This is a genomic window from Candidatus Avelusimicrobium aviculae (assembly GCF_949292495.1).
Taxonomy (GTDB): Bacteria; Elusimicrobiota; Elusimicrobia; order Elusimicrobiales; family Elusimicrobiaceae; genus Avelusimicrobium; species Avelusimicrobium aviculae.
On record NZ_CASEZB010000035.1, the window covers coordinates 1 to 45,226 of the forward strand.

Below are 45,226 nucleotides of genomic sequence, written 5' to 3' on the forward strand. Positions count from 1 at the left end.
ATCGGCAGTGATAAACGCAGTGACTTAATTTGGTAAGTTCCATATTGAGATGGTACTAAATATGAAGATTTGGGGATACACACTCCATCCCTCGGGCTTACGCCCGGGGTTTATTGTGAGCAGTAGTTATAAAAAACCCCGGCTTGCGCCGGGGTTGTAGTTTTTTGTTTTTATTGGGGAATTTGCCCAAAACGGTTTTCCCCCGGTGTGCCGGGAAGCAGTTCAAAAATAAGCAAGACGATGGCTCCAATAAAAGGGACTAAAGCAATAAGAATCCACCAAGCGGAACGGTCAATATCGTGCAAGCGGCGCGCGGTAATGGCCAGCCCGGGAAGGATAGTGCCCAAACCAAACAAAATCAAAACTAAAGAAAACAGCCCGCTAAGAAAGCCAGAGTCCATCATAGCGCCTATGAATACTAAGATTTGCAAAGCAATTGAAATACCGGCCAGCCACAGCGCCCATAGCCAGAACTGTGTGCGGTTGGCCCGGCCGTTGAAATCAATATAATGTTTACGGATTGGGTCTAACAAATAATTCATAACTCCTCCTTTAAATAATTTTTTATTACTATATCAAAAACAAGTTAAATAGGCAATATTATTTGCAAACGTCTATCCACGCCCCGTTTGTTAGGGTTTGCAATTCCTGCAAAGAAAGCTTAACTGCATTATCCGGCGCGCCGGCGGCGGGGTAAACGGGGTCAAAGGCTTTTAGGCTGGCGTCTAAATAAACTTTTACCTGCGGGTTAAGCGCAAACGGGCAAACGCCTCCTACCGGGTGTCCGGTTAAGGGTTCCACCTCGTCAAACTTCATAAAGCGGGCTTTTTCATGGAAAACCGCCTTGTATTTGGCGTTATCCACCTTTGCCGTTCCGCAGGCCACCACCACCAAAGGGCCTTGCCTGGTTACAAAACCCAATGTTTTGGCTATGCGGCCCGGTTCACAACCGATAGCCTGTGCGGCCAGCTCCACCGTGGCGCTGGAAGTGGGGTTTTGAATATAGCGGTCTAAAAAGCCGTGTTGTTTTAAGAATTCTTTTACTTGTTCTGTTCTCATAAAAATAATATGGAGTGAATTTATGTTGTTTTGTTACCCGCCGCTTCCGGAAAGCAACGTTTTTACCCGGTGTAAACCCATAAATTGCGCTGCCCCCCTCAGAGGTTGTATCTGGTTGCGTGCATGAAGCGTGTTTTTTAACAGGTATATTTTATAAAATTCTTGCCCGTGGCGTACGGCATAAAAAACCCGGGCTTTTGGGGCCCGGGTTTTAGGTGCAAATAAAGCTTATTTGCGTTTTTTGCCTTGTTCAAACAGTAAGGTGATGGTGGTCATGTCCGTTACCTCGGCGGGCCCAAAGAACTGGATGGGGCCGGGGAATACATAGGATTCGCTTACTGCCCACGCTTCGCGGTTTTTGGTTAAGAATTTGAAGGGTTCCCCTTTTAATTCCACCAATGCCTTGCGAATAACGGGTTTTTCTTTCCCTTTGCGGCGTTCAATGTTCATCATCATGGTAAGCGGAATACCGCCGCATTCCCAATCCTGGGGCTTTTTGGTCAGCTTGCGTACGGAAGACAAATAGCCGGAGCATTTGTTCAAAGCCAATACAGCGGCGTTATAGCCCAGGGCGTAGGTGTAGTTGGCATCAAAGGAAGAGGGCACGCCGCAGCGGCCTTCATACCCGAAGAAATGCGTAATGGCGGAAAATTTGCCGTTGTATTTACCGGCTTTTTTCATGTCCGCCAATTTTACGCGCAGCATTTCCACCAATAATTTTTCCGTTTCAATTAAGGAAACCTGTACGTTGCCGTGCGGGTCGCGGTCCAGCATGAGCTGGCTGGCGATGCCGGCGGGGAGGGATTTCATCAAATCCGCCAGCTTGGCCGGCAGCTTGGAGATAATGAAATCTTTCTTTTCGGAAATGGTGTTCATTTTAGCCAGTTCGGCTTCATTGTCGGAAAGCAAGTCGTTCAAAGCGGCAATCAGTTCCTTCATTTCCGGGATAAATTCAATCAACCCTTCCGGAACCAAGCACACACCGAAGTTTTTGCCTTGTTTGGCGCGCGCGGCAATGATTTTGGCCAAATAATCCACCACTTGGGCCAAAGTCATCTTTTTGGCCAGCACTTCTTCACCAATCAGTACGGCGTTGGGCTGGGTTTTAAGCGCCACTTCCAACGCGATGTGGGACGCGCTTCTGCCCATTAAGCGGATAAAGTGCCAGTATTTGCGGGCGGAGTTTACGTCGCGGCAGATGTTTCCCACCATTTCAGCGTAAATTTTGGTGGCGGTGTCAAAACCGAAAGAAGTTTCAATTTGCGCGTTTTTCAGGTCTCCGTCAATGGTCTTGGGTACGCCGATTACGCTGATGTCCACCCCTTGTTGTTTTAAATATTCGGCAATGACGCAGGCGTTGGTGTTGGAGTCGTCCCCCCCCACTACCACCAAAGCGTCCATTTTGTTTTTAATTAAATTGTCTTTAGCGGCCTGTAATTGTTCATCCGTTTCAATTTTGGTGCGGCCGGATTGGATTAAGTCAAACCCGCCGGTGTTGCGGTAGTCTTTCATTAAAGCGGGGGTGATTTCCACAAATTTATTTTCCACAATACCGCTGGGGCCGCCTAAGAACCCAAACAGTTTGTTGCGGGAATTGGCTTTTTTAAGCCCGTCCAAAAGGCCTGCAATGACGTTGTGCCCTCCGGGAGCCTGCCCGCCGGATAATACCACGCCTACGCGTACGGCTTTTTTGCAGGCGGCCGCGTTAGCGCCTTTTACAAAGGAAATTTCCGGAAGGCCGTAGGTATTGGGGAAAATTCTTTTAACGGCGGCCTGGTCCGCCACGCTTTTGGTGGCTTTGCCGGTTTTGGCTTTTACGCTGGCCGGTCCTTTCTTTAAGATATTGGGCAGCACGGGCTGAAATTTGCAGCGGTGCTGTTGCAGCTGGGAACAAACACACTTGGTTTTGCAAGCCATAGCTTCATCTCCTGTATTAAATAAAAAAGCTTTTAATTATTATACAAAATTCCGCCCCGGGCCGTCGTATGTGCCCGGGGCGGAAGTTAAAATGCGGCCAGCGGCGTTTAAAAGGTTTTGGTGCGGGTTTCCGTTAACACTTCTTCATCATATATTTCCAGCGTGTAAGAGAGCAGGTTGCCGCTGTCGTCGTATTTTTCTTTTAAAATTTGTTTGTGCGCGGGGCCGGGGCCTAAGGTAAGTTGGGAGAAATGTTCCCCCACCGGCACGCGTTTTTCTGGATTATTGTTTATGTCCAGCATTTTCATATGTCCTTTTTGGCTTTGAAAACCGCCCACCCCTTTAGGCATGCGGGAAAAGTCAAATAAATAGTAAATCTTTTTGGTGTCTTCGTCCGTATAGGTGCTTACGTATTTGCTGTCTTCCAGTAAATACACTCCGTCGTCGGCGGTCTGCGGATAGTAAGTGCGGGCCAGCGTGTTGGCCCCCGCGCGGATGACGCGCTTTTTAGGTGTGGAAAGTTCCTCTTTCCCGCCAATAAATTTGACACCGTCCCGGCAGAGGGAAGAAAAATGTTCGTGGTTTAAGTTCAGCGCTTCGTGAAGTAATAAAACGAGGCCGTCCGCGTCGTCGCATGTCAGATAGGTGGTAAAATTATCCATAATGCCGGAGCGGGGGTTTATCGTCCCGTGGATTAAATCTCCGTTATCGGCGGAAGCCCTTTGATCAGCCAGCCCGAAAGCATGGCCCAGTTCGTGCTGTAAAGCATACAGAATGCTGTGAGGGTTATAGTCTACTGATTCATACAATACTTTCATTAACTCAATAAGCAAAGTGTTTATTTGTTTAACATCGTGATTGGGGGTGGCTAAAATTTGTTTGCGCAAAGAAATAAATTGCTGGGCTTTATCCCCAAACATTTTTATGTTAGAGGGATTTACCCGATAATATGAAGCGGGAATGACAATGTGCGGGTGGCTTTGGTAAGAAAAGAACGCCTCTAATTCTTTTTCTCCCCTTAGATGTGAGAAAAAACTGTCTTCCACAAATACGGACAAATCCGCAGTGGGCACTTTTTTGCCGGAGGGCGGAAAATCCAAAAATTTCAGGCTTTCTGCCGGATATCTGGAAAAATCACACTCAGGCAATAACTGTAAATTAGGGTCCTTTTCCAATACGGCTAAAACGGGGGCCATTCCTTTTTCTTGTCCTGTCAAACGGATTAGTTGGGATGTGTGCACCATCCACAATTTAACAGCCAGTTTAAAGGTGTCGTCAAAATCTTGCGGGTTGGTAAACTCCAGCGCGGGCTTGCCTAAATAGATGCAATAAGTAATGGGCTCATTGTTGACCAATTTGGATGTTAAGAAAGAGTCCATGTCCTGTTTATAGCCTACCAGTGGCGCGGTAGGCAGGGCATAGGCGCAGAAAGCGCTTAGCATCAAGAAAGTTAATAAGAAAAAAGAAAAATATTTTTTTAGCATGAGGGGCTCCTTTTTCTTATGATAATTTTTAGTTGTAAATAAAACCAGGGTCAAAAGACCCCATTTTTAACTAGGGCTTTTAACAGGGAAGGGAACTTCTTTCCCTTTGGCAAAAGCGGGGCCGAGGATAAATAAAAAGCCGGCGGAGCCTTTCCGCGCGGCCTGCTTAGAATACATTTTTTAATGATTCCCTGCAAAATGGCTTAATCAATCCAAAAAAAATGCCGGCAGCCAATAAAGCTGTCAGCGTGCACTATACAAAATTTACCCCCAATAGGAATCGAACCTATATCCCCTGCTTAGAAGGCAGGTGCTCTATCCATTGAGCTATGGGGGCGTTAACATTTTCTTTACATATTCTACAAAAAAATAAACAAACATACAAAATGAAATTAAAGAGTTTAATGGGGTTTTCTTCCTTTTTTAAAGACAAAGAGAAAAAGACAAAGAGAATTTTTAGTTTTTATTTTGCGTATTTTTTAAACTTATTTATATTTTCTTAGACGGGGAGAGAGAAAAAAGGTCCTAGAAAAAAATTTTACGTTTAAAGAAATAGGTCTTTTTTTTACTGGCGTATCTGAAAAGAAATTTATTATATTCAAAAAATCTGAAATTATAAGCAAACTTATGAGGAGCAAGTCTTATGAAGAAAACGATATATGCAATATTGGCCCTTGGGTTGCTTGGAACGCCGGGCTTTGCGCAAGCGCCTAAACAGACGATAAAAACCATAGTAAACAAGGCCGCCAAAGTAGCCAAAAAGACCAGCGCAAAAGCGGCTGCTAAAAATGCGGTCAATAATGTATCCAGCAAGCAGCTTAAAGCCATTTTAAAGACGGATTTATATTCTTCTAAAGCGGCATACAATATACATCAGCAGGAAGTAATGGGCATTATGTTGAACAAAGAATTGGAACAAGCCCAAAAAATGGCTTTACTTAAAGCGCATAATGAACAAAACGCTTTGATTTTAAAAGAATGGACGGAAACCGTTACCGCTGACCGGATGCGCTGGGCCGCCGCTTTGGTGCGGGAGAGAAACGCTAAATTTTTACCGCCCAAAGATAAAGACATTCCGGGTTTAATCGCCTTTTCCCCGTTGGAAGACGCCCCGGATTTGCTCCCCGGGTTTTTCCGTGAATGGGCGCGTTTAATTCAGCTGTATCCAGCCACGCCGGAACAATATCAAGGTTTGATTTTAGGCTTACGCCAGCAGTTAATCCGTTTGGATGTGCGGTATAGAGAGTGGGAGGAAAAAGCGCTTAAATCCCAAAAAATGTTAACCGCCGCCGGCAAGCCGGAACCGGAGATTTATTTCGTTTCTCAGCTGGATAAGCTTTCGCGCGAATCCGCCCAGTGTGTAAGCGATTTGGTAGATTTATTAAATTTGTATCCGTCGCTTTACAACCAGTCCTTAAATCTGCTGGCCGCCAAATTAGACGCGCTTCCTTATACGTCTAAATTTTTGGAATACATCCGCCCGCAGATTTTAATTCCCAATCAGGTGGAAGCGGCGGCTGCCGCCGCGGAGAAAAGCGCGCCTGTTGAGAGCTCTCATAAAGTAGTTCGCGGTTTTGCTCAATATCAAGACCAGCCTGCCCCTTCTACCGCTTCGCAAGAGCCGGCGTCTTCGGGGAAAGGCCGCCCCGTGGTAAAGGGATTTTCTATAGAGAAAAAGTAGAAAAGTGGCAGTTGTCGGCGTAATATCAAACTTGCAGGCTTTCGGCGCGTTGCGAAAGCCTGTTTTGTTGCTCCCTAACCGTTTGTTAAGGGGCGGATGCGCGGGTTTGGGGCATTAATCTGAAAGAGGGGTTAAGCGGCCGGGGTGCCGCCTGTAAAATTAAGATAAAAAAAAGTATGCCTTTTCGGGGAAAAATGCTAGAATTCTAATAACAATACAGACGGGGTATCAGATGGCTAAAAATTTGTCTTTTTCTTATTCTAAATTGGGCATGTACAAAGAATGCCCGCAAAAATACAAATTCCGTTATGTGCATATGCTTCCGGAAAAACCCAAATATTATTTTGCGTTTGGTTCCGCGTTGCACAGCGTGATGGAATATATCTACGATGTAAAAAATCCGGTTTTCCCCTCTTTGGAACAGGCGCTTGATTTTTTTACTAAGGACTGGAACTCCACTTCTTATGAAAAAAAAGGCTATGCTTCTTTACTCAAAGAAAAAGAAGGGTATGAGGAAGGGCGCCGCATTATAACCTCTTATTATCAAAAGCACCAAGCCACTTTTGCCCATCCGCTTTCCGTAGAAATGAAATCCACTTTAGAAACGGACGGTTTAAATTTAATCAGCATTTTGGACCGCATTGATTATTTGGGCGACGGCAAGGTGATGATTTTAGACTATAAAACCGGCAAAACGGTAGAGCGCGCGCCGGACCAGCTGTTTATGTATCAAAAAGTAGCGGAAATGAGCCCCGCTATTAAATCTTTGGTACAGCAAACAGATCCCTCCGTGAAAGAAATTAAAGTGGAAAAACTTTGTTTTTATCATCTGCCCACATTAAAAGAAATGTATTTTGAACGGGCCGATGACAAGCAGATTTTTGAGTTTTGGCAGGGGGTTTTGGCTGTGGCGGATGATATCCGCGCGGGCAAGTTTGCCCCCACCCCCGGTGAAAGCCAATGCCGTTGGTGCGACTACCATGACATTTGCCCTGTGTTTACCGGTAAAGATTATTCCCCCTCTGCCGGCGCTTACGGAGCCCGTTTGGCTTCTTCTGCGCCGGACAGCAGCAATCAAAAATCCGCCCCAAAAACCGAGCAGGAAGACTTAAGCGACAAAATAGACCGCTGCGGGGCGGCGTTGGCGGAATATGAACGTTTGAAAAAAGAGATTGTCTCCCTTATGCAAAAGCAAGGTTTCACCCGGCATTTTGGGGTGAATTACCTGGCGGAGCTTAAAGCAACGTCCCACATGCATTTTGCGGACAAGCAAAAAGTGGTGGAGTTGCTGCGCTCGCTTAAATTGCTTCAAAAAACGCTGGTGCCTACCCAAAGTACGGTAGAGGCTTTATTGCAAGATGAGGCCGTATCGCCCGAGGACAAAGCAAAAATTGCCGCGTTGGGCAGCCAAACCCAGCAGACGGATTTGGAACTTAAAAAAACGGAGTAAGAATATGTGGATTAAAAAACCGCAAAAGACGGACTTTCGTTTTCGTTGGTCTATTTACATTGTGTTATTGGCCGCGTTAATGTTTACGGCGGCGCGTTTGGCGTTGTTTGAGTGCTATCACTCTTTGTTCGCGGCGTTGACTGCGCAAGAAATAAAAAGTGCGTTTTTAAATGGGCTCCGGTTTGATTTTTCTTGTATTGCCTTGTTTTTGGGGCCGCTGGTTTTTCTGTTAAATTTGCCGGTTAATTCCCGCCGGTGGGCCAAGTGGCTGTTATATATTATTTCTTTGGTGCTGTTGATATTGGCGGGTTTATTGGCGGCGGATTTGATTTATTTCCCTAAGGTAAACCGCCATATTGCGGAGGAAATTATACAAATCTCGCACGATTGGGATTTTGTCATTTCCTATATGTTCGGCCCCGCTTTATGGCCGCTGTTGGGGTTGTTGGCGGTTTTTGCCGCGGCTATATTTTTTATACGCTATAAGATTAAAACAAGTTTTAAGCCGGAATTTGGCTCCCCTTTGGCAGAAGGCGGAAAGCTGTTGCTTATTATTATTTTAATTGTAATGGGTATCCGCGGCCATTTGGGAATTGGTAAATCTTTGGGCGTGGCTGATGTGTATAATTATGCCCAAACCCCTTCCGCTGCGGCCTTGACCCTGAACGGAGCTTTTACCGCCTACCAGGTGGGGCGCAAAGGGCAGGTGGATATAGAGAATCCTTTCCCCGCGGAAGAGGCTATTTTGATTGCGCGCGAAGAATTATTTTCCCCGGATGAAATCGCCGCTGACGCGCGCTATCCTCTTATGCGCACCAAACAAGAAGCCTCTAATTTAAAAGATATCAATATTATGATTGTTTTGCTGGAAGGGTGGCACCCGCGGTTTGTGGATTCCCTTTCCGGCGGCAGTTATGGGGTGACACCCGTGTTTGACAAGATTGTTTCCGAAGGGGTTGTTTTTAACAATGCCTATGCTTCGGGCCTGCGCAGCATGTTTGGTTTTGCGGCCGTATTGGCCGGGGTGCCGCTGGTACCGGGGCTGCCTATGTTTGGGTATGGGTTGGAGATGAATGCGCTGTCTTCCATGCCTAAAAACTTTAGTGACGCCGGGTATTACACTTTGTTTGCGCAAACATCTAAAAGAGACTCTTACCGGCTGTGCGCGCTGGCTTCTTTTTTAGGAATGCAAGACTCCTATGGCTGGGAAGATATCCCTGAATTGCTGCCGTATGAAGAAAAAGCTCCTTTTGGGTATGATTACGACGCGCTAATGTTCGCGGCGGATAAAATTAAAAACCGTAAAGAAAAGAATTTCTTCGCTATGGTATTTACCGGCATTACCCATGAGCCGTTTGCCCGCACGTTGCCGCAATTTGATAAATATACGGGAGATGACTGGGACAGCGGATTTAAAAATACGCTGGCTTATGCGGATTGGTCTATTGGGGAATTCCTTGAAAAAGCCAAACAGGACGGTTGGTTTGATAATACCATCTTTATTTTTGTGGCGGACCATACCTCCGGCGCCAAAACGGATTCTTTATACGATAAATTCCGTATTCCGTTAGTGATGTACGCCCCTAAAATTTTACCGGCGGTACGGCGTAATATTACGGTATCTCAAATGGATTTGGCTCCCACCATTTACGCCCTTACCGGGTTGAGTGTGCCGTATACTGCTTTTGGACGCAACATATTTGACAGATCCAGAGAAAACGAGCGCTTTGCCTTTGTGTCCGAAGGGGTAAACATAGGCCTCATAACTCCTAAGGGAGCCATTCGCCATAGCGGTACACAGTTGTTGAGTACAGAAGCCCTGCAAGACGATTTTGACCCTGTCTCTGCGGCAAAAAAATTACAGGCCTTAGATAAGGCCGCTTATACGCTTTTAAAAGAAAATAGGTGGTTTGAACATGAATAAAAACGTTATTTTAGCTATAGACCAGGGCAGTTCCGGCACGCGCGCTTTTGCGGTGGATGCGTCCGGGGCGGTGTTATATAAACGCACAGAGGTACTCTGCGCCGAACATCCGCGTGAGGGGTATGCCCAGTATGATGCGGCTAAACTGTTGGAAAGCCAACTGGTTGTATTAAATGAATTATTGGATAAATTGGAAGAGGAGGAAGTCAGCGCGATAGCGGTTTCTTCCCAGCGTTCCACAGTGGTTTTATGGAACCGCCGCACCGGGGAGCCGTTGGCTCCCGCGTTGAGCTGGCAGGACGGGCGCGCCTCCAAAGAAGCGGATGCTGTTTCTTTCCCTCAGCAGGATATACATAAACTGACCGGGCTTTATAAAACGCCTTTTTATTCCGCCGCCAAAATAGCGTGGTGTCTTAAAAATATTCCCGCGGTGCAAAAGGCGGCCCAAAAAGGAGAACTGGCCGTTGGTCCGGTGGCTACCTATTTAATTTGGCGTTTAACTAATGGGGAAGTGTTTGCGATTGACCCCACTCTTGCCCAACGCACCCTGCTTTTTAATATCCATACCGGTGACTGGGATGAAGACTTGCTAAACGCCTTTGGCGTAAAACGGGCCTTCCTGCCCCAAATCCGCCCCTCTCAGGCAGATTACGGCATGTATGAGTACAAAGAGCGCCGCGTTCCCATTGTGGTCTGCGTAGGTGACCAGCAAGCTTCTTTAGCCGGTATGGGGCTTAAAGAAGGCAGCAGCAGCATTAATTACGGAACGGGAGCTTTCTTTTTGCATAATACCGGGCGGGAGCTGAAACAAATCCCGGGGATTTTGACTTCGGTGGCGGCTTCCGGTACGGACGGAAAGTGTGATTTTATTTTGGAAGGGCCGGTAAATGCCTCCGGCGTAATATTCACCTGGCTTAAAGAACTTGGGTTTGATGTGGATTTGGAAGAGCTGGACCTTTTGTACTCCCAAGCCCAAAACCCCGTTTGGTTCTTGCCCGCTTTAGGCGGTTTGGGCGCGCCTTATTGGGATTTTACGGTTTCCCCCGTATTTTCCGGCTTTACTCCCCAAACCAAAAAGGCGGATGTAGCGGCCGGGGTATTGCGTGGCATAGCGTTTCTGCTGGCGGACATTGCCTACTATATTAAAAATTATGGGGTATCCATTGGCGATATTAAAGTATCCGGCGGGTTGGCAAATATACAAAGCTTGCTAAAGTTCCAGGCGGATATTTTGCAAACGCGGCTTCTTAAATGCCCGGAAACCGAGTCTACCGCTATGGGTACGGCGTGGTTGGCGGCCCAGGCGTTGAATATTGATACCTCTTCCTGGTCATTATTTACGACGTGCGAAGAAATAAAACCCGCTGTTTCCCCGGAAGAAGCTGAACTGCTTAACCGCCGCTGGCGTACTTTTTTAGACTGGTGCCGTACGCAGCAGAAATAAGTTTTTTGAACAAAAACTAAAATCCGCCGGGTTTATATAAACCCGGCGGATTTATTTTAAAGAGGAAAGTTTTTTGTGTTTTTATAAAGGTTTTTCCCCTCCCGTATGTCTTACGGTGAGATTTCTAGCGGCAAAAGAAAAAGCCCCGGATATTTCCGGGGCTTTTTTCTTTATAATAATTCGCTTACATTTGGCCTTGCGCCGCCTGATCATACGGGATAGGCGCATACGGATCATACGCGGCGGCCGCGTCTAACGCGTTTTGCGCGGTGCCCATCGTTTGGTTATACATATTTTGGGCGGCATTCATTTGGTCTTGAACCAAACTTTCCGTTTGGGAATAAGCGTCTTGTAAAGCGGCGGTTTGGTCCGCGGCGCTTTGGGCTATGCCTTGCTGGAAGGCCTGGGCCTGTTCTTGCGCCGTTTGCACTTTTTGGGTAGCTTTAGACTTGGCTTTAGCCGCTTTGGCTTTTGCCGTTTTGCGGGCTTTAGCCTGTTGGGCGGCCGCTTTAGCTTCAGCCGCTTGAATTTCAGCCGCGATATCTTCTAAAGAAACGGTGGCGGCCTCAGACACCTGCTCTGCTTGGTCGGTTAATACCGAGGGCTGCAATTGTTCTTTGGCGGCCGCTAATTTTTTTTCTACGGCCTCATCAATAGCGGCTTCTTTTTGCGCTTTTGCCGCTTCTAACTGGCGCTGCAATTTGGCGATTTCTTGATCGGTTTCGCTGGCGGCGGCGGATAATTCTTTCTCCGCTTCCTCACGCAGTTGGTCGCGCAATTCATCCCCGCTGTTGGCGGCTTTTTCTTCCAAGGCTTTTACCAGCGCTTCCTGTTCTGCCAATTGGGCTTCCAGTTCGGCAATTTCAGCCGCTTTTTGGCTTAATACGTTTTGGTCTTTGGCTTCCGCTTTTTTAATATTTAAAACAGAGGCCGCCGGAGTGCCGGCCATGGATTCATCGGCCAACTCAAATACGGTTTTATTGTCTTTGTTTACGGCCCATAAATCCGTATCTGTTTTTAGAAGGGCCAAAACGGCTTTTTGGTTATTTTCTTTAGCCGCGCGCATGATGGCGGTATTGCCTTCATTGTCGCGGATGTTCGGATCGCAGGATTTGGCTAAAGCGGAAGTCATTTTCCCGCTTTGATCCTCTACGCTGTACATCAGGGCGGTGTTGCCCAAGTCGTCTATTACATCTAAATCAGTTTTTTTTTCACCGTCCAATATTTCTACAAATGCAATCTTGTTCTGGCGCACGGCGGTCATTAACACCGTCTTACCGGTGGCGTCTTTGGCGTTTACATCGGCCCCTAAAGAAATTAATTTGCGAAAAGTATCCGGGTGGTTAGTCTCCATGGCGTAGAATAACGGGGTCCGTCCGCCGGAATCACGCACATTGATATTGGCGCCTTTTCCTACCAAGTAAGAGACCACGCTGTCTTGTCCTTCAGCCGCTGCGGCGGACAAGGCGGAAATGCCGTTGGTGGGGTTTTTGTAATTAATCATGGCCCCGTTGGAGACTAATTCTTTTACGTTTCCCAAGGCTCCGGCCTGGGCGGCGTAAATTAACGGCGTATTTCCGGTTATATCCGGCAAGTTGGTGGCCTTGGAGTTTAATTTAATTAAACTGCGAATTAATTGGGGATTATTTTTTGCGGCGGCGTGCAATAAAGCCGTTTTGCCTAAATCGTCCTTTGCTGTTACATTGGCGCCGTGGGCAATTAAATAGGAAACCACTTCATCATTACCGGCGGCCGCGGCGGCAATCAGCGGGGTTACGCCGTAGCTGGAAACTTCATTGACTTTGGCATCTCCTTCTTCTACCAACATTTTAATAATGTCCATGTTGCCCTTTTCAGCGGCAATGGCTAAAGGAGTGATACCCGCATAGTTTCTTTCATTTACGTTTACGTTGGCAAATAACAGAATACGTACGCGGTCCGCGTCGCCTACTTTTACGGCGCGGATTAAAGACGTATCATATACAAATTTAGTTTTGGCTCTTTCCCGTTTTCCCAGAGTGGTGCTGGCGTAATCTTTTTTCTCGGCGCCAAATACCGTCCCGCGGTAAATATCTCCAGGAACATTGTCTGTCACTTTGGCGGCCAAGGCTTCGGTGCCGGACGGCTGGGCCGCGGAGTCATTTTGTAACCCTATGGCACTTCTATTCGCCTGACAAAAAGCCGGAGCGGACAGAAGCGTTAAAACAAAAAGCATATATATTTTTTTCATTATAATAATCCTCCGGTACATATATTATACAAATAGGAAAGGTTTTTTTTACAAAATTATTAAAAATAGTAAAACAAAATAGGGTAACCCGTAACCATTAGCTTAAAATAAATAATTATTTTTTCAAGATTTTTAATAAAAAACTTGCTTTTTTTTGTTAAGCTTGTTATGATATTTAATATATATTTGATTTATATTTTAAACAGATTTTATCCCCCAGAACCTTCGATTTACCCCCCGAACGGTTCTGAAAAAAGCACCGGGCACATCCCCCGGTGCTTTTATTTGCATAAAAAAACCGCAGCCTGATAAGCCGCGGTTTTGGTGTAAATGCAATTTTTATTTGGCAATAGCGCTTACCGGGCAGGTGGAAGCGCAGGCGCCGCATTCAATGCAGGCGGATTCGTTAATCGCTCTTTTGCCGTTTTGTTCGGAAATAGCTCCAACGGGGCAAGCGGATTCGCAAGCGCCGCAGTTAATGCAAACATCCGGATTTACTTTATAAGCCATGGTTTTAGTTCTCCTAAATGAAATTACAGATCTGTAAGTCTTGCCTATTTATTATACAAAAAATCATTGCGGGATAGTTACCCCGTGTTTTTTCCCCCCCTATTAACAGTTAATATGCTATGATTATTAAAAGGTTTTATTTTAGGAGGGTGTATGCGTTTAAACAACCAGGGTTTTACTTTAATTGAATTGTTGGTAGTGGTGCTTATTATCGGGATTTTGACCTCAGTAGGGGTTCCTCAGTATTTAAGAGCGGTGGAAAAAGCCCGTTCGGCCGAAGCTTTGCAGCTGATGGGCGTGTTAAAAGATTCTATGGCCATTTGTTATTCCACCTATCAAAACCAATTTGACGCCAAATGCACTTTCACCAATTTGGAAGCCAATATTTCTGGCGCCACGTCGGAGTTAATTAGAACGGAAAGTTATAATGTAACCAGATTGCCTGGGGACGCGAATTTTTATTATGGTGTACAGTTTGAGCGTAATAACCCCGATAAAGATTATTCCATTGTGGGTAGAAAACGCCGCAGTGACGGCACTTTTGTGCGTAACTGTGTACCCAATACCGCAAAGGGGCAGGAGCTCTGCCGTGTGGTGGCCGGGCGGAATTACGCGGATACAGACGGTTTTTAGCTTTTTACACTTCAAAAAACATCTGCTCCGGCCTGCCTAAAAGACAGACCGGAGTTTTTCTTGCTAAGAAAGCGGTGTAATGGTATAATAAAAGTAAGGATAAACTAACTTTAAATAAATAATTATGGAAAAAGATTTTACCCGCACTCTTCAACAGTTAAAAACAGGCAATACGGCCCAAATTAAATCTATTAATTTAGACGCTAAAACCGCTGAAAAACTGGCGGCTATGGGGCTGGTAAAAGGCCAGTTTGTCACCCGCCTGCCCGGCAGAAGCCCGGTGGTGGTAAGCGTATCCGGAACGGAAGTCGCCATCGGACGAGAAACCGCCAAAAAAATTATGGTGACGGACAAAAAACATACTTTTTTGTTAGCCGGAAACCCCAACGTGGGCAAGAGTTTAATCTTTTCCCGCTTAACGGGTATTGGCATTATTTCTTCTAACTTTCCGGGCACAACGGTGGGTTTAAATTACGGGCAAACGGTTTTTGACGGGGATTCATACGATATTATAGATATTCCCGGTTTGTACCGTTTGGAAGAAGAGTGGACGATAGAAGGCAGAAAACGCAATTTATTTAAAGAGCTGGAATATGATTTTATTGTATGCGTGGCCGATTCTTCCCACCTGGAACGCAACCTGTATTTTTTGTTGGAAATCATGCAGCTTAAAAAGCCGGTTATCCTGCTTTTAAATAAGTTTGACGAAGCCCAGCGCAAAGGCATACAAATTAATGTAAAAGAGCTGGAAAAAATATTGGGCATACCCGTTATTCCCGCGGTGGCAACCACGGGGGAAGGTTTAAAGGAACTGTCTTACCAAGCGGCCCGTTTGTCCAGCCAAAAAACGCCGCCTACGCCGTTTCACGTTCCCCCCACCTCCGAGGGGAAGTGGCACGCCATCGGCCACATTATCAGCAAAGTGCAAACGGTTAAACACAAACACCCTTCTTTTTGGGAACATCTGCAAAATTGGGCCACCACCCCGCTTACGGGCATCCCGCTGGCGTTTATTGTGTTGGTAATTTCTTTCTTTTTAGTGCGTTTTGTGGGAGAGCATATTATTGATTTTGTTTCCCCTTACTACGATAATTATTATTTCCCGTTTATGCAGCATTTGTTTGCCGGCTTGGGGGACAGCCATTGGTTAACCCATATTTTAGTGGGAGACGGCGGCGAACAATATTTCGGCATTCTTACAGACGGGTTAAAAATAGCTTTGGTGGATGTGATGTCCTACGTATTGGCTTTTTACGCTTTGTTGGGGTTTTTGGGGGATTTGGGGTATCTGCCCCGCTTGGCGGTATTGTTGGACAGCCTGCTCCATAAAATAGGACTGCATGGGTATGGGGCTATCCCCATTATGCTGGGGTTTGGGTGCAAAGTGCCCGCCGTAATGGGCGTGCGCGTGCTGGAAACCAGGCGGGAGCGTATTATTGCGTTGGCGCTTATTTTGGTGCTGGTGCCGTGTATTTCCCAAACGGCTATGGTCATATCCGTGCTGGCGCCGTACGGGGTAAAATATTTGCTTTTGGTATTTGGTATTTTGTTTGCCAGCGGTATTTTAGCCGGAACGGTGCTTAATAAAATAATGCGTGGGGAAACGCCGGAACTGTTTATGGAAATTCCCTCTTGGCAGGTGCCTCAGCTGCGGCCGCTGGCGCGCAAACTGTGGATACGCATGAAGGAGTATTTGTCCGACGCGTTCCCGCTTATTTTAACCGGCGTATTTATTGTGGATTTAATGCAGCTTTCCGGACTGACGGCCTGGCTGACGAGGGTGTTTCGCTTCCCGGTGGAGCATTTGCTTTCCCTGCCGGGAGAAATAACCCCTGTTTTATTGTTGGGGGTTTTGCGCAAAGATATATCTATCGCGTTGCTGGAGCCGTATCATTTGTCTGCAGAGCAGTTGGTGGTATGCTGTGTGTTTATGACAATGTACCTGCCTTGCGTGGCTACGTTTTTTGTTATGTTGCGCGAGAGCGGCATCAAAGACACTTTGCGCGTGGTAACCCTTACGTTTGCTTTAGCCACGGCTGCGGCGTGGGTGTTAAGTCTTGTTTTATTATAAAATTTGCCAAAACAAATAAAACCCCGCCCAGCGGCGGGGTTTTTATTTAAATGATGTTTTTGTATTGGTTTTAGTGTTTCTTTTTTGTTCTGAGGTGAAATACAATATGCAATTTTCATTTTTTACTTTTCCCCATAACGTAAGTCTATGGAGGTTGCGCTGTAAAAAGGCCGCTTATAATGTGTAAGCGGCTTTTTATTGGTTAGGTGGTATAAGCTTATTTAAAAATAAAAAACCCGCCTTTAAAGCGGGTTTTTTAAAACTAAGTATTGTATCCGCCAATGCGGCCCACATCTACCGGTACGGGGATTTCCGCTCCCAGCGGGCCTTCAAAATACATGGTTCCGGTAAGGTGGTAATCAATGGTGCCGCTGTTCATACTTACCAACCCCAACAGCTTGCTGCTAAAGGCGGACATGGGCACCGTGATGTGCGTTTTAGCGTTATAGGTGGCGTTGGGCGGAATGGTGGCTTCTTCTAAATTAATTTTGGAAACAGGCGTATCATTCATTGCCAGTTCCCCCTCAAAACGTTTTAATTTAGCCGGATCTTTACGGTTTAAATTGGTAATGGCAATCATGATATCAAAAGATAAAGAATTAACATTATAGTCCGAAATTTCCACACTTCTTAACGCGTATTTGCAATTAGCCAGCTTGTCCGTTTCGCTTTTTGCGGTGGCGCAGCCGGTAAGAAGAGCGGCGGCGGATAATAGTAAAAATAGTTTTTTCATTCCTCCTCCTTAGGAACCTGATTTAATAAATTGTATAATAAAATGAAACTGTTTGGGAGACTTTTTATATGAATGAGATTAAACAAGAATTATATGACCGTTTTATTAAATATGTATCCATAGATACTACCAGTGACCCTACTCAAAAAACCACGCCTACGACGGCCTCTCAAATGATGTTTGCCAAAATGCTGGCCGATGAGATGCCTTCTGTGGGATTTACCGAAGTGGAAATGGATGAATACGGTTTTGTTACCGCCACCATTGCCGCTAATACGGACACGCCGGCCCCGGTGGTTGGTTTTTTTGCCCATATGGATACGGTAAGTGATTTTAACGGCAAAGGCATTTGCCCCAAACTTCATCCTAATTATGACGGCGGTCGTTTGGTAATTAACGAGGACAAAAAGATGTACCTTTCCCCGGACACCACCCCCAACCTCAAATTATGCATAGGGAATGATTTGGTGACTTCGGACGGAACCACTATTTTAGGCGGAGATGATAAAATAGGTATTTCCGTAATTATGACTTTTGCCCGCTATTTGAAAGACCACCCGGAAGTAAAACACGGCAAAATCCGCGTAGCTTTCACGGTGGATGAGGAAACCGGCACCGGGATTGCTTTCTTTGATGTAGACCGTTTTGGGGCGGACTTTGCCTACACGATTGACGGCGGAACTTTGGGCGAGATTGATTATGGCAATTTTAACGCAGACAAATTTGCCATTTCCATAGTGGGTAAAAACTGCCATCCCGGTTCAGCCAAAGATTTTATGGCCAACCCGGTGCGTATTGCGGCGGATATCGTATCCTCTTGGCCGGAAAACCGCCTGCCGGAAACTACCGATAAAGAAGACGGCTTTATTTTGTTTATGGGAATGGAAGGAAATTTGGAACAGGCAGTGCTGCGCGGGCTCGTCCGTGACCATGATTTAAATAAATTTGAAAGTTCCAAAAAAGAGCTGCAGGAAATTATTAACCAAAAACTGGAAAAATATCCTAATGCCAAAATATCGGTTACGTTTACCAAGCAATACCGCAATATGAAAGACGTGCTGGAAGCGCATCCCCAAGCGTTAACCGTGCTTAAAAATGCGCTGGTGGCGGCCGGAATAGATTATAAACTGGCCCAAGTGCGCGGCGGTACCGATGGGGCGCAGCTTACTTTTAGGGGGCTGCCTACTCCCAATATATTTGCCGGGTATGAAAACCCCCACGGCCCCTATGAATGGCTTAGCTTAGACTGGACGGAAAAGGTTTTTCATATTATGAAGCATATTGTAACGGAATTGGTAAATAAATAAAAGCCTGTTCTTTTCACCCCGCTGAAAGCGGGGTTTTTCATTCTTAAATTCTTATAAATTATAAACCAAGTTATAAAACGCTGAATTGCTTTGTAAACGGTCTATAATGGCTGTATATAAAGATTAAAAGCGTTATCCTTCCCCTCCCCCTAAAGGCACGGCAAAGACGCTGGCAGGCCGTTTAGCGTTTTGGGTAAAGATATTAAAAAACATCTTTAGAATAATAGCCCGATTTTTTTAAGAGGCGGCTGTGTATTTTGGCTGGGATATGTGGTTTCTAGCATGTGTATGTTGAATATATAAAAAAACCGCCCTTTATAGGGCGGTTTTTAAAAGAGCGTAGCAATGTAGCAATTAGCGCACCGGGCGTTGGGCAACGGCCGCTTGGCGAGGCGCCGGAGGTACAGCCTGCGCGGAAGTGCGTTGCTGCGCTTGCTGCATAGCCAATTGTTGTTGTCTCAACGCTTGCTGTTGAGCGGCGGTCATTTGCATGGCCTGCTGCTGCACGGGTTGTTGAACGTTAGCCGCCGGGGCCTGCTGGGCGTTCCCTACTCCTACGGACATAAGCAGGTTTTTAGAATCGGAAATGGTCGGTTCCAACGCTCTCGTTACCGTGTTGTAATTAAAACGGTAGGAAATTTTGAAACTTTGCGGATTTTCCGGCGGAACTTTGGCCATTACAGAGTAATTGTCCGGATCAACGGCGGAGGAAATAGTCCACTCAATCATATTTGCGGCATTGGGATGGCGGGAAACAATTAGTTGTTCCAGCGTCATTCCGTTAGGCAAGGCGTAATTCTTTACTTCCGCCAAGACTCTGTCCGTGGGGGACACTTGAGCCGCGGCCGGTTGTACCGGATCAGCCGGGAGCATTTCATCCAATTGGTCTTGCGTTTGATCAGAGACCGCCGGTTTGGGATTAATAAAGTTTATGTTGTCCGGGATTAATTGCAAATAGGCTACCCCGGCATAAATAGACCCTATCAATACCAACAGCATTACAGCCATAACAAGCGTTTTTGCCTTTTTAGGAGAAGACGGAAGATCTGCTGCTTTTAAGTCATGCTGCATGGTTACGTCCTGCAGTTCCGTATCACTTAAATCCAAACGTTGAGATTCGGCCGGATCTTTCACCATAGGCACCGTTTTGATATCCAACGCGGCGCCGCGTTTTGTTTTAATGGTGTTTTCCAAAATAATTTGAGACACGGTGACATCTGCACCCGGCAGAGGTGATTCCGGCGCCGGCGCCGTTTGGGCTTGCGCCGCTTGATTATTGTTGTTGGCGGGAACTACTTCTTCCACCGCCAATTCTTCCGATTTTTGTTCAGTTTTGTTTTCCCCTTTCAGCTCTGCTTGGGTCTTAGCCATAGCTGCTTGGGCGGCGGCGGCAAAATCTGCCGCTTGAGCCGGAGGCACAAAGTCAGAAATCAAATAGGTGGAGCCCTCTTTTAATTCAATTTCTGTTAAATCATTGGGGGTGTATTCCGCCTGCGTGGTTGTTTTTTCCAGCTCATTGGCGGGGGCGGCGGCGTCTAACTGTTCTTCCACCGTTTGGGTAGCGGGCGCGGGGGCTTGTTGCTCCGCGGGTTGTTCAACAACCGGTTCCAAAGAGGCAAGGCCTTGCGGCTCTTCTTGCGCTGGCTGAGAAGGCTGCGGTTGGCTGACAGCGGGTTCTTGGGCCGCGCGGGGAACGGGAGATTCCATCAGCGCTTCTTCTTCTGCGGTAAACGGAGCCGCTTCCGTATTTTTTAAATCATCGGCGGAAAGCAAGTCAGCGTTTTCATTTTTGTCTTCTTTTTTTTCTTTAGCCACCGTTACGGGAGGAACTGTTTTATCCAATGTGGCGCCGGGTACTAATTCTTGAATGGTTTCGGTTTGCTCTTCTTGGGCCGCCTGCGGAGTGGCTTGTTCTTCTTGTTGCGGGGCGGGGGCCGGTTCAGCGGCGGGCTCTTCCCCTCCTAAAGAAGCCAAACCAGGCAGCATGGAAGAGACGGTTTTTAAAGGAACTTCTTCTCCCATGTCGCGGGAAGCTTCTTCCGGTTGGGCTTCAGATTGCGGCATTTGCGGCAAATCTGCCATAGCGGCGGGAGCCTCTTCTTGTTCCGGTTTGGAAGCGGAATCTTCTTCCTTAGATCCGGAAATAGAAAGTACAGGTACTTCATTTTCCGGTTGGGGAAGATCCTGTTTAATGGCGGCTTCTTGTTCCGGGGTGACCGGGGTTAAGCCTTCCAACGGTTGGGCAGCCGGTTGTTCTTCCTTCACAGCGGAAGAAGCTTGTTCGCTTTGTTTTGCTTGGTTTTCTTTTTCCGCTTCGGCCAAGGCTTCCGCAATAAAATCTTTTTGCTCAGTGGGGGCAAATTGTTGTAAAACTTCTTCTTTTTGCTGTTCCGTATCGCCTGCGTTTTGCGTTTCTTTCAAGGCGTCTTCCAACGTAGGTTTGGTTTTTTCCGCGTTTTGGGCGTTTTGCACTGCATTGTGGGGGCGCAATAAGTCTTGGAAAGTGGATTCTTTTTCTTTTTCGGTTTGTTCTTCTTGCACTTTTGCCCCGTACAGGGAATCCAAGGCGGAACGGAGAACCACTTCTTCTTCCCCTTTTCCGCCTAAAGGCAATTCGGCGGGATTGGCAGAAGAGTCTTCAGAAGATAAATCAATACCGTGCAGGAAATCCGCGTTTTTATTTTCCGGCTGGTTAGCTTGTGCCACTAAAGATTCCGCTTGGGTGACTAAGCTGTCCGTATTGGCGGTGGAATCTTCTATCGTTGAGGCGGTGTGGCTCATATCACGGTTTGTAAGCGTGATGGTGTTGGCGGCCATGTCTACTTCCGGCGCGGGTTCCGGCTGCGTGTTGGCCGCATGCTGCGTATTTAGCGAAAGTGCCTGGGCATGGGATGAGGCGGTGATAACCTCTTCCATTTTTTGTTTTAAATTTTCAATTTCCCGGGTAAGAGAGTCCAGTTTTTCCAAAATCAGCTGGGTAGCGTCTGTGGATACCGGGGCGGCTTCTTGTGCAGGGCTTTGAGAAGCAAAATGGGCTTCTTTGAGGGCTTGGGTGAGGTTGGGATCCGTTGTCCCGGGGTTAACCGCCGTGTTTAATTCTTCCGGCGTGGGCAGAGCCCTGGTTATGGTGGATTCCAATGGATCAAACTCAAACATGGCTGATGCCTTTACCCATTCCTGGTTGGCTCCGGCTTCGGTTGTTTCCGAGCAAATCAGCGTGTCTGGGGTAAAACCCTCTAATGTTACAAGTTTGTCCTCTTCAAAAGGACCTTCCACTTTATCATTTATATAGACCCAATATCTCATTGTTTATCACCCTTTCATAATAAAATAAACTGGCACGCTAACAGGATAGCAAATTATTGTTAAATTTAACAGTCCTTTTTAACGTGTTTTGCGCGGGGTGGCTATCCCCACGCGTATAAATGGCAAAACGGGCCTCTTATTTAGAAGAAGCCCGCGCCTGTTTATACATATTTAATAAATTATCCAACTCTTCCGGACTGGTCTTTTTGGCTTGAATATTAGACATCATATCCGCCATCAGTTCCAGCGATGATCCGTTTTCCAGCATTTCCAATACAAATTGGGAAATCTGCGCGTTGGAATTTCCGTTTAATTCCGCCACCAGCGTCTGGAGGGCGAAAAGGTGTTTTTCCCGGTCGGATTTCCAAAAAGTATAAGGAGACAACGCCTCTTCAAAAAATTGCAAAATTTCTTCGGCGGGTTTGGTTCCTAGATAATTTTTCATTACTTCAGGGGCCAACCCCTGGGTAACCGTTTTGGCTTTTAAATCACGCAGGTATTGGGCTTGTTCTTTGGCTTCGCTTTGGCTCAGCGTGCCTAATAATACCTTACAGGCCAGTTCTTTATTTTCACTTTCTTCGCTGCAGTAAGGAAGCTGACGCAAAATATCCGCCATTTCCCCCTCAATTTGTTCAAACGTTTTTTTGCCGCCAAATTTTTCCGCTATGTCGTATTCATAGCTGCTGTATTTTGCGTTTTTAGACAGCTTGTCGCGCAAAACAATGCGGTCCCGGCGTTGGGCGGCTTTTTGTTGGGCGGCCTCAAAAGTTTGGGGGGTGCCGTCTAACAATACTTTTACGGCCAGGCCCAGGTTTTCTTCTTTTTGTTTCACGTGCGGCAGTTTTTGAAGAACCGCTTCAAACGTATCTAAAATATCTTTTGGCGTTTTGGCTTTTAAATACCGGCAAGCGATAATCATTAAATCTTCTTCCAGTATTCTTTTATTTAACATTTTGGATAGAAGCGTTATGTCTTGCGCGTCTTTTGCGGTGATGGTGCACAGCAAAACCCGGGCGCATAAAGAAGCGTTTAGCTGGGGATCTTTATTAATTTTCTCCAACTGGGTAAATAATTTGTTAAATTCCGGCTGGAAGGATATCGTTTCGTCTTGCGTATATACGCGTAAAAGTTCGGCCGTCATGGTAACGGGCAGATGGTACGTGTCTGCCATTTCTAAAATATAACGGCGGTTATTTTTGGGGGTTTGGTTGTTTTCCGCCAGCAGTTCCCGCGCGTTCTCCAACAGGGAGTTTACCGCTTCTAAAGCGGTTTGGGAATTGTCCAGTTCCGCGTCCGTGGAAACAGATTTTAAGGCGGCGGAAAATTCCGCGTCAAAATATTTGTGGGAAGAAAAAGAAGAATATACCTGAAGCAGTAAATCCGTATCTTCTTTTTCCAGCTCCAATGCTTTGGAAAGCTCCACAATAGACATGGCGTTATTGTAAATGCGCAGCTGGCGCAGCGCGGCGGAAAGCGTAATTTCATCCAGCAGAATTTTGGCTACCACCGTATCCGTTACCGGGGAGTCTGACCCTAATTGCGCGGCAATATTGGCTATATCCTGCTGAAGTTCTTCCAACGATTTTTTATTTTCCAGCGTATATACTAACTTGGCGGCGTAGTCATCGTCAATCACGGGCAGCATGTTATAAATGGTGCCCAGCATTCCGCTGCGTTTATTTACTTTTTCGCTCATATCTTTCCTTTTGCGTTGGCTTATTTATTCTAACAAGATTTTAGAAAAATAAGAATATGTTGTTCAAATTTATTTACCCAATCGTTATTTTTAATAAACGCCAAATTGGCTTTTATGCTTTCTACCGAGCATTTCACACAGGTTTTTAACAAATACTGCCCGCATAAAATGTCAGACATAATCACCGGGGCAATGTCGCTTTTTATTAAATCGGTCTCCCGCAGGCATTGTATGGCGGTGGTGGCGGTATCCGTAGGTACGCGCGCGGCCAGCAGCAGGGCGTCTTGCATGGCTTGTTCCCGGTTGGGGTTTTCCTTGGGGAGTTTTTTTGTAATCAAATACGCGGTATAGGCTTCCCCGTCTTTGCGGATATAGTTTTTCAGCTCTTCTTTTAAGGAACCCAGCTTTTTAAGGCTTTGTTCCAGCTTGGCTTTGATTGCCGGCGGCGTGTTTTTTTGTTTAGCGGTGGTGTGTATAGCCATCATAATGAGTCCGCAGCCCATAGCGCCGCTCATGGCGGCGGCGGCGCCGCCGCCGGGGGTCGGCTCGCTATTGGCTAAGGCGTCGGCAAATTTTGCAGCAGCTTTGTCCCATTCCATATTGTTTATTAAATCTCCTTACATAATGGTTCCGGATTCCAAATCCGAATATTTTTTAATACGCAGCATTTTCAGGCGGTCTTCGTCAATGCCGGTACGGCTGAAAAATACGTGTTCTATGGCGCTGGCGGGCATGATATAACTGCCGCGTTTTACGCCTTTGGGGTCCGTTTTGAGGCCAAGCCATACGCAAAAAGTGGTGATGTCTTTAAAATCTTTCTCTTCCAGCTCAGCGGCGGCGCGCTGTATTTTGGCTTGGTCTCCAAACCCGCCGGTAATTACCGCGCTGTGAAAACCGCAGTTTTTGGCGGCTACAATATCGCGGTGCGTGTCGCCAACTACAAACACGTTTTCAGGCAGAATTTTGGTTTTAAATTTTTTCTCCGCCCGTTTTACGGCCGCTTGGAGCATTTCTTCCCGGGTGTGGCCGTCTTCCCCCCAGCCGCCGATTTCAAAATATTTGTTTAAGCCGGAAGGCTCCAGCTTTATGCGGGCTCCTTGCTGCAAATTGCCGGTGCCCAGGGCTAAAATAACGTCCGGGTCTTTGGCTAAGAGTTTCAAAAATTTCTCCACGCCGGTTACCAAATCATAGTGTTTGGCGCGTACGGCGGCGTGTACTTCCTGGGGCAAAAGTTCCAGGTATTTGGCGGTCATTTTTTTCATTTCCGCGGCGGTGGGTTTTTTGCCTTTTTTCAATAAACCGTATACCAGGGTAAAATTGTCCGTATCCGTTCGGCCGGAAATAAGGGAATGTTCAAATTCCGGGCAGGAACCGTATAATTCCTCAAACGCTTTTTTAAGGGCGGTGCGTCCGGCTCCTCCGGCGTTGACTAAAGTACCGTCCAAATCAAATAAAACGAGTTTTTTCATTTACGTTCTCCTTTAATAATGCCGGTTACAATATAGGCGCCGCCTATGGCAAGCGCCATGCCCAGCACTTTATAGATGTTAATTGTATCCTGCTTTAGCAGGACGGACAAAAGAAATGTGCACACCGGGTAAGACAAAATAATAGCGGTTGCTTTACCCAAATCCATATTGCGTATGGCGGTATACCAAAACGTATTGCCTATAAAATAATTGCATACCGCGCTGAAAGCCAGCGTGCTGAATAATACGGGCCCCGGCACAAAGAGCTGCGGGCCCTGGATAGCCCATAAAGAAGCCGTTAATATGGCCAGCACCGGAATGGCAAACATCGCGCGCGCGGCGGAAATAAGCACCGGCGGCATATCCGCGGGCAATTTTTTGGCAAAAATATGGCTAAGCTGAAACATCCATAAACAGCCTAAAATCAGCAAATCCCCCTTTAACTGCATGGACATCCCCGCCTGCCACAATAATATCCCCACCCCCAACACAATCACGGCGGAACCAAAAATCTGCTTTAAAGTAGGTTTTTCCCCCAGCAAAAAATACGCCAGCAGCAGGGAATAAACAATTTCAAACTGGTTTAAGATAGCCGCGTTGGTAGGGGTGGTGTAATTGAGGGCTATCATAAAAATGGTCATTGGCAGGGCGGTGCCAAAGGTGGCCATCAGCAAGCATTGCCACCATACCCGGCGTTTAAAAAGCTGTTTCCAGCCGTTATTTTTAATTAAATACGGGCTAAAGCACAGCGTGGCCCCCGTACAGCTGGCCAGCATAAACAAAGCCGATGCCGCATACGGCGTGGCAAATTTAGCCACCACTACGTTGGCGGCCGTAAAAAACCACGCCAGCCATATGGCAAACACAGGCGAGACGTTAAACATATAACCCCTTAAACATACTTTATATTTTACTTAATTTGACGGCTTAGTGCCCTTGTTTCTTAACCAAAAAACTTACCCAATACGCGCCGGACAGCGTAAGCAATAACCCTAATATTTGGTAAGGGGTGACTCTTTCCAACCCAAGTAAGACCGAGCCGATTAAAGACAGCACCGGATAAGATAAATAAATAGCGGTTACCCGGCTTAAATCCAGCATGCGTATGGCTTTATACCACAATACCATGGCTAAACCGTATTTTAATACGCCGGTATACGTAAGCACGCTAAACATTTGTAAATTGGGTTTTAACACCAGCGTATCGCACCAGGCCAGTACCGCCACGATAATCAGTAAAGCGGGAATGGCGTATAAATTGCGCGCCATGCCGATAAGGCGGTAATCCAAATGCGCGGGCAGTTTTTTAGCCAAGGTGGAGCCGGCTTGCAGCATCCAGGTGGAGCCTACTATTAACAAATCTCCCGTCCAGCGCGGGGTGTAATGTTCTTTAATGAGTATAAAGGCCACCCCCAGCACAATCAGCGCGCTTCCCGCCAACTGGGATTTGGTGGGATATTCTTTTAGAAACAAAGCGGCAAACAACAGGGAATAAAGCAGTTCCGACTGTTGTAATATAGCCGCGTTTCCCGGCGTGGTATAATGCAAGGCCAGCAGCGATATGGTAAACGGAAGCGCCGTGCCGAACGTGCCGATGAACAAAAATTTCCAGCGGGTTTCTTTAGCCAGCAGTTCCCCCCATTTATGGTTTTTGGTTATCCACGGGGTAAAATACAGCACCCCTATCAACGTGCCTAAAAAGACCAGCAGTACCGGGCTGATTACTCCCACGGCATATTTCCCCGCTATGGGGGATAGGCCGATAATGGCCCAGCAAAGCCAGGTTGCGGCTAAAGGATTCATGAAATTCTCCGTCGGTAAAAAGGTAAAAATATATTATAGCATTTAGGGCATTCTATACGCTTAAAAACAAATAAAAAGCCCAAGCTGTGTTTTGCCCGGGGCATAAAATTTTGCGCAGAGAGGGAGTGTACGGCCTATCTCTTTCTTGACGGAAAATGCCTGCGGTGCGGGTTTGCGGTATTTGTCTTTTTTGGCTTTCGCAAGCCCAAATTTGTAAAACGCTGAGCCTTTTTCGTTGCTGCGCGGGCAAGCGGTTTGCCAGTCTCTCTAGCAATAAAAAAACCCGGGCCAAAAACCCGGGTATAAAAGAATGCGCAGAGAGGGACTCGAACCCTCAAGCCTTGCGGCATGCGCCCCTCAAACGCACGCGTATACCAATTCCGCCACCTGCGCGAAAAATCTATTTCCAACGAGGGATATAAAGAACTGTCTTCCTGTATATTTTAGCAAAAAAAATAACCCGGCGCAACAAACGCCGGGTAAAAAGAACCCCGCAATTTGCGCGGGGTTTAAATTATTTGGAAGCGGGCTGGGCCGGTTCAGCCGGGGCCGTGGCCGCTGCGGGAATTTGCACCTTATCCGTTACGGAAGAAGAGGCTTTTTTGTTGGTGGCCATGGTAAGCAAAATAGACGTGCAGAACAATAAAACGGCCAAAGCGGCGGTAAGTTTGTTGATAAAGTTAAAAGCGGTGGGGCTGGCAAAAATATTGTCCGCGCCGGAAGCGCCAAAAATGCCGGCGGCGGAACCTTTCCCGCTCTGCAAAAGGACCAAGAGGATTAGTAAAATACACGTTACAAAATGAATAATGGTGATGAGTGTTTGCATTCTGTTTAAAAATCTCCTGTAAAAATAACATTAATATTATACTATTTTTTGGCTGTTTTTTCTTTTTAATAAAATAGACCGGGCCCGCTTGCGCGGAACCCGGTTTGTGTTGGTACAAAACGAATTGTACGGAATTTGCCGCCTTATTTGGCTAACGCCACTAAGCCGGGCAATTCTTTGCCTTCCACAAATTCCATGCTGGCGCCGCCGCCGGTGGAAACGTGGGAGAGTTCTTTTTGGTTGAATTTGCCTTTTTTCAGCACGTTGACGCTGTCTCCGCCGCCGATGATAGTGGTGGCGCCGGCTTTGGTGGCGTCAATCATGGCTTGGGCGATGGCAAAGCTGCCTTTGGCAAAATTCGGGAATTCAAACACGCCCATAGGTCCGTTCCAGAAAATGGTTTTGCATTTGAGCAGTTCTTCGCGGAACAGGGCAATGGTTTTAGGCCCGATATCCAACCCCATTAAATCCGCCGGAATATTTACATTGTCCACGGCTACGGGTTCGGTGGTTTCGGCAAATTCTTTACCGCAGATGTGGTCCACCGGCAGCAAGATTTTTACGCCTTTTTCCTGGGCTTTGGCCAAAACGGCTTTGGCTTCGGCTTCTTTTTCGGCGTCAAAGAGGGATTTGCCGATTTCCGCCCCTTGTACCTTTAAGAAGGTGTACGCCATACCGCCGCCGATAACGAGCACGTTTACTTTGTCCATTAAATTGTTAAGCAGCATGATTTTGTCGGACACTTTGGCCCCCCCTACTACGGCCGCGAACGGGCGGGCGGGGTTTTCCAACGCTTTGCCTAAAAATTCCACTTCTTTCTGTACCAAATAGCCGGCGCAGCCGGGCAGGAACTGGGCTACGGCGCTGGTGGAAGCGTGGGCGCGGTGTACGGTGCCGAAAGCTTCCTGCACAAAAATTTCACCGTGTTTGGCCAGTTGTTTGGCAAATTCGGCATCGTTCTTTTCTTCTTCCGGGTGGAAGCGGAGGTTTTCCAAAAGCACAATTTCACCGTTTTTGGCGGCTTCTACCACTTTATCGGCTTCCGGGCCAATGCAGTCTTTGGCGAAGTGTACTTTTACGCCAAAGAGTTTTTCCACTTCAGCGGCAACCGGGGCCAGGCTGAATTCCGGGCAAACTTTGCCTTTCGGGCGGCCCAAGTGCGCCATTAATACGATGCGGCAGTTATTTTCTAAAAGATGTTTGATGGTTTTTTCGGTAGCTACGATGCGTTTGTTATTATCTACTTTCCCGTCTTTAAGCGGTACGTTATAGTCTACACGCACCAGCACTTTTTTGTCTTTCAGGTCCATGTCCTGAATTTTTTTGATGCTGTCAAAATTCATACTTTTACTGGCTCCTTTCCTAAAATAAATCAAAGGGCGTTTGCACGTCCATACTGCTTACTATTTTATTTTACAAAATTTAAAACCGCTCGTTTAATTGTTGCGCGTGCGGCCAAGCAGGCGTAAGATTTCAATATACAGCCAAATCAGCGTGACAAGCAGCCCAAATCCGGCGTACCATTCCATGTATTTGGGGGCGCTGTACGTGCTGGTCATTTGGTCTATAAAGTGAAAATCAAAAATAAAGTTAAACGCGGCTACTGCGCAGATAAGCACGTTTACCGCAATGGCCCACGGGGCGGCGCTGGTAAAATAGCTTACGTTTACGCCAAATAACATCAGTACCAGAGAAATGACGTAAAACAAGCTGATGCCTATCGTGGCGCTTAAAATGCCAATTAACAGCCCGCGGGTGGGTTTGATAATGCCGGTTCTGTACAGTACCAGCATGGTAAAAAATACCAGCAGGGTAACGGACACTGCCTGCATGACAATGCCGGGCATTTGCTGGTTAAACGCGCTGGATATGGTTCCCAGCAAAAGGCCTTCCGCAAAAGCGTAAACCGGGGCCAAAAAAGGGGCCGTTTGCGGTTTAAAGCTGATAATCAGCCCTACTACTAGCGCGCCAATGGCGCACGGCGTAATTAAAGCGGCCGCCTGCGCGCTGCCCCACGTTAAAAACGCGCCTACAACACATAGTAAAAGCAGGAAAAACGTTTTGTTGATGGTTCCCTGCAAAGTCATTTGCTGCCCAACGGAGGCGCTTCCCTGCGCGCGGCGGAAGGCAGATTCATTAAATACTGGGTTTGTTGCCATATATTCCCCCTCATGTTAAGATATAAGTATTATATTAAAAATTAAGCCCGCTTCCAATAAAAAACCTCTCTTGGTGGCAGAGAGGTTTTTTAACATTTAGAACGGGCCGGTTAATGGGCCTCAAGAAGCTTGAATTCTTCCGGCGGAAGCTTTTTTTTCAGCCAAGAAGCCAGTTTTTGATCCGGCTGCTGCCCAGGGAATAGTTTGGAAAAATCTTCCAAAATAAAGGTATCGTCCTGCTCGGTAAGGCCAAACAGGGTGGGGATGGTTATATTTTTGAATATTTCCGTTACCGGCGCGCTTAAAACGCGCGGGGCGGTAACCCCGCGGGTTGCCTGGGATTGTGAATGGTATTCTACTTGCGCAAGCATTTGATAGAGGGCAAAATCCCCTTTGCGTTTAAAGTTTTTAGCAAAGAAGTCTTGATGTTTGTACATAATTTCTTTGTTTTTATAAGGCAAAGAAATGGTAACGCGGAAATTTTGGGCCGGGCCTTGTAACGCTTGCGCGCAATCTTTGCCCAGCAAAAGTAATCCTTTTTTATTTAACGCTAAGGCCTTGCAGTGGGCTTGTTCCACAAGTTCTCTGAGCCCCACATATCTGCCCGTGGCATAAGAGATAAAAACATCCACAACGGCTCTTTGGTCTATATGCCAAGGCAGCTGTTTTTGCCGGGCTTGGGCCGTTTTATGCCGCAGCGTATCTTGTAACTGCTTTGGGGAAGAAAATGTTTGGCCCGCGGCGGAAACCGTGCAGGCCAAACAGCATATACTTGCTAAAGCGATAGAGACGGATTTCTTCACTAAAAACTCCTCTTAATTCATATGGAAAGCTTTTACCGTTTTAGCCGCAGGCATATTGCGCAACAACACGGAGACTTTTTCTGCGGTGATTTCTTTCCCGTTGGGGAACAGACCGTTTAAAGCGGTTTTTACGGCATTAGAGCGTACAGGCAAGGAGAATAAGACAAAATCATCTTGGCTTACAAACTCTTTGCGGGAAGCGTTTTCCGTGGCGTAATATAAGGGAAAGCCAATGTCTTCGGGTTTTACGGTTTCTTCCCAATCTTCATAATTGCCTAAGGTTTTTAAATCTACAAATAAAACAATTTGATTGTGTTTGGCGGCGTCATTGATGGCCGGGAGACAATCCTTTTTAATGGCTACCGCGCCTTGTGCATTTAACAACAGGGCAGAGCAGGTGGTTTGTACCTGCAAGGTGCCGGAGTGTATTTGTTTGGACACGGACGGATTCACGTAATCTTCATGCTGGTAGTGGGTAACAGTCAGTCTGATTTGCGCTTTTTGGTATGCAGAGGCGCTGCGCGCGGCGGCGACTTTTTTGGATAATGTTTTATTCAAATCCTGTTGGGCCCAAGATACGGGGGCGCATACGGCTACGGCTAAGCACAACATAAACAGTTTTTTCATAATGTCTCCTTTTGGGGTGCTACTTATTTAATTTTATTCTATCGGTTTTGTATTGCAGGAACAAGGGCCTTTGTTCCTATTTTTTCATAGGCCTTTGGGCCTAAAAAAACCGCCTTGGCGGCGGTTTTAAGGCATTAAATCCAACGCTCTTTGTATGCGCGGGGGATAGTTCTGCAACCATAAGTCTGTTATTACGTGTTGGCTAAACAGCTTCTTTACTTGGGGGCTGTTTAGTTTTTGAGCTACTGGTTTTTGAGCGGGCAGACGCATAATAAAGCGAAAAGCTTTCACTCCGGTGAGCTGAAAGTCTTTGGCCGGTAAAGGAGGCTGTACGGAAAAAAAGGAGTGTCCGTTTTCATATTCTCCTAAACCGGGCATGGTAATGTATAGGCAGACTTGCTCCTCTTTATTGCCGGAGCGTTTTATATCTTCAATATACCAAAAGGCGGAACCTTCCGGGGTGACGCCGTTGTCAGCCAGAATGACGGTACCATTTGGCGCGGTTATAAAACCTTTTGCCGGGAAAGGTTGGTCCAAAAATTCAATACAGTCTCTTACTTCCGCCTGTACGTGAAAGTGGGTAAGATAGTTTGTTATATCTTGTTCCAATTGTTTTAAGAACGTTTTATATGGAGCGGTTTGCGCGGAATTATATTTAATGGGATTTTCTTCCCGCGGGGAAAAAACCTGGCTGGTTGGAACGGGCATGTGGTGAAACAGGGCCGATAATTCTTCCGGCTCCAAGGTAATTGGCTGTAAATTTTGCAGGGCGTTTACGGCTTGCGGCTCTTTTACGGGTACTTGGTAGACGGCATACCCGTTTTTTAGCACTTTAAAATTTCCGGGATAGGCTTTGCCATAATAAAAAAAGCCTTTGCCTTGATATGCCCCTTGATTAAACGCTCCCAACGGGCTCATATCCACCAAAATAGATACAGGGGCGCTTTCCGTAAATGCGGTGGCTAAAAGCTCGGTACCGGGGTTATCTAAAACCAAAGTGTTTTTTCCCGTTAATAACGCGCTGCAGGTTACAACCCAATAGCGGTCTGGCAGATTAGAAGATAAGGTTACCCACACAAGGCGGTTTTTATGCTCATTTAATATATCATTTGCCGAAAGAGTTTGGTTTGTGGGCGTTTGTTTTTGTACGGCTTGTTGCAGGGCAAGGGATATTTCTCCATCTGCAGAGGCCGCAAAACAAACAGGGGCTGAAAACAACAGTAACAACCCCATTATTTTTTTACAAGTATTGGAAATGGTTGTTGTATGCATATCTAATATTATATTGGCTTTTATGTAAAAATCAAAAACCCCCGTTTGCGGCGGGGGTTAGGTGTATGGTTTATTTGAAAAAGCTTTCGTCCTTTATCTTTTTTTGCAGGCGTTGCCAGCCCTCTTTGGAAACATGTTGTTCTAAGAAAGAAATGAACTCTTTTTCCAGCGGATGGTAAAAGAAGCCCTCTCCCGGGGAATCCCCCTCCGGCTCGGCTAGATTAAACCCGGCTAAAAATTCCATCCCCGGTTTTTTTTCGCTGAACAAGAAGGCCGGGTCCGCGGTGTTCGCCGTTTTGGGAAGGAAGAAACGGCCGTTTTTATTGGTTATCTTTTTTATATAAAATTTTTTGCTTTCCCGCCCCCATAAAATGGCTTTTTTATTGACTGCCGCCTGGTTAAAGTGGGTGATATCGGGTCTAGTCATAATAAACAGGTGCGCGGTGGGTTTGCCGGCTAACATTTGCATAGTTTGGGTGTTGCGGGTGTCGGTTTGAATAAGAATTGTTTGGGATACCGGGTCTTCGTAAAAAGCCTGGGCAGGCTGTCCATTGATTAAAATAGCTTCAATTTGGCGAGATTTTTCTCTGTTTTTGCCGTGGTGCGCGCCGGGGTAGCTCCCTTTGCAATTTTGAGAGGCCAGCAGGTAGTTCGGGTCAATAAGAACAGCGGTGCAGGCATGATTGCTTACGACATCTGTTTTTGACTGGTCTTGAAAACGGGTACGTACCCGCAAGGATATTTCAAATACGGATTCTTTATGGGCACGCGTGGAAAGAACAAGCGCCTCTTTGGCTTTTTGCCGCAAAGCGGCTTGCCATGGTTCGGCATATGCTGGCGAACAAAGCGCGGCTAATAACAGTAAACAGGGGCATAGTTTCATCATGTGTTTGTACTCCTTCATATTTCTACATTATGCTAACTAAAAACGGCCCACGCGGCAAGGGCCGTTGTACCTAGTGTTGCATAGGTCTTTTGGCCCTGTCATTTTAACAAAGGCTGGTAAACAAAAAGCCCGCTTTTTAAGCGGGCTTTTAAATAGTTTGTGTCCGTTTACAGCATCTGACGCGCCGCGTGTTCTGACACGGGATGCAGGCCCTTAATGGATTTGGCGAAGTTCCCCTTAGGGTTTACTTTCATTCTGTATACGTACAAAGGGGCCTGTTTTTCTTCATGGGAGGCGTAAAAATCTCTATTCGCGTTTTTATTGTCAGAGAAAAAGCCTTTACCAAAAGCGCTTAAATCTATATAAACAGAGACCGGCGCGGCTGTTCCTTCATAATCTCCTTCGCCTACAATATCCACTGCCCGGCTGGCATCCTCGTCCAGCAAAATATCCGCCTGGGTGTAGTTGCTGTTCACGCGCAGCAAGACGCCAAAAGCGTGGACGGGTTCCAACCCCTTGGCAGATACCACTACCGGCACTTTGCGCAAGGCGTCAAATTTGTCTGCCTGCGCTTGTATTTTGCGGCTTAAAGAGTCCACTTCCGGTAATTTGGTTTCTGGTTGTTTTACGTTCGGATATGTAGGCTCTGCATTTAAGAACGCACAGGTGCTGAGAACTAAGGCTAGTAACAATATTTTTTTCATATGAAATCTCCCAAGCAAAATATTCTCTATAGTATATTATAGAAAATAAATGCGTGCTTTCAAGGGGTTAATGAAATCCTTCCAATTTGGCAAAGAAATAATCCGGCAGGGATTTGCTCATCCGTCTGCGGATATCTTGGGGCTGGCGGCTGTCAAATATTTTATCCAAGGAGAAAGGAACAATATACTTCTCCCCCTCCATTAACCAGCGGTCTCTTTTAGCTATAAATACGGGGGCTTTTATGGCAGGGAGGCGTTCCTTTAGGTTTTCCGTTAAGGGAATATTAGCCAAAGCGTAATTATCCTTAAAAACGATGCTTCTTCTGGGGTAATTGCTCACTTTTAAGGTGTATCCGGGCAATATGCTGCTAAAATCCACCTGGAAGGCAATCTTTTCTTTGGTATGAAATAAGGCTTTGCGGCAGGTGTCGTTAAGTAAAACCGTGCCCTTCTTGTCCAGTAACATGGCGCGGCAATTTTCAGCATATTCTTTGTTATAGTTTATGGCTTTATAGGATTGGGGCTCAAATTGGATATGCAAGATAGCTTGCGGATTGATTTGGTAAGCCCGCATTTGGTCTTCTTCATGCGGAGTAGTGTCTTTGGCTTGCAGTTTGCGGATAACGGCTTGTTTAAGTTTTTTTTCAACGTCGGTCTGGGTTTCCCGGAAAGCGGGGCTGATTAAAATGTTTTTCCAAGAGAATTTTTCTTGCGCAAATAGCGGCTGGGCTCCTAATATAGCAATTACTAAAGCAAAAATCCATTTTTTTTCCATAGACAAAACCTCGTTGTTTAGATTTAGATTAAAGAGCTACTTTTTTATTTTAACCAAAAAGGTTCTTTCTTGTAAAGAACATTTAAAATAAAAACACCCGGATATTTTTTATCCGGGTGTTTTAAACTGTTTAGCGGGAAAGATTACATCATTCCCATTCCGCCCATACCGGGCATAGCGGCCGGGGCGTGAGCACCTTCTTTTTCAGGGGCGTCCGCCACCAGGGCTTCGGTCAACAATACCGTGCCGGTGATGGAAGCCGCATTTTCCAACGCGGTGCGTACCACTTTGGCCGGGTCCACCACGCCGGCTTTAAGCAGATCGCCATAGGTGTTGTCATCGGCGTTGTAGCCGTCCGCCGCGCCTTTCATTTTTAGGACGTTGTCAGCCACTACGGCGCCGTCTAACCCGGCGTTTACGGCAATTTGTTTGAGCGGAGCCACCAAGGCTTTTTTCACAATGTTGATACCGGTGCGTACATCTTCGTTATCGGTTGTTAAAGCGTCCAAAGCGGCTTGGCTGCGGGCCAAAGCTACGCCGCCGCCGGGCACAATGCCTTCTTCTACGCCGGCTTTGGTGGCGTTTTTGGCGTCTTCTACTTTGGCTTTTTTGGCTTTCAGTTCCGTTTCGGTGGCGGCGCCTACGCTGATGACGGCTACCCCGCCGGACAATTTAGCCAAACGTTCCTGCAATTTTTCTTTGTCGTATTCGCTCTTGGAATTTTCAATCTGTTTGCGGATTTGTTCAGAGCGGGCGGCAATGGCTTCTTTGCTGCCTTTCCCGCTGACGATGGTGGTGTTTTCTTTATCAATTACCACGCGGGCGGCTTGGCCTAACATGGCCAGTTCGGCTTTGTCTAATTTAATGCCGCGTTCTTCGCTCAGCACGTCTCCGCCGGTTAAGATGGCGATGTCTTCCAGCATTTCTTTGCGGCGGTCCCCAAAGCCGGGGGCTTTTACGGCGCAGCCTTTTAAGGTGCCGCGCAATTTGTTCACCACCAAGGTGGCCAGCGCTTCGCCGTCTACGTCTTCGGCGATGATTAAGAATTGTTTGCCGCTTTGTACAATTTTTTCCAATACGGGCAAAAGCTCATTCATACTGGAGATTTTCTTGTCGGTGATAATGATGTACGGGTTTTCCAATACGCATTCCATGCGTTCAGAATCCGTTACAAAATACGGGGAAATATAGCCGCGGTCAAACTGCATCCCTTCCACTACGTCTAACTGTGTGGTGGCCGTTTTGCCTTCCTCTACGGTAATAACGCCTTCCGCACCCACTTTTTCAATGGCTTCGGCAATCATATTGCCGATTTCGCGGTCATTGGAAGAAATAGTGGCGATTTGGGCTTTTTCTTCTTTGGTTTTTACCGGTTTGTGCATTTTTTCCAATTCTTTTTTGGTGGCTTCTACGGCCATTTCAATGCCTTTTTTAACCAACGTGGGGTTGGCGCCGGCGGTAATGTTTTTAATGCCTTCGGTCAGCATGGCGTCCGCCAAGACGGTGGCGGTGGTGGTGCCGTCGCCCGCCACGTCGTTGGTCTTAGAGGCCACTTCACGGATGAGCTGGGCGCCCATGTTTTCAAATTTATCTTCCAGTTCAATGTCTTTGGCAATGGTTACGCCGTCGTCAATAATAAGCGGGGAGCCAAATTTCTTTTCCAGCACTACGCTGCGGCCCTTGGGCCCCAACGTTACTTTTACTGCGTTTGCTACTTTTTCAATACCCGCTTTCATCTTGGCGCGGGCCTGATCACCGTAAATTACTTGTTTAGCCATAAATTAAATTCCTCCTGTAATTACCCCAAAATCCCCAAAACTTCGTCTTGGTGGATGATTAAATAGGTTTCGTCGTCCAGTTTTACTTCGGTTCCGGAATATTTGCCGTAAAGTACGCGGTCCCCCACTTTTACGTCCATGGCAATGCGGCCGCCTTTATCGTCCAGCTTACCGGCGCCTACCGCCAATACTTCCCCCTCCATCGGCTTTTCTTTGGCGGTATCAGGAATGATGATTCCCCCTTTCATGGTTTCTCTTTCGATGGGTTTAACGATAATGCGGTCACCCAACGGTTTAATTTTTACTTCTTTCATAGTTCTGTCTCACTCCTTTAAGTTCTTAAAACTGCTTTTGCCGGAGGACTGTTTTTAGCACTCCCTTTGGCTTAATGCTAATTTATCATATATTCAACATAATTGTCAACCCCCTTCTTTGATTGCTAAAAAAGAAGAGGGTTGTCGTCTAAGATAGTTTTTATTTACAAGCAGAATGGTTAACTTTTGCTAAAAAAACGTTTTATTTTTTGACGCAAAGTTAATGGCTGGGCGGGAAGGATTTTTATCATCACGGTGGAGATATTATCCTGGCCGTCATTGTCGTTAGATACGCGTACAAGTTGTTTGCAGAGTTTTACTAATGGGGTATTTTGCCCTTTTTCCAATAATTCCTGCATTTGTTTTTCGGTCAAGCCTTTGTATAGGCCGTCTGAGCACAATACCATAATATCCCCTATTTTTACGGGGAATTTAAGTAAATCAAATTCTACGTTTTTCTTAATGCCCATGGCGCGGGTAAGCACGTTTTGTATTTTGGATTTATCCGCCTCCGCCTTGGTTAATAACCCGCGGCGGACGTGTTCCATCGCCAAGGAATGGTCGGTAGTTACTTGGACTAGTTTTTTGTCCCGGTATAAATAAATGCGGGAGTCCCCCACGTGCACCGCCACCGCGTTGTCTCCGTCAAAAGTAACGCCGGTAAGGGTGGTTCCCATCATTTTATAAATGGCGGAAGCTTGGGCCGTGGTATAAATGGCGGCATTAGCTAAGTTGGCTGCCATAAGCAGTTTGCGCTCTATTTTATCCAGTTTGGGCAGGAAAGTATCCGGCATTTTTAAAGAGCCGGCATTTACTTTGCGGATGGTTTCTTCCAGCACGTGTACGGCAATATTGCTGGCAATTTCTCCGGCGGAATGCCCTCCCATGCCGTCTGCCACTACGCCCAGGCCCAGTTCAGAAGAAATCAGGACGCTATCCTCGTTTTTCTCGCGGATTTTTCCAATGTCAGTAACGGCTGCAAATTCTATATCAAAGGTGCTCATGCGTCCTCTCTAAAAACAATGTTCGCCGCACAACCCAATATACCAAACCAATACAGCAAAGTTAACAAAAAGTAATAAGCGTTATTGTTTTGTGCGTTTTGGTTAAAATTTTGTATTGGATAGCCTAAAGCGTAGTCCCACGCCAGCAAAGTCATTCTGCTGGGACCTGACAAATAATACGCCGAAAGCATTTCTATCATTAACGGCCGATAGGATTGCGGTATAGCGTCTTTTGTAAAAATAGTAATTTGTTTGTCTAAATACTTGTATTTTTCTTCCGGAGAAAGTAAATTGATCCGTTTAAATGTATTTAAATGGGAAAACGCGTCCGACTGAAACACGGAAACATATCCTACGTCATCTTCTTTATCAATTTGGGTGGAGGGGTGGGATACTTCCCCCGCGTTTATTTTAGAGGCCAATACTTTTAATGTCGTGTTCATGGTATTGGCCAAGCCGGATATGTTGTACGTCCATACGCAGGCTACCGCCGCAAGCAAGCACAAGGTAGGGGCCACAATGCTGGAATGTACCCCTTTTTGTGTTGTTAAGTAATAGACAGTACATAAGGTGAATAATAAACCTAAAAACGCCAGCCATTTAATAAAGGCTCCTTCTGTGTAGGGCGCGATAGAAAGCCCGGTAGCCGTATAGGCCAGCACAACGGTTAAAACCACCAAAGCCGTGCCTAAAAAGGCTTCCGCCTTTGTCAGGGTGGTTCTCCAACATAAAGACAAGGCCCACATTCCCGCTATTACAAAGTAGCATAAAGAATATTCAGGGGAGAAAATAAACTGCCCAATGCCTTTTATATCCCAATACGGCACCTGCGGCGTAAACAAACCGGCCATATAGGAAATGAAAGCGATTACCAACAGCCCCATGGTGCTGCGCGCAAAAGCCCTTATGGAAGAGGATGCAAATACCGCCGCCAGCATAATTAAACATACGCCTGCTACCGGTAATTGATAAGGGGCGCTTTGAGAGGCCGTCAGCGGGGAAACCAAGTTGGCGATAAACCCTAAATTGGGGCTGACGTGTACGGAGCATATCTTTCCAAATAAAAAGAACGTATATGACACCAGTAAAGAGAATAGCATCAACACTGGCAGCCAAGCAAAATCTATCAAATTACGCCATCTGAAAGGTTCTTTTGGAGTGTCCCCTAAAGGAGAAACTTCGGCATTAATAGCGGCGTTTTGCGAAGGGTAGTTCCCCGGTATAGGCGGCGGCGGAGGAGGCGTTTGCCGTTTGGGCGCCTCGCTGCGTACTGGGGCCGCCGGGCTTTCGTTCAAACCGGGCAACAGCACGGGCTTGCTCTGATTAAAAGATTTGGCAGTATCTTTTAATAAAGCCTCGTGGCGTTTCTTTTTGATGCTTTCGGTATTGGTAACGGGAGATTCCTTTATAATCTTAAGAGAAGAATCCGTTTCCAAATCAATTACAGAACCGCTGGCGCCGGATTTTAAACGAAGTTGGTCTTCCGCCCGCATTTTTTGAAAAAACAAGTAGGTCTCCTTAGCGGTTTGGAATCGTTTATCCGGGTCTTTACTCATTAATTTTTGAATGGCTTGGGCCAGCCAAGGCGGTAAATCTTTGCGTATTTTTGACGGGTCAGGCACAGGGTCATTGATGTGTTTTTGAATAATGTCAATGGTGTTTTTGCCGTTGTACGGAAATTGCCCCGTCAACACATAATACATGCTGGCGCCGATAGAATATAAATCCGCCCGGGTATCCAAATCCCGTCCCAAGGCTTGTTCCGGGGCGATAAAATAAGCGGTTCCGGCCAGTTCGGTGGTTTTGGTGGTGCCTTTGTCTTTATCTACTTTTTTGGCGATGCCAAAATCCACAATTTTAGGGTGCATCTCTGAATTGATTAAAATGTTGGAAGGTTTAATGTCGCGGTGAATAATGCCTTTTTCATGGGCGACGTTTAAGCCTTTTAAAATGCCGTCAAACAAGTCCAGCACTAAATTCACAGGCAGCACTTTGCGCCGTTTTAACATAATGGAAAGAGTCTGCCCTTCAATAAAGGACATAACGATGAAATAATAACCTCTTTCTTTGCCTACGTTATAAACGTTTACGATGTTGGGATGGTCCAGCTCGGCCACGGCGCGGGCTTCGCTTAAAAACAGCTCAACGGCTTTTTTGTCATTGGCTAATGCCGGGCTTAAAATTTTAACACAAACAATGCGGTTTAATGCTTTGTGGCGCGCTTTATATACGGCACCCATGCCGCCTTCGGCAACTTTTTGCAGAATCTCACAACCGGAAATATCGGTTCCTATTAATGATTCTTTTGGGGTTTTGTCGCTCATAGCCGTCCTTAAAGATATAAAAAGTGTGGAAAAGAAATACCTCTATTATTATACAAAAACTGCTTGCTTTTAGCTTAAACAAACACTAGAATATAACTAACGCTTATCATATCATATTTTGCTATATTGTGTAGGGCGTATTTGGGGGATTCTATGAGCGAAAGCAGCTTTACCGTACTTTGCAATGTGGGCGTTTTGGAGCTGGAAGACGGCTGTGAAGTGAAGTTTTCCATAGACGCGTACCGCAATTATCGTTACGCGTCCATCCGAAAATATTTAAAGACAGACGGCTTTTTTGGCGCAACGCGTGCGGGCATTACTATGACGCCGGATATCGTACGTGCTTTAGCCCCGCTGATAGCCTCCTTGCCGGAGGACAACACTCCCGGCCCGGATAAAGATTTGGGCAAGTTTGCCAAACGTCCGGGAATGTCCGTCGTGGCCCGGGTAAGCACTTTCCAAGGGGTAAAAGGGTTGGATTTGCGCCAATGGCAGGAAGACGAGACTTACACCGGCTGGACCAAAAAGGGCATCCGTTTGCCGTACGCTAAAATAAAAGAAATCAAAAGCCTGTTTGCCCGTATGAAAGAGGCTTTGGACGAAAAACCCTTGGAATTTTAATTTTGGATAAACGGTACAAAAAACCCCGGTTTAAACCGGGGTTTTTTGTGTTAAACTTTTATCACGCCGCTTTGTTCCAGCATTTCTTTGGCGTTTTGGAAAACCACATCCGGCGGGATATCACGCATGCATTTAAAATGTCCCAGCGGGCATTTTTTCCCTCCGTGCAAGGCGCAGGGGCGGCATTCCAGCCCTTTTACTTCCATTACCCGGTGTCCCTGCCCGTATGGGAAGAAGCCCAATTCTTTGGTGGTGGGGCCGAAAATGGCCAACGTGGGCACGTTAAAAGCGGTGGCTATGTGCATAGGGCCGGAGTCATTTGTAATAAACAATTTAAAATGCGTCATTAACGCCATTAAATCAGCCAGGCTGGTTTTGCCGCATAAGTTGGCGCAGTGCCCTTGGGAAAGCTGGCAGATTTTTTCTCCCAAATCGGCGTCTTTCTTCCCCCCTCCCACAATAACCGTTTGTACATGCAGTTCCGTTTCCAAACGGCTGATCAGTTTTACAAAATAGTCCATCGGCCAGCATTTGGTGGGCCAGGCGGAACCGGGGTGTAAACCTACCAACGTTTTTCCGTTTAAATTAAAATCAGTCATTAAACGGGCTACATTTTCCTCGGCGGATGGGGCATAGCGCAGGCTTAGTTGTTCAGCCTTAAATTGTTCTTTGGCGATGCCTTGCAATAAGGAAAGGTTTCTTTCCGCGTCATGTATCATCCAAGAGAAAGGAACGGTTTTGGTGTACAAGAACCACCCTTCGCTGGAAGTAAATCCGATGCGTATCGGCACGCGGGAAAGCCAAGCGATTAAGGCGCTTCTAAAGCTGCGGTGCGGAACCAGTAAAATATCCATATGTTCTTGTTTGATGGCTTTGGCGGTTTTCCATACGCCGAAGATTTTGTTCCACCCTTTTTTGTCGTTTAAGATTACTTTGGATACTTCTTTCATCGGGCGGAATATGTCTTCGGTTTGCGGGCGGGTGATAACCACTATTTTACTGTCCGGAAATAAATGCGCGGTTTTTTTGATAAGCGGGGTGGTAAGCACGCTGTCGCCTATAAAAGAGGTTTGGAAAATACCTATTTTCCCTATTTTTTTGCCGTCCATATTGGCTTTTTTGTAAGCCCAGTCCCCCAGCTGCGGCTGGGTATATTTAAGCGGAACGTTCCAGCCGTTTAATACCGCCAAGTAACGTTCCAGCGTGTGTTTTTCCAACACGGGGGAATTTTTGCGAAATTTAACATACATTCTGCGCGCTACGGAATTTTTGTTGTAGCGAAGGCGGTTTGGCACATTGCAGAATAACCCCATCAGCATGGTTTTGAACGTAGAGTGTATATCTAAAAAGTGTGTGAAATGCCCCGCCCGGATTTGGCGTATGTTTCCCCACAGGCTTTTTTTGGCTACCATAATTTCATCAATATCCGGGTGGCCGGCCAGCACTTGGGCAAATTGCGGCTTTACCAAAAGCGTAATACGGCAGTTGGGCCATTTGGCTTTTAAATTTTTGTATACGGGGGAGGACAATACAATATCCCCCAAAGATGACAGTCTGACTACTAAAATATTAGGCTGATTTTCGTTCATAATCTTCCACCACTTTCATAATTTTGTCCGTTGCTCCTTTAAAACCCAGAGCGGTTTTGCGGGCTTTTTCGCTCATATCCAGCAGCTGGGTTTTGTCCCCCAGCAATCTTAAAACGGTTTCTTTCAAATTGGTTTCATCTACTAATATGCCTCCGCCGCGGGTAAGCAGCGCGTGGGCGGTGTCCGGCGTATTATGATAACTTTTGCCAAACAACACCACTTTACCCACAATGGCGGGCTCCAGCAAATTATGTGCGCCTTTCGGGGCGATAGATCCCCCCACAAACGTAATGGCCGCGCACGTGTATAAAGACTGTAAAAAGCCCATTTGGTCAGCGCATAAAATATCGCAGGCGGCGGGTTTTTTGCTCATCATAGCGTAGTTTAAACCGCTTTGGCGCAGGTTTTGCTCTATTTCTTCCCGGCGTTCCAAGTGGCGCGGGGCAAAAATAATTTTAATGTCTTTTTCAATAAGTTCCGGCGCGGATTTTAATAGAATTTCTTCTTCTAACGGGTGGGTGCTGCCGCAGACAAAAATATTTTTGCCTTCCCAGCCTAGTTTTTTAATTAGTTGTTGGGTTTCTTCTACTTTGGAAGGAGTATCGGACAAGGTATCATATTTTACATTTCCGCAGACGAAAGCTTTTTCTTCCGGCAGTCCGATGCGCTCATAACGGCGTTTATCGTCGTGAGATTGCAGTGCGGCAAAAGAAACTCCTTGTAAAATATATTCAAAAAGCGGTTTTACGTAACAGTATGCGCGGGTGCTTTTGCGGGAAATACGCGCATTGACCAGCGCATAGGGTACCCCTTCATTTTTGGCGGCAGCCAGCATATTGGGCCAAATTTCTCTTTCTACTATAAATAAACGGTAAGGTTTTGCTTTGCGTATAAAACTGCGCGTGAAGGGATAAAAATCCAGCGGGGCCAGCACCGCTTTGTCTATGGCGGGATTTTTTTGGGCTGTTTCCTGCCCGGCGGCGGTAGAAGTGGTTACCAAAATGGGTTTTTTATAATATTCTTTTAGACGGGTAATGAGTTCTTTTACAGACATTACCTCCCCCACGCTGGCACAGTGTATCCATAACGCGTTTTGGGGCAGGTCCGCAGGGGTTTCCCGCGCGAACCGTTCTTTTAATTCCTGTATAATATTGGCCAGTAATTTACGGCGTGCGGAAAATAAAAAGCCGAAAAATACGCCTAAAGCGGCGAAGGGAAAAGCCAAGTTAGTAAAAAACAGTAGAAATTTTGCCATATCTTTATTATATTATATTATTGATACGGAAGTTGCTCTTCCTCTTTATTGAGTAAAAGAGGAGGGATTGCGTGTTAGTTTGTAAAAAAGATGTTGTGGTTAGAAACTAAAATAAATAGTCATCCGCCGTGGCAGAGGATGCGTATTTATTTATGTTTAACGCTCTTACAGGAGGGACGCTCAAATGAAGAAGTTATTTCTGTTTGTATTGTCTGTTGGGGTGTTTGGGCCCGTCTTTGCCGCTCCCGGCCCGAAGATGCCCCCTCCCCCGCCTTTTCCGGCTAAACCCGTGATGATGGATGCGGATTGGGACGTGCGTTTTAAACGCCATGAAGCAAAGATTAAACGCTTTGTGCGGAAATATAAAAAAGCCAAACCCGGTTCTTATAAAGCAGGAGAGGCTAAAAAGGACTTGTCTAAACAAGTGGCCCGCTTGCGTAAAGACCAGTTGGCGATGGCGAAAGAAAATCTGCGCACCTTTAAAAAAGATTTGAAAGAGCTGCAGGAAGGCATTGCGCATGACCAAAGAGTCTACCGCCGCCGCTGGGTATTTTTAAATGCCCGCGCCCGCGCGATTTTTGCTCATCAAATTAATATGAGACGCCACTCATTGAATGCTTTTAGAATGCAAGTGGCTGATTTGGAAAGAACCATTAAGAAGGAATCCCGTTCTTCCAGACGTGCCCGCTGGGTAGCGCGCAAAACGGTGGCCGCCATTAAGTTCAATGGAGACATGAAAGTTTTCTTTGCGAGAGATCCGTTGTTTTCGTCTAGAGGAATGAGCATGATGCTTCCGCCGCCGCCCCCGCCGCCCGCTCCTCCGGCTGCGGTTCCAGGCAAACGTCCCGGCCCGTCTGTGCCGCATCATCGCCCGGGGCCGGCGCGTCCTTCCGCTAAACCTGGGGACAAAGCTCCTACCGGCGGTTCGGATGCCTCTAATCCGCCTCCGGCCGGAGATTCCTCTTCTGATTCTTCTAACCCGGAGAGAAGTTCTGACGAGTCCGGCACGCAATTAGGCCCTACCGGAAATCAGCCGGATAATCCCGAAGAAAAACCGGAAGAAGCACCGGAAAAATAAGTTTTCAAACTCCCCTCACCGGGGAGTTTTTATTTTGTTTAAAGCGGGAAATAAAAAATTTTATAATTAAGGACTAGAAATTTTCTTTCTTTTTGTTATATTATTAAGTAATGCAGCTGTTTAAGATGCCGGGAGGGTTTTATAAATAGAAAACTCTTTACATTATGTTTGTTTTTTTGATAGCATAAACTACGAGAATTTGTGCAACTCTGCCATGTTTTTTTGTATGGCCGTTTAGACGGTTTAACCGTTAAATTCTCAAAGGGGCGTATACAACCATGAAAAAAATATTAACCAGTATGGCACTGATTTCGCTTGGAGTGGCAGTAATACAAGCGGAAGAGTTGAAATTTGTGACGGTATTGTCACAACCCATCGGTGCGTTTGCGCAGGTGGAATCGTTAAATGAAGAGCGTGCCTCTAAGACGCTTTTTGTTAACTTTTGTAATACATCCGTGAGCACGGGTAAGATAGACGTGCAGGGGATGGTAAAG

The 45,226-nt window shown here is 46.4% G+C and carries 38 protein-coding genes and 2 tRNA genes; 10 read left to right on the plus strand and 30 right to left on the minus strand.

The genetic code is table 11. The features are described from left to right. Positions 1 to 170: 170 nt before the first annotated feature. The 5 genes from ACQY33_RS07295 to ACQY33_RS07315 form a co-directional block, all read right to left on the minus strand. Complete coding sequence (locus tag ACQY33_RS07295; protein ID WP_428075400.1) at positions 171 to 542, minus strand: DUF805 domain-containing protein; 372 nt, start codon at positions 540 to 542, stop codon at positions 171 to 173. A gap of 58 nt (positions 543 to 600) precedes the next feature. Continuing rightward, positions 601 to 1,059 carry a YbaK/EbsC family protein gene (locus tag ACQY33_RS07300; RefSeq protein WP_428075402.1) on the minus strand — a complete coding sequence of 153 codons (459 nt, stop codon included), beginning with the start codon at positions 1,057 to 1,059 and terminating at the stop codon, positions 601 to 603. A 228-nt stretch (positions 1,060 to 1,287) separates the two neighbouring features. Next, complete coding sequence (locus ACQY33_RS07305; RefSeq protein ID WP_428075404.1) at positions 1,288 to 2,976, minus strand: diphosphate--fructose-6-phosphate 1-phosphotransferase; 1,689 nt, start codon at positions 2,974 to 2,976, stop codon at positions 1,288 to 1,290. 107 nt (positions 2,977 to 3,083) lie between these two features. Beyond that, the gene (locus ACQY33_RS07310; RefSeq protein ID WP_428075406.1) at positions 3,084 to 4,460 is read right to left on the minus strand and encodes a hypothetical protein; all 1,377 of its coding nucleotides are present in this window, start codon (positions 4,458 to 4,460) and stop codon (positions 3,084 to 3,086) included. A 265-nt stretch (positions 4,461 to 4,725) separates the two neighbouring features. After that, positions 4,726 to 4,797: transfer RNA gene (locus tag ACQY33_RS07315), tRNA-Arg, on the minus strand. A gap of 306 nt (positions 4,798 to 5,103) precedes the next feature. Here ACQY33_RS07315 and ACQY33_RS07320 point away from each other — a divergent pair. The 4 genes from ACQY33_RS07320 (at position 5,104) to ACQY33_RS07335 (ending at position 10,959) form a co-directional block, all read left to right on the plus strand. After that, on the plus strand, positions 5,104 to 6,141 hold the full coding sequence (locus ACQY33_RS07320) for a hypothetical protein (RefSeq protein WP_428075408.1): 1,038 nt from the start codon (positions 5,104 to 5,106) through the stop codon (positions 6,139 to 6,141). A 232-nt stretch (positions 6,142 to 6,373) separates the two neighbouring features. After that, a complete protein-coding gene (locus ACQY33_RS07325; RefSeq protein ID WP_428075410.1) occupies positions 6,374 to 7,591 on the plus strand; it encodes a RecB family exonuclease in 1,218 nt (405 codons plus the stop codon). 4 nt (positions 7,592 to 7,595) lie between these two features. After that, positions 7,596 to 9,515: an LTA synthase family protein gene (locus ACQY33_RS07330; RefSeq protein WP_428075412.1), complete on the plus strand. Its 1,920-nt coding sequence runs from the start codon at positions 7,596 to 7,598 to the stop codon at positions 9,513 to 9,515. Then, positions 9,508 to 10,959: an FGGY family carbohydrate kinase gene (locus ACQY33_RS07335; protein ID WP_428075414.1), complete on the plus strand. Its 1,452-nt coding sequence runs from the start codon at positions 9,508 to 9,510 to the stop codon at positions 10,957 to 10,959. Before ACQY33_RS07330 ends, ACQY33_RS07335 begins: the two co-directional genes overlap by 8 nt. 184 nt (positions 10,960 to 11,143) lie before the next feature. Here ACQY33_RS07335 and ACQY33_RS07340 read toward each other — a convergent pair whose 3' ends face one another. Further along, positions 11,144 to 13,189 carry an ankyrin repeat domain-containing protein gene (locus ACQY33_RS07340; protein ID WP_428075416.1) on the minus strand — a complete coding sequence of 682 codons (2,046 nt, stop codon included), beginning with the start codon at positions 13,187 to 13,189 and terminating at the stop codon, positions 11,144 to 11,146. Positions 13,190 to 13,528: 339 nt separating this feature from the next. Then, positions 13,529 to 13,699 (minus strand): indolepyruvate ferredoxin oxidoreductase subunit alpha, encoded by a 171-nt coding sequence (locus ACQY33_RS07345; protein WP_428075418.1) that lies wholly within the window; start codon positions 13,697 to 13,699, stop codon positions 13,529 to 13,531. 153 nt (positions 13,700 to 13,852) lie between these two features. Between ACQY33_RS07345 and ACQY33_RS07350 the strand changes: the two genes are divergently transcribed. Beyond that, positions 13,853 to 14,332, plus strand: a complete 480-nt coding sequence (locus ACQY33_RS07350; protein WP_428075420.1) for a pilin — start codon at positions 13,853 to 13,855, stop codon at positions 14,330 to 14,332. Between the two features lie 124 nt (positions 14,333 to 14,456). Continuing rightward, a complete protein-coding gene (locus ACQY33_RS07355) occupies positions 14,457 to 16,403 on the plus strand; it encodes a FeoB small GTPase domain-containing protein (protein ID WP_428075422.1) in 1,947 nt (648 codons plus the stop codon). Between the two features lie 262 nt (positions 16,404 to 16,665). Here the strand turns inward: ACQY33_RS07355 and ACQY33_RS07360 are convergent, their stop codons facing one another. Next, positions 16,666 to 17,136, minus strand: coding sequence for a lipoprotein (locus tag ACQY33_RS07360; protein ID WP_428075424.1), 471 nt, complete (start codon positions 17,134 to 17,136; stop codon positions 16,666 to 16,668). A gap of 68 nt (positions 17,137 to 17,204) precedes the next feature. Between ACQY33_RS07360 and pepT the strand changes: the two genes are divergently transcribed. Continuing rightward, positions 17,205 to 18,443: a peptidase T gene (pepT, locus tag ACQY33_RS07365; protein ID WP_428075426.1), complete on the plus strand. Its 1,239-nt coding sequence runs from the start codon at positions 17,205 to 17,207 to the stop codon at positions 18,441 to 18,443. Between the two features lie 354 nt (positions 18,444 to 18,797). Here the strand turns inward: pepT and ACQY33_RS07370 are convergent, their stop codons facing one another. The 20 genes from ACQY33_RS07370 to ACQY33_RS07465 form a co-directional block, all read right to left on the minus strand. Continuing rightward, on the minus strand, positions 18,798 to 21,749 hold the full coding sequence (locus ACQY33_RS07370; RefSeq protein ID WP_428075428.1) for a hypothetical protein: 2,952 nt from the start codon (positions 21,747 to 21,749) through the stop codon (positions 18,798 to 18,800). A 136-nt stretch (positions 21,750 to 21,885) separates the two neighbouring features. After that, positions 21,886 to 23,445 carry a hypothetical protein gene (locus ACQY33_RS07375; RefSeq protein WP_428075430.1) on the minus strand — a complete coding sequence of 520 codons (1,560 nt, stop codon included), beginning with the start codon at positions 23,443 to 23,445 and terminating at the stop codon, positions 21,886 to 21,888. 29 nt (positions 23,446 to 23,474) lie between these two features. Continuing rightward, positions 23,475 to 24,044, minus strand: coding sequence for a cyclodeaminase/cyclohydrolase family protein (locus ACQY33_RS07380; protein ID WP_428075431.1), 570 nt, complete (start codon positions 24,042 to 24,044; stop codon positions 23,475 to 23,477). A gap of 18 nt (positions 24,045 to 24,062) precedes the next feature. Continuing rightward, a complete protein-coding gene (locus ACQY33_RS07385; protein ID WP_428075433.1) occupies positions 24,063 to 24,914 on the minus strand; it encodes an HAD family hydrolase in 852 nt (283 codons plus the stop codon). Further along, on the minus strand, positions 24,911 to 25,798 hold the full coding sequence (locus tag ACQY33_RS07390) for a DMT family transporter (RefSeq protein WP_428075435.1): 888 nt from the start codon (positions 25,796 to 25,798) through the stop codon (positions 24,911 to 24,913). Before ACQY33_RS07390 ends, ACQY33_RS07385 begins: the two co-directional genes overlap by 4 nt. A 43-nt stretch (positions 25,799 to 25,841) precedes the next feature. Then, the gene (locus tag ACQY33_RS07395) at positions 25,842 to 26,717 is read right to left on the minus strand and encodes a DMT family transporter (RefSeq protein WP_428075437.1); all 876 of its coding nucleotides are present in this window, start codon (positions 26,715 to 26,717) and stop codon (positions 25,842 to 25,844) included. A 311-nt stretch (positions 26,718 to 27,028) separates the two neighbouring features. Beyond that, positions 27,029 to 27,110, minus strand: a tRNA-Leu gene (locus ACQY33_RS07400). Between the two features lie 121 nt (positions 27,111 to 27,231). After that, positions 27,232 to 27,543 carry a preprotein translocase subunit SecG gene (gene secG, locus ACQY33_RS07405; RefSeq protein ID WP_428075439.1) on the minus strand — a complete coding sequence of 104 codons (312 nt, stop codon included), beginning with the start codon at positions 27,541 to 27,543 and terminating at the stop codon, positions 27,232 to 27,234. 143 nt (positions 27,544 to 27,686) lie between these two features. Next, a complete protein-coding gene (locus ACQY33_RS07410) occupies positions 27,687 to 28,886 on the minus strand; it encodes a phosphoglycerate kinase (protein ID WP_428075441.1) in 1,200 nt (399 codons plus the stop codon). 93 nt (positions 28,887 to 28,979) lie between these two features. Beyond that, positions 28,980 to 29,702, minus strand: a complete 723-nt coding sequence (locus tag ACQY33_RS07415; protein WP_428075443.1) for a Bax inhibitor-1/YccA family protein — start codon at positions 29,700 to 29,702, stop codon at positions 28,980 to 28,982. A 110-nt stretch (positions 29,703 to 29,812) separates the two neighbouring features. Continuing rightward, positions 29,813 to 30,505 (minus strand): hypothetical protein, encoded by a 693-nt coding sequence (locus ACQY33_RS07420; protein WP_428075445.1) that lies wholly within the window; start codon positions 30,503 to 30,505, stop codon positions 29,813 to 29,815. Between the two features lie 12 nt (positions 30,506 to 30,517). Then, the gene (locus tag ACQY33_RS07425; protein WP_428075447.1) at positions 30,518 to 31,132 is read right to left on the minus strand and encodes a hypothetical protein; all 615 of its coding nucleotides are present in this window, start codon (positions 31,130 to 31,132) and stop codon (positions 30,518 to 30,520) included. 126 nt (positions 31,133 to 31,258) lie between these two features. Next, positions 31,259 to 32,404, minus strand: a complete 1,146-nt coding sequence (locus ACQY33_RS07430) for a hypothetical protein (RefSeq protein ID WP_428075449.1) — start codon at positions 32,402 to 32,404, stop codon at positions 31,259 to 31,261. Between the two features lie 70 nt (positions 32,405 to 32,474). Beyond that, positions 32,475 to 33,290, minus strand: a complete 816-nt coding sequence (locus tag ACQY33_RS07435) for a hypothetical protein (RefSeq protein ID WP_428075451.1) — start codon at positions 33,288 to 33,290, stop codon at positions 32,475 to 32,477. Between the two features lie 167 nt (positions 33,291 to 33,457). Beyond that, complete coding sequence (locus ACQY33_RS07440; RefSeq protein WP_428075453.1) at positions 33,458 to 33,994, minus strand: hypothetical protein; 537 nt, start codon at positions 33,992 to 33,994, stop codon at positions 33,458 to 33,460. A 67-nt stretch (positions 33,995 to 34,061) separates the two neighbouring features. After that, a complete protein-coding gene (locus tag ACQY33_RS07445) occupies positions 34,062 to 34,769 on the minus strand; it encodes a hypothetical protein (protein ID WP_428075455.1) in 708 nt (235 codons plus the stop codon). A 143-nt stretch (positions 34,770 to 34,912) separates the two neighbouring features. Next, positions 34,913 to 36,547 (minus strand): chaperonin GroEL, encoded by a 1,635-nt coding sequence (gene groL, locus ACQY33_RS07450; RefSeq protein ID WP_428075457.1) that lies wholly within the window; start codon positions 36,545 to 36,547, stop codon positions 34,913 to 34,915. Between the two features lie 20 nt (positions 36,548 to 36,567). Further along, a complete protein-coding gene (locus tag ACQY33_RS07455) occupies positions 36,568 to 36,861 on the minus strand; it encodes a co-chaperone GroES (protein ID WP_428075459.1) in 294 nt (97 codons plus the stop codon). A 179-nt stretch (positions 36,862 to 37,040) separates the two neighbouring features. Further along, on the minus strand, positions 37,041 to 37,865 hold the full coding sequence (locus tag ACQY33_RS07460) for a Stp1/IreP family PP2C-type Ser/Thr phosphatase (RefSeq protein WP_428075461.1): 825 nt from the start codon (positions 37,863 to 37,865) through the stop codon (positions 37,041 to 37,043). Beyond that, positions 37,862 to 40,189, minus strand: coding sequence for a protein kinase domain-containing protein (locus ACQY33_RS07465; protein ID WP_428075463.1), 2,328 nt, complete (start codon positions 40,187 to 40,189; stop codon positions 37,862 to 37,864). Before ACQY33_RS07465 ends, ACQY33_RS07460 begins: the two co-directional genes overlap by 4 nt. A gap of 153 nt (positions 40,190 to 40,342) precedes the next feature. Here ACQY33_RS07465 and ACQY33_RS07470 point away from each other — a divergent pair, with 153 nt between their 5' ends. Further along, a complete protein-coding gene (locus tag ACQY33_RS07470; RefSeq protein ID WP_428075465.1) occupies positions 40,343 to 40,810 on the plus strand; it encodes a hypothetical protein in 468 nt (155 codons plus the stop codon). A 50-nt stretch (positions 40,811 to 40,860) separates the two neighbouring features. On the opposite strand, the gene waaF is transcribed toward ACQY33_RS07470, so the two are convergent. Both waaF and ACQY33_RS07480 read right to left on the minus strand, forming a co-directional pair. Next, on the minus strand, positions 40,861 to 42,399 hold the full coding sequence (gene waaF, locus ACQY33_RS07475) for a lipopolysaccharide heptosyltransferase II (protein WP_428075467.1): 1,539 nt from the start codon (positions 42,397 to 42,399) through the stop codon (positions 40,861 to 40,863). Further along, positions 42,380 to 43,654 (minus strand): 3-deoxy-D-manno-octulosonic acid transferase, encoded by a 1,275-nt coding sequence (locus ACQY33_RS07480; protein WP_428075469.1) that lies wholly within the window; start codon positions 43,652 to 43,654, stop codon positions 42,380 to 42,382. The genes waaF and ACQY33_RS07480 overlap by 20 nt, the downstream gene beginning before the upstream one ends. Before the next feature lie 184 nt (positions 43,655 to 43,838). On the opposite strand from ACQY33_RS07480, the gene ACQY33_RS07485 reads away from it, so the two are divergent. Both ACQY33_RS07485 and ACQY33_RS07490 read left to right on the plus strand, forming a co-directional pair. Beyond that, a complete protein-coding gene (locus ACQY33_RS07485) occupies positions 43,839 to 44,732 on the plus strand; it encodes a hypothetical protein (RefSeq protein WP_428075471.1) in 894 nt (297 codons plus the stop codon). Positions 44,733 to 45,010: 278 nt separating this feature from the next. Then, positions 45,011 to 45,226, plus strand: a 216-nt coding sequence (locus ACQY33_RS07490) for a hypothetical protein (protein ID WP_428075473.1), incomplete at its 3' end; no start/stop codon positions are given.

Coding starts and splice junctions, on each gene's coding strand:
- ACQY33_RS07295 (WP_428075400.1), bottom strand. CDS start 542: ATGAATTATTTGTTAGACCCAATCCGTAAACATTATATTGATTTCAAC.
- ACQY33_RS07300 (WP_428075402.1), bottom strand. CDS start 1,059: ATGAGAACAGAACAAGTAAAAGAATTCTTAAAACAACACGGCTTTTTA.
- ACQY33_RS07305 (WP_428075404.1), bottom strand. CDS start 2,976: ATGGCTTGCAAAACCAAGTGTGTTTGTTCCCAGCTGCAACAGCACCGC.
- ACQY33_RS07310 (WP_428075406.1), bottom strand. CDS start 4,460: ATGCTAAAAAAATATTTTTCTTTTTTCTTATTAACTTTCTTGATGCTA.
- ACQY33_RS07320 (WP_428075408.1), top strand. CDS start 5,104: ATGAAGAAAACGATATATGCAATATTGGCCCTTGGGTTGCTTGGAACG.
- ACQY33_RS07325 (WP_428075410.1), top strand. CDS start 6,374: ATGGCTAAAAATTTGTCTTTTTCTTATTCTAAATTGGGCATGTACAAA.
- ACQY33_RS07330 (WP_428075412.1), top strand. CDS start 7,596: ATGTGGATTAAAAAACCGCAAAAGACGGACTTTCGTTTTCGTTGGTCT.
- ACQY33_RS07335 (WP_428075414.1), top strand. CDS start 9,508: ATGAATAAAAACGTTATTTTAGCTATAGACCAGGGCAGTTCCGGCACG.
- ACQY33_RS07340 (WP_428075416.1), bottom strand. CDS start 13,189: ATGAAAAAAATATATATGCTTTTTGTTTTAACGCTTCTGTCCGCTCCG.
- ACQY33_RS07345 (WP_428075418.1), bottom strand. CDS start 13,699: ATGGCTTATAAAGTAAATCCGGATGTTTGCATTAACTGCGGCGCTTGC.
- ACQY33_RS07350 (WP_428075420.1), top strand. CDS start 13,853: ATGCGTTTAAACAACCAGGGTTTTACTTTAATTGAATTGTTGGTAGTG.
- ACQY33_RS07355 (WP_428075422.1), top strand. CDS start 14,457: ATGGAAAAAGATTTTACCCGCACTCTTCAACAGTTAAAAACAGGCAAT.
- ACQY33_RS07360 (WP_428075424.1), bottom strand. CDS start 17,136: ATGAAAAAACTATTTTTACTATTATCCGCCGCCGCTCTTCTTACCGGC.
- pepT (WP_428075426.1), top strand. CDS start 17,205: ATGAATGAGATTAAACAAGAATTATATGACCGTTTTATTAAATATGTA.
- ACQY33_RS07370 (WP_428075428.1), bottom strand. CDS start 21,749: ATGAGATATTGGGTCTATATAAATGATAAAGTGGAAGGTCCTTTTGAA.
- ACQY33_RS07375 (WP_428075430.1), bottom strand. CDS start 23,445: ATGAGCGAAAAAGTAAATAAACGCAGCGGAATGCTGGGCACCATTTAT.
- ACQY33_RS07380 (WP_428075431.1), bottom strand. CDS start 24,044: ATGGAATGGGACAAAGCTGCTGCAAAATTTGCCGACGCCTTAGCCAAT.
- ACQY33_RS07385 (WP_428075433.1), bottom strand. CDS start 24,914: ATGAAAAAACTCGTTTTATTTGATTTGGACGGTACTTTAGTCAACGCC.
- ACQY33_RS07390 (WP_428075435.1), bottom strand. CDS start 25,798: ATGTTTAACGTCTCGCCTGTGTTTGCCATATGGCTGGCGTGGTTTTTT.
- ACQY33_RS07395 (WP_428075437.1), bottom strand. CDS start 26,717: ATGAATCCTTTAGCCGCAACCTGGCTTTGCTGGGCCATTATCGGCCTA.
- secG (WP_428075439.1), bottom strand. CDS start 27,543: ATGCAAACACTCATCACCATTATTCATTTTGTAACGTGTATTTTACTA.
- ACQY33_RS07410 (WP_428075441.1), bottom strand. CDS start 28,886: ATGAATTTTGACAGCATCAAAAAAATTCAGGACATGGACCTGAAAGAC.
- ACQY33_RS07415 (WP_428075443.1), bottom strand. CDS start 29,702: ATGGCAACAAACCCAGTATTTAATGAATCTGCCTTCCGCCGCGCGCAG.
- ACQY33_RS07425 (WP_428075447.1), bottom strand. CDS start 31,132: ATGAAAAAACTGTTTATGTTGTGCTTAGCCGTAGCCGTATGCGCCCCC.
- ACQY33_RS07430 (WP_428075449.1), bottom strand. CDS start 32,404: ATGCATACAACAACCATTTCCAATACTTGTAAAAAAATAATGGGGTTG.
- ACQY33_RS07435 (WP_428075451.1), bottom strand. CDS start 33,290: ATGATGAAACTATGCCCCTGTTTACTGTTATTAGCCGCGCTTTGTTCG.
- ACQY33_RS07440 (WP_428075453.1), bottom strand. CDS start 33,994: ATGAAAAAAATATTGTTACTAGCCTTAGTTCTCAGCACCTGTGCGTTC.
- ACQY33_RS07445 (WP_428075455.1), bottom strand. CDS start 34,769: ATGGAAAAAAAATGGATTTTTGCTTTAGTAATTGCTATATTAGGAGCC.
- groL (WP_428075457.1), bottom strand. CDS start 36,547: ATGGCTAAACAAGTAATTTACGGTGATCAGGCCCGCGCCAAGATGAAA.
- ACQY33_RS07455 (WP_428075459.1), bottom strand. CDS start 36,861: ATGAAAGAAGTAAAAATTAAACCGTTGGGTGACCGCATTATCGTTAAA.
- ACQY33_RS07460 (WP_428075461.1), bottom strand. CDS start 37,865: ATGAGCACCTTTGATATAGAATTTGCAGCCGTTACTGACATTGGAAAA.
- ACQY33_RS07465 (WP_428075463.1), bottom strand. CDS start 40,189: ATGAGCGACAAAACCCCAAAAGAATCATTAATAGGAACCGATATTTCC.
- ACQY33_RS07470 (WP_428075465.1), top strand. CDS start 40,343: ATGAGCGAAAGCAGCTTTACCGTACTTTGCAATGTGGGCGTTTTGGAG.
- waaF (WP_428075467.1), bottom strand. CDS start 42,399: ATGAACGAAAATCAGCCTAATATTTTAGTAGTCAGACTGTCATCTTTG.
- ACQY33_RS07480 (WP_428075469.1), bottom strand. CDS start 43,654: ATGGCAAAATTTCTACTGTTTTTTACTAACTTGGCTTTTCCCTTCGCC.
- ACQY33_RS07485 (WP_428075471.1), top strand. CDS start 43,839: ATGAAGAAGTTATTTCTGTTTGTATTGTCTGTTGGGGTGTTTGGGCCC.